This is a genomic window from Rhodococcus sp. NPDC057014 (assembly GCF_042673295.1).
Classification (GTDB): domain Bacteria; phylum Actinomycetota; class Actinomycetes; order Mycobacteriales; family Mycobacteriaceae; genus Rhodococcus_F.
Genome location: NZ_JBHUSF010000015.1, coordinates 1 through 53,999 on the forward strand (window position 1 = coordinate 1; position 53,999 = coordinate 53,999).

The following is a 53,999-nucleotide window of genomic DNA, read 5'->3' on the forward strand; positions in this document are numbered from 1 at the left end:
GGTCGCTACCCGGCCGGCTCCGGCCGCCGGGGGAGGTCGCCTCCTCCGGTGGGGACGCGCAGGCGCCGACGGTCAACGCGGCGACCGCGGCGATCGCTGCGCGGGCGAGGGTGGTGTTCGGCATTCGGGCTCTCCATCTATCGAACGGGTATCGGAGTGGGTGACACGGCAGGTCGGAGTCGTCGCGATGCCGACCGGATGACGGCGGCGACGAAGAATTGGAGGACGGCGAGCCCGGCGATCGTCGCGCCCGCGGCGGTGTCGGCGTTCCACGACACGATCAGTCCGGTGAGCGTCGCGGACCAGCCGAGCAGCACGGCAATGGCCATCGTGGCGCCGATCGACCTGCCGAACAGCGCCGCGGTGGCCGACGGCGCGACGAGGAGTCCGAACACGAGCAGGGTGCCGACGATGCGGAACGACGCGACCACGGCGAGGACCACCAGCGCGAGCAGGGCGAGGTGCGCCCACCGCGGCCGCAGCCCGAGGGTGTGGGCCTTGCGTTCGTCGAAGACGAGGGCGACGAACGGGCGGTACGCGAGCACCGAGACGATCCCGGCGACCGCGGCCGCCGCGGCGAGCCAGATCAGGTCGCCGACTGTCGCGGACAGGACGTCACCGAAGAGGAAGGCGGTGAGATCGACCGCGAACGATCGTGCGCGCGAGACGATCACGACACCCAGTGCGAGCATGCCGACGAACAGCAGGCCGATCCCGGTGTCCTCGGACAGTCGCGAGTTCTTCGACACCCACGCGACGCCGAGGATCATGACGATCGCGCTGGCGGCCGCGCCGACGAGGAGATTGGCGCCCGCGAGATAGGCGACGGCCACGCCGGGCAGCATGCCGTGCGAGATGGCCTCGCTCATGAAGGCCATGCCCCGCAACACGACCCACGTGCCGACGAGTCCGCACAGGACGGACACCAGCATGCCCGCGAACAGGGCGCGCTGGACGAAGGACACCGTCAGGGGGTCGAGTAGCCATTCCACTCTGCTAATCTAACGATAATGATTGTCGTAAGCGAAATCGCGGTTCGATACGGATCGACCCCGGCGTTGAACGGTGTGAGTGTGTGCCTCACGCCGGGCACCGTCACGGCCGTGGTGGGGCACAACGGTTCGGGGAAGTCGACACTCCTGCAGTGCCTCGCCGGCATCGCGCGTGTCACGTCGGGGCGGATCGACGGCACGGACGGGCTGCGCACGGCGTATGTGCCGCAACGACATGCGGTGAGCGAACAGCTACCGCTGACCGTGCGTGAGGTGGTGGCCATGGGCGCCTGGCAACGGCGTGGAGTGTGGCGGCGGCTCACCCCCGGCGACCGCGACACCGTCGACGCGGCACTGTCCAGGCTGGGTCTCGCGGATCTCGGCGCGCGGCCGATCGGCGCGCTCTCGGGCGGGCAGCGTCAACGCGCCCTGCTCGCGCAGGCGCTCGTGCAACGCGGCGACCTGCTGCTCCTCGACGAGCCCACCACCGGACTCGACGCGCACGCCCGCGCGGTGATCGGCGATGTCGTCGGAGAAGAGGCCGCGCGGGGTGCGATCGTCGTCGTGGCCACACACGACTCCGGCGACGCGGAACGCGCCGATCAGGTGCTGACCCTGTCGGCGGGGATGCCGCTCACCCCACTTCGACGATGACGAGTTTGTTGCCGTCCGGATCGCGGAAGTAGAACATGGGCGGCACGTAGTCGCCCATCCGCAGAACCTCCGCATCCATGTCGACGCCGCCTGCCGACAGGGTGGCATGGTCGGCGTCGGCGTCCGAGGTGGTGAGCCGGATGCCCGTCTCGACGCCCACCGGGACACCGTCACGGGTCGGCACGAGCGCGATCGACGTCGCCGAACCCGGCGGCGCCACCTCCACCCAGCGCTGGCCGGGGCTGAACTCCGCATCCATGCGACGCTCGAAACCGAGTGTGCCCACATAGAATTCGAGTGACCGATCCTGATCGGTCACGGGAACCGCGACCGTGTGCACCCCGTTGATGTGGGTCTTGCCGTCTTCGGTCATGCCGTCCACCTCCCCGTCGGCAGGCGTCACGCCTGCTCGGCTGCCTTCTCGAGTTCGGCGACGTCGAGCTTGCGCATCTTCAGCATCGCCTGCATGGCACGCTGCGCCTTCGCGTCGTCGGGGTCGCGCATGAGTTCGTACAGCCGCTCCGGGACCACCTGCCAGGACACCCCGAAACGGTCCTTGACCCAACCGCATTGGCTTTCCTCGCCGCCGTCGGTGAAGGCGTCCCAGTACCGGTCCACTTCTTCCTGGTCGGCGCACAGGATCTCGAAGGAGATGGCCTCGTCGAACGTGAACTGCGGGCCTCCGTTGAGCGCGATGAACGGTTGTCCGTTGATCTCGAAGGACACGGTCAGCACCTGACCCTCCGGGCCGGGAGTGTTCGGGCCGTAGTGGGTGACCTCCGTGATCCGCGAGTTCGGAAACAGGGAGGTGTAGAACTTCGCGGCCTCTTCGCCTCGAGTGTCGAACCAGAGACAGGGGGTGATGGGTTTCATGGCGCGTTCCTCTCGCGGGTCCTCGTCGGTTCATCCTCGCCGATATAGACCGCGCCCGCGCCCGAAACTCATCGGACCGCCCTCAGGTGTTCAGCGCACCGTCCGGGTGGACGAGATGGCGATCGCTCCGAGCAGTCCGACCAGGGCGAAAGCGTAGAACCCCCACGGGACCGCGTAGCCGGCGCCGAGCAGGACGCCGCCGAGGATGGGGCCGCAGATCGCGCCGACCCGGCCGACACCCGCCGACCAGCCGAGAGCGGTCGCACGGATCTGCGGCGGGTGGTTGGCGCTCGTGAACGCGTAGACGAGAACCTGTGCGCTGAACACGAAGCAGCCCGCGAGGAACACCAGGGCGTAGATTCCGAACGACACCTTGACGCTGAGCAGGGCGAGGAACACGGCGGCGCCCGCGAACCAGATGACGGCCGCGGTGCGCGGGCCGATCTTGTTGGCGACGCCGCCCGCGATCAGCAGTCCGACCACCGCGCCGGCGTTGAGGATCAGCAGGAACGTCAGCGACGCGCCGAGGTTGTAGCCCGCCTCGCGCATGATCGTCGGCAGCCACGTGTTGAGGCCGTAGACGAGCAGCAGTCCCATGAACGAGGTGACCCAGATGGCGATGCTGTTGCGCAGGAACGGTCGGGAGAACAGGGCACGCACCGGGTTGGCCGCCGCCGCGACGGGAGCGTCGGCGACCGGGGCGGCCTCCAGTTCCAGGCCGTACTGCTTCGCGACGGCCTCCGCCTCGGCGCGCTTGCCGTGCGCCAGCAGGTACGACGGGGATTCGGGGAGGTAGCGCAGCATCAGCGGAATCAGGACCGCCGCGGGCAGGGCGCCGACGACGAACATCGAACGCCAGCCGAACGGTTCGATCAGCACGATCGCCAGCGCCGCGGTCGCGACGGCGCCGACGTGGTAACCGGTCATCAGTAGCGTCGAGGCGGAGCCGCCGCCCTGTTTCTTCGAGAACTCGTTGACGAGGGCGAGCGCGGTCGGCAGCGCGCCGCCGAGACCGACACCCGCGAGGAAGCGGAACAACCCGAACAGGAATGGGTTGGGCGCGACCGCGCAGAGAAGGGTGAGAACGGAGAACGCGGCCACCGCGTACAGGAGGGCCCGCCTGCGTCCGATGACGTCCGTGAGCGTGCCGATGACCAGCGCGCCGATGGTCATGCCGACCAGGCCGAACGTCGAGATGAACGTGATCGTTCCGGTGGTCAGATCCCAGTCCTCGTAGTCGAGGAGGGACGGGATGACGGCGCCGAGGACGACCAGGTCGAAGCCGTCGAGCAGCACGGCCACCCAGCAGAGGGGCGCGACCCAGAGGGCGGTGGAGGCGCGGGCGGCGCTTCGTTGGGAAGTGGTCATGATGTCCTCGACATTCGGTGATCTCCACAGGGTGTTCGCGATGCGAACCCTGGTTCTATAAGCGCACTCATTGTGTGGCGCGCCATAGTTGCCTGTCAAACATGGCCACTCCACAGGCGGGCGGTCCGCCGACCCTGGGCGTGCGCCCAACATCACCGCCGGTTGGTCAAGGCTTGGTAAACCCTGTGTGGATAATCGACCGGGTACCGAGTCGATGAGCCAGGACGGACTGTGAGAACCAACCACCAGGTGGCTACCAGCCGTCCGCGCGCCGCCGCGTCCCCGTCGACGGCCGGCGGCTACCGGTACGACCTCGACGGACTGCGCGGCATCGCGATCGCCCTGGTCGTCGTCTATCACGTGTGGTTCGGGCGGGTGTCCGGCGGCGTCGACATCTTCCTGGTGCTCTCCGGGTTCTTCTTCACCGGCATGCTCGTGCGCCGCGTGGATGCGAACTCCGGTCTGTCCATCGCCGCCGTCCTGCGGCGCACCGCCCGGCGACTGCTGCCCGCGCTGGTGGTGGTGGCGGCCGCGACGGCTGTCGTCACCGTCGTGCAGCGGCCATTCACGCAGTGGTCCGGGATCGCGGATCAACTCCTCGCGTCGCTGCTGTACGTGCAGAACTGGCAGCTGGCCCGGACCGCCTCCGACTACGCTGCCGCCGACGCGTCGGTCAGTCCGCTGCAGCACCTGTGGTCGATGTCCGTGCAGGGGCAGTTCTACGTGCTCGCGCTCGCCGTCGTCGCGGGGGTGGCCTGGACGTGCCGGCGCCGGACCGGTCTCGTGCGGCCCCTGCTCGGCGGCATCCTCGGTGCGGGGTTCCTGGTGTCGTTCGGCTACGCCGCGGCGCTGTCGCAGAACCGGCAGTCGTGGGCGTACTTCGACACGTTCGCGCGACTGTGGGAGTTGCTCGCGGGCGCACTGCTCGCGCTCGTCGTGCACCGGGTAGACCTGCCCCGCGGGTGGCGGGTGGCTCTCGCGATGTCGGGGTTCGCCGTCGTACTCGGGTGCGGATTCCTCGTCGACGGCGCCGCCCTGTTCCCCGGCCCGGCGGCCCTGATCCCGGTGGGCGCGGCGGTCGCGCTGATCCTCGCCGGAACCGGCCCGTCCGACCAACCGGGGGTCGTGAGGATGCTGGCGTCCCGGCCGTTCGTCGAACTCGGTGGCCTGGCCTATTCGCTGTACCTGTGGCACTGGCCGATCCTCATCTTCTACCTCACCTGGCGGGAGCGGCCCGCGGTCGGTGCGCTCGGCGGGCTCGCGGTGATCCTGGTGTCGCTGGTGCTGGCGTGGCTCACTCAGCGGCTGCTCGAAGCGCGGTTCCAGGGCGGGGCCCGTCCGGGACGCGCGCTCACCGCGTTGGTCGCGCTGCTCGGCGTCGCCGTGGTCGGCTCGGCGTCCGGGTGGCACGCGTACCTCGTCCGCAATCCCGAGACGACCGCCCGGGTCGGCGAGCTGGACCCGTGGCTGTATCCCGGCGCGGCGTCGCTGACGGACGGTCTGTTCGCGCCGCGCGCCGACATGCGGCCCACCCTGCTCGAGGCGCCAGGTGACCTGCCGCAGCCGACCCTCGACGGCTGCATTTCCGATCTGAGCACCCGCGACGTCGTCACCTGCGTGTACGGCGACCCGTCCGCCGATCGGACGATCGCGGTGGTGGGTAGTTCCCACGCCGAACACTGGGTGCCCGCGCTCGACCGCATCGGGCAACAGCGCGGCGTCCGCGTCGAGACGTACCTGAAGATGGGGTGTCCGCTGACCGTCGCGGACGTCCCGTTGCTGGCCGGCGAGCCGTATCCCGACTGCGGCGACTGGTCCCGCGACGTCCTCGACCGGCTGCGTGATCACCGGCCGGACTGGGTGTTCTCGACGTCCTCGAGGCCCAACGACGAGGGGGCCGGCGACGTCACCCCCGACGACTACGTGGGGCTGTGGGAGCGGCTCGCCGATTTCGGGCTCCCGTTCCTGGGCATCCGCGACACCCCGTGGCTGCACCACGACGGTGTCCCGTATTCGGCGGTCGACTGCCTGGCCGACCGCGGCGACGCCGACAGTTGCGGACTGCCCCGCGACGACGTGCTGGCCCCGGACAATCCGACGGTCGAGGCGGCCCGCGACCTGCCGTCGGTGCATCCCCTCGACCTCACCGACGCCGTCTGTGACGTGGCGATCTGCCGCGTCGTGCAGGGAAACATCCTCGTCTACCACGATTCGCACCACCTGTCGGCGACGTACGTCCGGAGCCTCGCCCCCGAACTGGACCGGCAGGTCGGCATGGCCACCCGCTGGTGGTGACCGGGATACTGGCGGCATGTCCGAAGACGACCGCAGCATGCTGGGACGGGCCTTCCTGGTGCTGGGGTCGTTCACGTCGGAACGTCCGCGGCTGTCGCAGTCGGAGCTGAGCCGTCGCACCGGGCTGCCGCTGCCGACCGTGCACCGGCTGTGCCGTCAGCTCGTCGCGAACGGCGCGCTCGAACGCGTCGACGACGGGCACTACGAGATCGGGGTGCGGCTGTGGGAGCTGGGTGCGCTCGCACCCCGCGCCCACGGGCTGCGGCAGGTGGCGTTGCCGTATCTCGAGGACCTGTACGAGGCGACACGGGAGAACGTGCAACTCGTGGTCCGGGAGGATCTCGAGGCGCTGTACATCGAACGGCTATCGGCGCGCGGGGCCGTGACCGTCGTCGGCAGGGCGGGTGGCCGGCTGCCGCTGCACGCGTCGAGCGGCGGGCTCGTGCTGCTGGCGTTCGGCGGCAAAGCCCTGCTCGACGACGTCCTCGCGGCGGGCCTCGAGCGCTTCACCCCGTCGACAATCACCACCGAACATCGCCTGCGCAGCACCCTGGACGACATCCGCCGGACCGGGTGGGTCACGTGCCGCGAGCACCTCAACATCGGGACGCTGGCCGTGGCCGCGCCGGTGTCGCGGTCGACCGGTGAGGTGGTGGCCGCGGTGTCCGTCGTGGTTCCGGCGGAAAAGGATCCCGCACCCCTGATCCCGGCTGTGCGGGCGGCGGCGCGGGGCATTTCCCGTGGCGTCGCGTAGCTCGTCTTTCACTCAGTGAAAGTGGGGGTGTTGCGGGCCGCTTCCTCGAAGGACAGTGACTGGTGTCACGAACTACGCGAGGAGTCTGCTCATGAACACACAGGTCGGGATCGTCGGCGGGGGCCCCGCAGGACTGATGCTCTCCCATCTCCTGCACCTGAAGGGCATCGAATCCGTCGTGCTCGAAAGCCGCACCCGCGAGGAGGTGGAGGGCACCATCCGGGCCGGTGTGCTCGAGCAGAACACCGTCGACCTCATGGTCGACACCGGACTCGGCGACCGCGTCAAGCGTGAAGGGCTCACCCACCACGGCATCGAACTGCGCTTCGGTGGCCGCGGCCACCGCATCGACTTCGACGAACTGACGGGCGGCCGCGCCGTCACCGTCTACCCGCAGCACGAGGTTCTCAAAGACCTCATCGCCCGGCGTCTCGAAGACGACGGCGACATCCGCTTCGGCGTCTCCGACGTCCAGGTGCACGGCCACACCACCGACAACCCCAAGATCACGTACGTCGACGCCGACGGCAACGAGCAGACCCTGACGTGCGCACTCGTCGCCGGCTGCGACGGCTCGCGGACCACGACCCGCGGCCTCATCCCCGAAACCACCGTGCGCACCGACCACTTCCGGCAGTACCCGTTCGCCTGGTTCGGCATCCTCGCCGAAGCCCCGCCGTCGTCCGAGGAACTGATCTACGCCAACCACCCGCGCGGCTTCGCGCTCATCAGCACCCGCACCCCCGACGTCCAGCGGCACTACCTGCAGGTCGACCCCGACGACTCCGTCGACAACTGGTCCGACGACCGCATCTGGTCCGAACTGCACGCCCGCGTCGACGGCGAAGGCGCAGAGATCAAGGACGGCAAGATCTTCCAGAAGTCGATCCTCCAGTTCCGCAGCTTCGTGTGCGAACCCATGCAGCACGGCAACCTCTTCCTCGCCGGCGACGCCGCCCACACCGTGCCCCCCACCGGCGCGAAGGGCATGAACCTCGCCATCGCCGACGTCTACTTCCTGTCCGAGGCGATGTCCGAGTACTTCGCCACCCGCAGTCGCGCCGGGCTCGAGGGCTACACCGACAGCGTCCTCCCGCGCGTGTGGCGGACCCAGCACTTCTCCTGGTGGATGTCCTCCATGCTGCACCGCCTCCCCGACGACACCGGCTTCGGCCACAAGCGGCAGGTCGCCGAACTCGACATGGTCACCCGCTCCGTCGCCGGTCGCACCCTCATCGCGGAGAACTACGTCGGCACACCGTTGCGCTGACTTTGCGCTGCCGCACCCGTGAGTACTTGTTAACCGCCCGACGTTAACAAGTACTCACGGGTGGCGGAGCCGCAAGAAGGGGGCGAAGAGCCGGGCCGTGTTCGCCGATGCCGTCGCGGTGTCTTCCGGCGGGTTGGCGATGAAACTCAAGGCAAGCCGGACGATGGCGTGCGCGAGGATGTCCGCGTCTTCGGGGGAGGCGTTCACCCACGACCGCTGCAACGTCTCGGCGAGCCGCTCGGCCGCGGGCCGGATGATGATGTCGCTGTCCGTGGTGATCAGGCGCAGCAGATCCTCGGGTGCCTGCCCCTGGTGCAGCGACATCACCAGGGGATCGGCGCCGCTGAGTGCGAAGAACGTCGCATAGCCTTGCCGCAGAGCGGTTGTCACGTCGTCGGGGTTGTCGTACAACGCGGACTCGATGACGGTGACGAGGCTGTCGGTCAGCCGAAGGGCGTATCCCTCCGCCAGGCCGCGCCGCGAGCGGAACTCCTTGTAGATCGTCTGCCTGCTCATGCCGGCGGCGACGGCGACGTCGGTCATGGTGATCGTCGGCCACGGACGTTCGAGGAGCAGTTCCCGCAGCGCATCGAGGGTCGTCTCCCGCATCAGCGACGTCGCGGCGAGCCGGTACCGGCTCTGCCGCTCGGCGCGGTCGTGTGCGGACATGACGTCGATGCTAGCGGGCGGGCGTTACCAGGCCTTCCCGCTCGGCGGCGGGCACGTCCGCCAGAGCGACCGACTCGTCAGCCAACGCGACGCGGTCGACGGTGCCGCCCCGGGCGATCATCGTGCGCACGGTCCGGAGGTCTTTCGGACGGCCCACGGCGATGGCCCCGACCGGTATGTCCTGGCGCACCGCGACCGCCGTGAAATCGCGATCCGCGATCGAACCGCGGACCACGTAGTCGTCGTCGAACCGGGTTGCGCCGGCGAACTGCACGGTGTGGCCGTACTGCGTGGACCACCCCCACGGAACGTCCGTGAACGGTGTGGGTTTGCCGAGGATGGAGTGCGCGGCGGCAATCCCTTGTGCCTGAGCGCCGTTCCAATGTTCGGAGCGGTACCGCTCGTCGCCGCGCGCCCCGGGAACGTTGGCGGCGTCACCGGCGGCGAAGACGCCGGCGGCCGACGTCCGGAACAGCCCGTCGACGGTGATGCCGTTGTGGACCCGCAATCCCGCCGCGACGGCCAGCGACACCTCGGGGACGGTGCCGACCGACACGAGGACGGTCCCCGCACTCCAGGTGCGACCATCGGCCGCGGTGGCCACGGCGGATCCATCGTCGCCCACGTCCAGCGAGGCGAGCGTGACGTTCGTACAGATGTTCACGTCGTTCTCGGAGTGCAGGGCGGCGATCATCGTCGAGACGTCCGGCGGCACGATGCGACTGAGGAGCGACGGGTCCCGTTCGAGAACGGTGACGTCCGCGCCCAGCGACCGCGCCGTCGCAGCGACCTCACATCCGATGAGACCACCGCCGATCACGAGAAGGGAACCGGTGCGCCGAATCGACTCCCGAAGCGAATCCGCATCGGCCATCGACCGAAGGGTGAAGACGTCCGCGCCGGAGACGCCGTCGAGTCGGCGTGCCCTGCCACCCGTCGCGAGCAGCAGCGCGCTGAAGTGCAGTGTCTCGCCGGACGAGAGCGTCAGCACCTTCCGTCGTGCGTCGAGTTCGACTGCCGTTGCACCGGTGATCAGTTCGATGTCGTGTTCTGTCCAGAACGAATCGGGCTTCAGTGCCGTCTTCTCCGCCGCGGTGGCACCCGACAGCAGATCCTTCGACACCGTCGGGCGCCGATACGGGGGCGAGGGTTCGTCGCCGATCAGGACGACGCGCCCGCGGAAACCTTCCGAGCGGAGCGTCTGCGCGGCGCTCGCCCCGGCGACCCCGGACCCGACGATGACGACCGTCGACAATTCCGTGGAAGGACTCATGCCCGGCTGACCTCGACCATGTCGAAATCGGCCTTGGCGGCGCCGCAGTCGGGGCACGACCAGTCGTCGGGAATGTCGTCCCACCGGGTGCCCGGCTCGATGCCGTCCTCCGGCCAGCCCTCGGCCTCGTCGTACTCGAATCCGCATTGGGCGCAGCGGAAAAGCTTGAAATCGGTACTCATATCATACCACCTTCGTTTCGAAATCGATCTTCTCGCGGACCCCGCAGTCGGGGCAGCACCAGTCGTCGGGCACGTCGGCCCACGGGGTGCCGGCGGGGAAGCCTTCACGGGGTGCGCCGGACGCTTCGTCGTAGACGTAGTTGCAGACCGGGCACTGGTAGGCGGCCATCACCGAACTCCGCTGTCGTACTTGGCCAGAACCTTCTCGCGCTTGCCGGGTTGGATGTTCACGCGGGTGATGTCGCCGTCGTAGTGGTCGAGCACCCGGTGGTCCATCACCTTGCGCCACAGCGGCGGGAAGTACGCGAGCGTGATCATGCTGGCGTATCCGCTGGGCAGGTTGGGGGCGCCGTCCATGCTGCGCAGCGTCTGGTACCTCCGCGTCGGGTTCGCGTGGTGGTCGCTGTGTCGCTGCAGGTGGTACAGGAAGATGTTGGTCACGATGTGGTCGGAGTTCCAGCTGTGCGCGGGTGCGCAGCGCTCGTAGCGGCCGCTGGCCGTCTTCTGACGCATCAGGCCGTAGTGCTCGAGGTAGTTGACCGTTTCGAGGAGCGAGAAACCGTAGACGGCCTGGATGATCAGGAACGGGATGACGACCGGGCCGAATATCGCGATGAGCGCGCCGAACAGCACCACCGACATGAGCCACGCATTGAGAACGTCGTTGTGAATGCTCCACGTGCTCTTGCCGAGTCGGTGCATCCGGGTCTTCTCGAGCTCCCACGACGACTTCAGGCTTCCCCACACGCTGCGGGGCAGGAACGCCCAGAAGCTTTCTCCGAAGCGTGAACTCGCCGGGTCCTCGGGTGTCGCGACCCGGACATGGTGTCCGCGGTTGTGCTCGATGTAGAAGTGGCCGTAAAAGGTCTGCGCGAGAGTGATCTTGGCCAGCCAGCGTTCGAGGTCGGTCTTCTTGTGACCCATCTCGTGGGCGGTGTTGATGCCGATGCCGCCCATGACGGCGACGCTGAACGCGACACCGATCTTCGACCACAGCCCGAGGCCGCCATCGATGCCGAGCCAGGACAGGCTGTCCGCCGACCAGAGGTAGCACGCGAACACCAGGCTCGCCAGCTGGAACGGGATGAACACGTACGTGCAGTACCGGTAGTACCTGTCGTTCTCGAGCTGTTCCATCACTTCCTCGGGCGGGTTCTGGCCGTCGGGTCCGAAGAACCTGTCGAGCACCGGGAGCACGATGAACAGCAACAGCGCGCCGATCCACCACCACACCGGCGCAGCCGCCGACCATCCGAGTTGGGTGAAGGCCCACACCAGTCCCGCGGCGAGGAACAGCGCGGTCGGGGGGATCAACCCCATCAGCCACAGGTAGCGCTTGCGGTCTCGCCAAGCTTCCGGTGGTGCTTCCTCTGTCGTCCTGCCGATATCCGACGTCGTCACGGTCCGAACCTCCTCGTCCAGTAGCTGTCGCGGTATGAACCAGCTCACTCTCATTTGGACAGTACACGCACTTAGATCCAAGGTCTAGACAAAAATAGCTATTTGTAAATCCCGACATGGACAGCGCTCTAACACTGGGGTCACCCCTGTCGATAGACACTGCGACACCGCTTCACCGTGCGAAGGAGGCCCTCGATGTTCCGCGACCCCGGACTGCCCGACTGGCTCGAATTCGTTCTCGGCCTGCTCGGGTACCGCTGGTAGTCCTCTACTCCGGCGTGCGTGAGCGCGCCGCGAACGTCGCCGTCGACACGACGGCGAAGGCCAGCCCCCACCATTGGTGACCTGTGAATGCGACGAGCACGCCGGTCGCCGTGAACAGCACGGTCTGGGCGACCAGTCGCGCGGGGTTGGGTAGTCGTCGGGTCGATTTCGGGGCCATCGCGACGCCCCAGATCACGGCCGCTGCCACTGGGAGGAGCACCGCGAGTGCCACCTGCACGACCGTCGAGTTCGCGAGCGACCACCCCGCGACGGCGAGCAGGACCAGCATCGCGATCTCACAGGCGAACGCCACGACGTCGAGAGCGCCCACTCGTTGCGCGCCGGCTTCGCTCATCGATCCAGCTTAGATGCGTGCAGTGGAAGCGAGGCTGGTGCAGGCCGGGGCCCGTGAGTACTTGTTAACCACGGGCGGTTAACAAGTACTCACGGACGAAGCAAGGCGGCGACGCGGGAGAGCCGCGGCTCGTCGATCGAACCCTCCACGCAGCGTGCGAACAGCCACAGGCGGAGCCGATCGCAGTCGAGGTCGAGCAGGCCGGCCATCCGGTTCGAGAATCCGACGGGGTCGGCGACGAGGCGGTCGACATGGTCGAGCATGTGCTGCAGCACGTCGTACGTCGGATCCCCCACATACGGTTTGGGATCGATCATCAGCCACGGCTCACGCGCGGCGGACAGCACGTTGTCGGGGTGAAGGTCCGTGCACAGCAGCCGCGACTGCGTTGCCGTCCGCGGTAATTCGCGGAACAGGTCCATACCGGTTCGCGCGAGGCCCGGGTCCAGGCGCGGTGCGCGAGCGAGTTTCTCCTCGAACTCGTCGGCCCACACGTCGCACATGCCGGCAAGCGGGCGGAACGGGTTGTCGGCGGCTGGTTCGATCCACAGCCCGCGCAGCAACCCGGCAATCACGACGTCCTGTTCCTCGGGCGGCCGGACGTCGGACAGCGGGGTGCCCGGTTCGCAGGATTCGAGGAGCAGCGCCGTGGTGTGGTCGAGCACGCGGTGGTCGAGCAGTCGGACGGCGCCGCAACCGTTCCACGCCGCGAGTCCGTCCGCCTCGTGCAGCGCCTCGTCGTGTCGCCAGCCGATCTTCAGCACCACGCGTTCGCTGGCGGTGGTGTGTGCCGGCGCCGTCCAGGACGTCACGCCGCCGGGTTGGACCGGGCGACCGACGTCCAGTGACCACGCTCGACTCACCGTTTCGACGACGGCAGGGAGGTCGGCCAGCCACGTTCGGCGCGGCGCGTCGGGGGCGTCGAACTCGGCCATCTCTCGCACGAGATTCGTCGGCAGTTCCAGATCCGGCACACCCGCATTGTGCCTCGCGCACTGTTCTGCAATCGCGCACCAGCGCAAACTAGAACCTGTTACATTCGCGGGAGGGGTGCTGCTTCTGGAACGAGGAGAGAGCCATGAGCTACCGCGTCGTCGAATGGTCCACCGGTACGGTCGGGCGTCACGCCATCGCAGGCATCGACGCCCGCGACGACCTCGAACTGGTCGGCGTGTGGGTGTCCGACCCGCAGAAGGTCGGGAAGGACGCCGGCGAACTGGCGGGGCTCGGCCGGGACCTCGGGGTGACGGCGACCGACGACAGGGCTGCGCTTCTCGCGTTGAAGCCGGATTGCATCGTGCACACCGCGATGACGGACGACCGCATCTTCGACGCCATCGAGGACCTGATCTCCTTCCTCGAGGCGGGCATCAACGTCGTGTCTTCGGGTCCGGTTCTGTTGCAGTACCCGATCGGGGTGGTCCCGGACGAACTCGTCGACCGCATCCGCAGTGCCGGCGAGCGGGGAGGTGCGAGTCTCCACGTGAACGGCATCGACCCCGGGTTCGCGAACGACGTTCTCCCGCTGGCCATGACGAGCCTGTCGCAGCGGATCGACGAGGTGCGATGCTCCGAAATCGCCGACTACTCCACCTACTACCAGCCGGTGGTGATGAGCGAGATCTTCGGCTTCGGCAAACCCGTCGAGGAGACGCCGATGCTGTTCCATCCGGGCGTGCTGTCGCTGGCATGGGGGAGCGTCGTCCGCCAGATCGCCGCCGGACTGGACCTCACCCTCGACGAACCACTGGTCGAGAAGTTCGAACGGATCCCCGCCGAGGACGACCTGGACATCCTGTCGTGCCACATCGCGAAGGGGACAGTGGCGGCGGTGCGGTTCGAAGTCGTCGGCACCGTCGACGGAGTGCCGCGTGTTGTCCTCGAGCACGTCACCCGCACCCACCCCGACCAGCAACCGGACTGGCCGAAACCCACCCGCGGCGACGGGTGCTACCGCATCGACATCACGGGCGAACCGATGATGACCGTCGAATTCAACCACCACGGCGAGCACGGCGACCACAACGTGTCGGGGATGATCGTCACCGCGATGCGCCTGGTGAATTCGGTGCACGCGGTGGTCGAGGCGAAGCCGGGGCTGGTGACCGTGCTCGACCTGCCACTCGTCACCGGTCGCGGGTTGTGTGCTCCGCACCCGTGAGTACTTGTTAACCGCCCGACGTTAACAAGTACTCACAGGCCGAAGGCACGCAGTGCATCTCGGAGACCGTCCGGGCGCTCCGCGAGGGGGACGGGTTCGACGAGCGCGAACGCGCAGCCCACGTTGCGGGCGGCGCCGTCGGCTTCCTCGCTGTCGCCGATCATCAAGGTGCGTCCGGGCTCGGAACCGAGTGCGGCGAGGGCGTGCTCGAAGATCTTCGGGTTCGGTTTGATCGCCCCCACCTCGAACGACAGCACGAACGCGTCGACGAGATGCTCGACTCCCAGGTCCGCGAACGCGGGCCGGATGTCGAACGCGATGTTGCTCAGCACCGCGACCTTCACTCCGCGGTCTTTCAGTGACGCAAGCACTTCCGCGGCGTCGGGATACGGGCTCCAGCAGCCCGGGTCGATCAGCCGCTCGTACAGCCCGACCGCCTGGTCCTCGTGCGCGACCCCCGACTTGCGGAGCACGTCGAGGTACGCCTGCCGGTGGAACCGTGGGTCGAGGTCGCGGTTGGTCCATGCGTGGTGTTCGGCGGCGTCCATCTCGACGGTCTGACCGACCGGCGCGGTCATGCGCCGCATCAATTCGGCCTGCTGGTGGAGGTCGAACGGTTCACCCTCGTGGTCGGTGAGGTCGGCCATCCAGCTGTCGTCCTCCTCCAGCCGGAACAGGGTGCCGGAGAAGTCGAAGATCACTGCGTCGAGTTCGGTGAGATCGGGAGCCACGTTGTCCAGGCTAACGCGCGTTGCGCGCGGTTTCAGGGTGAAGCCGGCGGGGTCAGCCGACGTCGAACTCACCCATCAGGGACCATTCGGTGCGTCGATCTAGTGGTCTGTCTGCGATTTGATCTTGTGGAGGGCGGTGCGGCCGCGTTGGACTTTGGCGATGATGTCTTCCGCGGTCGCTTTCCACACGAAGGGTTTGGGTTCCTCGTTCCAGTGTTGTGCCCACGTGGTGATTGCGTCGGCAAGGTCGGTGACGCTGGTGAAGACGCCGCGGCGCAGCCGCTTGTCGGTCAGTTCCTTGAACCACCGTTCGATCAGGTTCAGCCAGGAACTCGACGTCGGGGTGTAGTGCAGGTGCCACCGGCGACGGTTCTTATGCGCCAACCACGCTTTGATATCCGGGGTCGAGTGCGCGGACAGATTGTCGAGCACGACGTGAACGTCGAGCGAGCGCGGGACGCTGGCGTCGATCTGCTTGAAGAACCGCAGCACGTCCGCACCGGCGTGGCCCTTGCGCAGGTCCGTGAGGACCTCCCCGGTGCCGACGTTCATCGCCGCAAACAGATCTATGGTGCCGTTGCGCTTGTAGTCGTGCGTCATCGTCCCGGCGCGTCCCGGCTTCATGGGCAGCGACGGCTGGGTGCGGTCCAACGCCTGGCACTGGGTCTTCTCGTCGAACGAGAACACCACCGCCCGCGCGGGCGGGTTCAGGTACAGCCCAACGACATCGACGAGTTTCTCCTCGAACCGTGGATCGTTGCTGACCTTGAACGTCGCGACCCGCCAGGGCTTGAGGTTGTGGTCCGCCCAGATCTTGGCGACGGAGTCCTTTCCGATCCCGACGCGGGCGGCCATCGTCCGGGTGCTCCAGTGTGTCGAGCCATCCGCCGGACGCTCCTGATGCGTCAACCGCAGCACCTCCTCGACCGTTCCCGCCGGCAAACTCGGTTTGCGGCCTCGCCCCTTCGCGACCGTCCCGACCCCGGAAGTGCCCTCTTCTGCGAAGCGAGAGCGCCAGCGCCGCACCGCTTCCGGTGTCACCTGGCAACGCCGGGCTATCTCGGCAGTGGCGACCCCGTCACCCGCCCACAGCAAGGCCCGCGCCTGGATCACCTTCCGGTGCGGCAGTGTCGTCGAGGCCGCCATCCGCCTCAACTCCGCCCGCTGTTCGTCACTGACACACAACGCCGCTGCAACCATGCATCGACTATACAAATCGCTCGACTAATTCGCAGACGGACCACTAGTAGGATAGCCGGAACGCGAGGTCGTGTTGCCCCAACGCAACTGAGCTCCTCGCGTGGGGCTTTCGAACTGCGCTGTGACTGCGCCGTACTTCGAGTGCGTCGAGCGCAGCGAAGGTACTCATCATCGACGTGACGTCCGGGTGGAGTTCCGCACGATGAGGCGTCCGTGGAGTTTCCCCGGCGGCACGGAGCGGTCGAGGTTGTCGAGGCGGTTGACCAGCTGTGTGACGGCAACGCGGGCAAGGAGTTCGGGCTGCAGGTCCACCGAGGTGATGGGGGGCGTCGCGGATCGGGTGTGCTCCGAGTCGGAGCCACCGACGATCTGGACGTCGCCGGGAACGTCGAGCCCGCGGTCCCGGACACGCGCGAGCACTCCGGCCGCGTGTCTGCCGGTGAGGCAGTACACCGCGTCGGGCGGGTCGTCGCGGTCGAACAGTTCGTCGGCGGCGTCGCGGCCGCCCGACTCCCCGGTGGTCTCGGGCCGGTGGGCGACCAGCGGGTCCTGATCGCGCGCCTCCGCCCAGGCGCGGTAGGCGGCCTCGGCGCCGAGGTTCCACGAGTTGGGGTCGGTCCCGGCAACGAGGGCCACTCGCGTGGCCCCCGCGTCGGCGAGGTGCCGCAGCACCAGGTCGGTCATGAATTCGGTGTCGGTGTCGATCCAGTTCTCGTATTCGGCCCGCGCCGGATCCTTGCCGACGGACAGGAACGGCACGCCTTCCCCGAGGAGCATCTCGATGAGGGGATCGTCGGTGACGGGTTCGGTGATCAGGAACCCGTCGCAGGCGAGGGCGGCGGCCGGTGACTCTTCGCGCGTCGGGTCCGACACCAGCATGAGCCCGTATCCGAAGTCCATCGCGGCCAGCGCCGCCGAACCCGCGAACCGCAGGAAGTAGTCGACGCCCTCGGGGAGCGAAGAATCCAGCGTCTCGAGGGGCCGGAGCACTAGGGCGAGGATGCCGAGCCGGTTGCTGCGCAGCCCCCTCGCGACCACGTCCGGCCGGTAGCCCAGGGACTTCGCGGTCGCGCGGACCCGCTCCCGCGTCGCGGCGGCGACGACCCCTTTGCCGTTGAACGTGTGCGACACCGTGGTGGTCGACACCCCGGCATGCCGTGCCACGTCGGCGATGGTGGGCCGCGATCGCTTCTCCGTCACCGGATCAGGCTACCAACTGTCCGACCTGCACCAAATCGATTTGCAAATTGCTTTCTCACGCTCTTGTCCAAATCGATTTGGTTCCGTACGGTGACCCGGGTCACGCCAGATCGGCGATTGCGCCACCAGCCGCACATCCGTGCTCGTCTTCCCGGAGGACCCCATGGCATCGACTCGAGCAGACTCCCGCGCGGCGAAATCCGCCACGACGCCGCCGACCGACCGTGCCGGGCAGGTGGAGACGCACGGCATCGACTTCATCCCGGACAGCGAGCGGCACGGCCGCGCCCGCGACCTGTTCGCGGTGTGGGCGGCGCCCAACGTGAGCTACCTGGCCCTGGTCGTCGGCGGCGCACTGATCCTGATGGGCCTGTCGTTCTGGCAGGCGCTCGCGGTGATCATCGTCGGCAACCTGTTCTCGATCCTCACCGGGATCGTCGCCGCCAGCGGACCGGCGTCGGGCACACCCAGCGAGGTGATCACCCGGGCGATCTTCGGCATCCGCGGCAACCGGGTGAACATCCTCGTCACCAGCTGGTTCATCAGCGTCTGCTACCTGGCGCTGAACTGGGCGGCCGCGTCGTACACGGCGTTCCGGCTCCTCGACGGTTCGGCATCGACGCGACCACCCCGGTGAAGGTCGTCGTCATCCTGGCGATCGCCGCAGCCACGCTGGCCATCGGTGTGTACGGGCACGCGACGATCGTGCGGCTCTACCAGCCGCTGGCCGTCGTGCTGATCCTGATCTTCGCGGTGATGGCCGGCTACGTCCTCGGCAATGCCGACTGGGGTTACCAGCCGGCGGAAGCGCTCCACGGGATCGGACTGTGGGCGACGGTGGCCGCGGGTGTGTCCATCGTGGCGTCGGCTCCGCTGTCCTACACCAACAGCGCGGACTTCGCCCGGTACCTGCCTGTGACCACGTCGCCGGCGTCGGTCGCCATGTGGACGGCGCTCGGCGCGTTCGTCCCCAGCGTGTTGTTCACCGCGCTCGGCGCACTCGCCGGCACCGGGCTCGACATGGCCGACCCGCAGAGCGCGCTCGAGGCCGTCCTCCCGTCCTGGTTCACGCCGATCTTTCTACTCGCCGTCATCGTCGGCACCATCGCCAACAACGCGATGACCGCCTACAGTTCCGGGCTCGCGCTGCAATCGGTCGGCCTGCGCCTGCGGCGCTCGCGCAGCGTCCTCCTCGACGGCTCGATGGGCGTCGCCATGACGCTGTACGCCCTGCTCGTCTCCAACTTCCTCGACACCGTCAGCAACATGATGCAGCTCGTCGTGACCGTGATGGGTCCCGTGATGGCCGTCTACGCCGCCGACGTCCTGTGGCGCCGCAACCGCTACGACGGCCACGGGCTCGGCGACGAAACCAGTAGCAGCCCCTACTGGTACAACGGTGGAATCAACTGGGCGGGAACGGTCGCCGTCTTCACCGGCATCGCCGCGGCCGCGCTGTGCGTCGCCGCCCCGGTCTACACCGGACCCATCGCGAACGCGGTCGGCGGCGTGGATCTGTCTCTGCCGGTCGGGTTGCTCGTGTCCGCGGCGCTGTATGTCGTGCTGATGCGCTCGTACCGACCCCGCCCGTGATCAATTGCTCCACAGCTTTATTCACACCATCTGGATAACTAGGACGAACATGACCGAATCCACCACTGCCCGCCCTCACGTCTGCGTCGACGACACCCGGCCGCGCGAACGCGGTTTCGCCCGCGGCACCCAGCTGCGCACCGACCTGCCCGCGTCCGTGGAACTGTATCTGCGCCTGTTCGATACGGTCGGCGTGAGCGAGAACCGCACCCGCGACAGCGCGCACCGTCTCGCGGATGTCCTGGGGGCGTGGGGCCCCCGGTACCTGGAGGAGATCGAGGGCATCGCTGCCGGCGCCGGGCTCTAACCCTGGCACGTGATGGCGCTGAACGGCCGCACGGAGATCCTGTCCCAGGCCGCCGCGGCCCGTCCCGGCGAGTGCTCCACCATCGCCTACGCACCCGCGGATCGCGCGTCGGCGCCGTTCGGGATCCAAACCTGGGACTGGCATCAGGAACTCGACCCGTACTGGCACACCCATCAGGTGCGCGGAACCCGCCACGCCTACGTCGGGCTGACCGAGCACGGAATCCTCGGCAAGATCGGGATGAACAGCGCGGGCCTCGGCGTGTTCTTCAACATCCTCGGCCACCGCGACGACGCACCGGCGGGGGTGCCCGTGCACATCCTGTCGGCGGCGGTCCTCGGTGAAGCCGGAACCGTCGGCGAGGCCCTCGAACTGCTGCGCTCGGCGCCGATCGCGACCTCGGGCGCATTGACGCTGATCGACCCCGATACCGTCGCGTGCGCCGAGGTCAGCCCCGTCGGCGTCGCGACCCTGCACCCGGCGGACGGATTCCTGACGCACACCAACCACTTCCTCGACCCGGCCAACGCCGCCCGCGAGAAGGCCGGCCTGTACGAGCCCGACTCCCAGGACCGCTACGGGCTGATCGCCTCCCGGCAGCAGCGGTACCCGGCGCCTGCCGTCGCCGATCACCTCGTCGAATACCTGTACTCCGATCCGGGGCAACCCCAGCTGTGCTGCGTCCCCGCCCCGGACGCGGTCTTCGGTCAGCGCTGGGCCACCCTGTCGACGGTTCTGCTCGAACCCGAGCACCGGCGTGCCCGCATCCTCGCCGGCACGCCGATCGACGCCCGCCGACGGTCGTGGACCACCCTCGACGCCACCGCCACCACGCCCGCGTTCGTCACCGGGTAGGTGAGTGACAAAGCGTGCTCCGGCACTCTTTGCCACTCACATGGGGTCAGGCAACCAGATTCGCCGAGGCCCAGTCCATGTGCGTCTGAATCGCCTTGGCCGCTTCGTCGGCGTCGCCGGTTTCGATGGCGTCGACGATCGCGCTGTGCCGGCCGACGTCCATGTTGCCGACGGCGCGGTCGAGGCCGGCGAACATGATCGACATCCGGATGGATCCCTCGAGGGAGATCCAGGAGTGCAGGAGTGTGTCGTTGCCGGTCAGCGAGCACATGGTGCGGTGGAAATTCAGGTCGGCCTCGATGCGGGCCTCGAGGACCGCGGTGTCCATGACGTCGAGGGCAGCGCGCAGTTCCGCGATGGCGGTGGTGCGGTCGGCCAGGCCGGCGAGTTCCCGGACCGCCAGTGCCTCGAGGGCGGCGCGGACGGCGAAAATGTCGCGGATCTCCTTGGAATCGAGGTGCCGCACGTACAGGCGACCGCGTGCCCCCGCGGAGATCAAGCCCTCTTGCTGGAGTTGCCGCATCGCCTCGCGGAGCGTGCCGCGGCTGATCTGCAGCATCTCGGACAGTTCCGTCTCCACGAGCGGGCTGCTCGGCGCCAGTTCCCCGCTGGTGATCGCGACCCGCAGGGCGGCGACGGCCTGCTGGCGGAGGCTGGTCTTCTCCAGTCCGAGCAGTGCGGCGGGTTGTCCGGCCATGGGTGCCTCCGTGGGGTCGGCGATCAACTGTCGACAGCGGTCTGTTGACAGCAACCTGTTGACAGCCATCGTACGGCCCTCGCCCCCGGACCCGCGGCGAGGGCCGTACGTGCAGGTCATGCCAGTTCGCTCAACACCTTGGCGACGATCCGGTCGGTGCTCAGGCCGTACCGATCGTGCAGGGTGGGCAGGGCGCCGGCGTCGAGGAACTCGTCCGGGAGGGCGATCGGCACGACACGTTTGCCGAGTCCGGCCGTGACGACGGCGGCCGCCACGGTTTCGAACAGGCCGCCGATCACGGTGTGATTCTCCAGCGTGACCACCAGGCGGTCGGTGTTCACCTCGGCGAGGACGGTCGCGGCGTCGAACGGTTTGATCGTCGGCGTGTGCACGACCGCGACGTCGACGTTGTGCCCGGCCAGCCGGTCGGCGGCCTGCAGGGCGCGCATCGTCATCAGCCCGCTGGTGACGAAGACGACGTCGTTGCCGCCGCGGAGTACCTTCGCCTTGCCCAGCTCGAACGTGTAGTCGTACTCGTCGAGCACGGTCGCGACCTTCCCCCGCAGCAACCGGAGGTACGTGGGACCGTCGGACGCGGCGAGTTGCGGGACGGCCTGTTCGATGTCGAGGGAGTCGCACGGGTCCACAATGGTGAGGTTGGGGATCCCGCGGAAGATCGCCATGTCCTCGGTGGCCTGGTGACTGGGCCCGTAGCCGGTGGTCAGGCCGGGAAGCCCGCCGATGATGTTGACGTTGAGGTTGGGTTCGGCGATGTCGAGGCACAGGAAGTCGTAGGCGCGGCGCGCGGCGAACACCGAGTACGTGGACGCGAACGGCACCAGCCCGGTCTCGGCCATCCCGGCGGCGGCCCCGAGCAGCAGTTGCTCGGCCATCCCCATCTGGAAGAACCGGTCGGGGAACTCCTGCGCGAAGATGTGCATGTCCGTGTACTTCGCGAGATCCGCGGACAGGCCGACGATCTTGTCGTTCTCTCGGGCAGCCTTCACGAGGGCGTGCCCGAACGGCGCGGACGTCGTCTTCTGCCCCTCGTCGACGAACGAGGCGATCATGGCCGAGGTCTTGAGCTTCGGCATGCTGGCGGTGGTCATGTCAGGCGTCCTTGTTGTCGAAGCCGGCGGTGAGCTGGTCGCGGCAGATCTGCCACTCGTGTTCGTCGATGCGCATGAAATGCGCCTTCTCCCGGGTCTCGAGCAGGGGCACGCCCTTGCCGACGCGGGTGTCGCACAGAACGATCGACGGCTTGCCGTCGGATTCGACCGCGGCGTTGTCGAATGCGCGGACGAGGGCGGTGACGTCGTTGCCGTCGACGCGTTCGACGTGCCATCCGCAGGCCGCCCACTTGTCGTGCACGGGTTCGGTGCTCAGCACCGTCGAGGTGGCGCCGTCGGCCTGCAGCGCGTTGATGTCGACCATCGCGGTGAGATTGCCGAGCCGGTGGTGGTGCGCGCCCATCGCCGCCTCCCACGTCGAACCCTCGTCGAGTTCGCCGTCGGAAAGGAAGTTGAATACGCGGGCCGTCGAATTCTGGTGCCGCAGACCGAGGGCCATGCCGACCGCGATGGTCAGACCGTGCCCGAGGGAGCCGCCCGAGATCTCCATGCCGGGGGTGTACGTGGACATCGCCGACATCGGCAGCCGGGAGTCGTCGGAGCCGTACGTCCGCAGTTCGCTGCGGGGAATGATTCCGGCCTCGGCGAGTGCCGCGTAGAGGCCGATCGCGTAGTGGCCGGTGGAGAGCAGGAACCGGTCGCGGCCTTCCCATTCGGGATCGTCGGCGCGGTACCGCAGTCGGTCGGCATAGACGGTGGCGAAAATGTCGGCGGCCCCCAGCGCCTGCCCGACGTACCCCTGGCCCTGTTCCTCGCCCATGTCGATGACGTTGTGCCGCATGCGGTACGCGAACTGTTCGACGGTCGCGATGCGCGCCGCTTCACCGGTCGTGTCGGCGGCCGCGGTGGTGGCGGTTGTGATGGTCACAGGAGTTCCTTTTCCTTGCGGATCGTGTGCGTCGTGTCGGCGCTTTTGGAATCGGTGCGCGCCGCAGCCTCGGCGGCGAGGCGACGTTCGGTGGGTCCCCAGGTCTCGCGGGTGATCAACGCCGCCCACAGTCCGATCAGGGCGTACGTGATGAACAGCACCGCGGGTCCCCACCAGCCGAAGGAGACGAACAGCAGCGTGGTGACGAAGGGGGTGAAGCCGGAGACCATCGCCGAGATCTGGTAGGCGAGAGACGCTCCCGACGCTCGGCGCGAGGCGTCGAACAGTTCGGGGAACCACGCACCCTGCGCACCTGCGAGCGAGTTCTGGCAGACGGCGTAGGAGATCACGATGGTGGCGATGATCAGGATGAACAGGCCGGTGTTGACCAGAAGGAACATCGGGATGCCGAACAGTGCCGCGAACGCGCAGGACGCGATGTAGAGGGGGCGTCGTCCGATGCGGTCGGTGAGCCGGGCCCAGGCGACGGTGGCGACGATGCCGATCGCGGACGCGATGCACAGGGCGACGAGGGTTTCGGACTTTCCCGCGAGGCCCTGGCTGTGCAGATAGGAGATCATGTACGTGATCGACACCGCGTAGCCCGCCGTCTCGGCTACGCGAAGACCGATGCCGCGCAGAATGTTCCGCCAGTCATGCTTGATGGATTCGAGCACCGGCGACTTGACGATGTCGCCCTCGTTCTTGACGTCCTCGAAGACCGGCGACTCGGGCACCTTCGACCGGATGATCAGCCCGACCATCACCAGGACGATGCTGGCGAGGAACGGCACCCGCCAGGCCCAGTCGCCGCCGAGGTGCACGCTGAACAGGAACACCAGGTTCGCCAGCAGCAGTCCGACGGGGAAGCCGGCCTGCACGATGCCGGTGAACTTGCCCTTCGACTTCCAGGGGGCGTGCTCGTAGCTCATCAGGATCGCGCCGCCCCACTCGGCGCCGAACGCGAGTCCCTGGATGATGCGGACGAGGACCAGCAGCACCGGCGCGATCAGTCCGACCTGCGAATAGGTGGGGAGCAGGCCGATCGCGAACGTCGCGAGACCCATCGCGATCAGGGACGCCACCAGCACCGGCTTGCGGCCCAGTTTGTCGCCGAGGTGCCCACCGAGCACGCCGCCGAGCGGGCGCGCCGCGAAGCCGACACCGAGTGTCGCGAACGCCGCGAGTGTTCCGGTGACCGGGTCGGCGCCGGGGAAGAAGGCGGTACCGAAGTACAGCGCGGCGGCGGTGCCGAATCCGATGAAGTCGTACGTCTCGATGACGGCGCCCACGGAGGAGCCGATCGCTACGCGCTTGGCGTCCTTCGTGCCATGGACAGGACCTCGCATCCTGAGTGTTTCGGTACTCATGGGGACTCCTCTTCGGGCTGCCGGTTTCTACGATTGCCGCCGATTTGTTGACTGTCAACAGTGCGGTGTTCACAGTGTGATCCGAGCCACGTCGATCTGTCAACCGTTATCCGACGACGGTTGACTGTTAACAGTTGATCGGCTTACTGTGGTGGCAGTCACCCACCGCGTCGTCGACCGGATTCCTGCACTCCGCCGCAGGCCGGGACCCGCGATTCCCGCTACACGAGGAGCGATCATGTCGTCCATCCAGCGCACCGCCGTCGTCACCGGCGCCACCTCCGAGCGCGGTATCGGTCTCGCCACCGCCCGCCGCTACGCCGAGGAGGGCTGGGCGATCGTCGTCCTCGACCTCGACGGCGAGAAGTCCGCGAAGGCCGCCGCCGAGATCGGGAACGAGTTCGGCGTCCCCGCGTTCGGTCACGACATCGACGTCGCCGACGAGCAGTCGGTCCAGCGGGCGCACGACGCCGTCGCCGCCGAGGTCGCCGGCGGAAACCTCCCCGCCGTGGGGGCGCTCGCGAACATCGCCGGTATCACGTCACCGGTGCCGTTCCTCGAGACCACGCTCGAACTGTGGAACAAGGTGATGGCGGTCAACGCCACCGGCACCTACCTGGTCACCCGCGCATTCCTGCCCGCGATGATCGACAACGGGTGGGGGCGGATCGTGAACATGTCGTCGGTCTCCGCCCAGCGCGGCGGCGGCGTCTTCGGGAAGGTGCCGTACTCGTCCGCGAAGGCCGCGGTCCTCGGTTTCACCAAGTCCCTCGCGCGGGAACTGGGCGACAGCGGAGTCACCGTCAACGCCGTCACCCCCGGTGCGGTCGACACCAGCATCCGGGTCGGCAGCACCGCCGAGCAGGAGGCCGCGCTCTGCCGCGACATTCCCCTCGGCCGGGTCGCGACCACCACCGAGGTGGCCGCGGTCATCACGTTCCTGTCCTCCCAGGACGCCGCGTACCTCACCGGCACCACCGTCGACATCAACGGCGGCAGCCACCTCCACTGACCTGAAGTTTTTTTCGAAGGTGTGTCGATCCATGCCACCCCCCGTTCGACCTGAGGATGAGAAGGTCCAAGAGGGCCCCGACATCCAAGGAGACGAACCATGAAGTACATGCTGATCATGCGCGCCACGGACGAGACCTTCGCGGCATTCCAGGACGCCGACTTCGGCGAGATCATGGACGCGATGGGCAAATTCAACGACGAGATGATCCGGGCGGGTGTGCTGCTCGCCGCCGAGGGCCTGGACCCCGACCCCGAATCGGGTGTCGTGGTCGACTACTCCTCCGAGACTCCGGTCGTGACCGACGGCCCCTACGGTGAGACGAAGGAGTTGTTCGGCGGCTTCTGGATGCTCAACGTGGCGTCGAAGGAGGAGGCCGTGGAGTGGGCGAAGCGTGCCCCGATGGCCGGTCCCGGTTCGAAGGCGGAGATCCGCCGGGTCACCACGATCGACGAGTTCCCGCAGGACAACGAGTGGATCCAGAAGGAGCGGGCGTGGCGCGCAGAGACCGGCCAGCTCTGAACGGGTCGGCGGGCGGCGGCCACACCGGGCGTGAGGCCGTCGCCGCCGTGTGGAGGATCGAGTCGGCGCGGATCGTCGGTGCGCTCGCCCGGTACACCGGCGATTTCGCGCTGGCCGAAGACCTCGGCCAGGAGGCACTGGCGGAGGCGCTCGTGAGCTGGCCACGCGACGGCATCCCGCACAACCCGGCGGGATGGTTGCTCACCGTCGGCCGCCGCCGCGCGATCGACGCGTTCCGGCGGCGCGCCGCCCTCGACGAGCGGTACGCCGTCCTCGCCCACGAACTGGGCGAGGGCGGCGCCGTCTCGGGTCCCACGCCCGCCGATCCGGCCCGCGGCACCGGCGACGTGCTGTGGGATCCGGACCAGATCGACGACGACATCCTGGCGTTGATGTTCATCTCCTGCCACCCCGTGTTGTCGCGGGAGGCGAGGGTGGCGCTCACGCTGCGGGTGGTCGGCGGTCTGACGAGCGACGAGATCGCGAAGGTGTTCCTCGTCCCGACCGCGACCGTGCAGGCCCGGATCACCCGGGCGAAGAAGACGCTCGGCGCGGCCCGGGTGCCGTTCGAGGTGCCGCCCGCCGGGGAGCGGGCCGAGCGGCTCGGCTCGGTGCTGAGCGTCATCTACCTGATCTTCACCGAAGGGTCGTCGGCCAGCTCCGGCGGCGACCTGATCCGCCTCGACCTCGCGAGCGAGGCGCAGCGCCTCGCCCGGGTGCTGACCCGGCTCGTACCCGACGAGCCCGAGGTCCACGGCCTGCTCGCGCTGCTCGAGCTGACCGCGGCGCGGTTCCCGGCCCGCACGGGGCCGGACGGTGAACCTGTGCTGCTCGAGCAGCAGGACCGCCGCCGCTGGGACCGTTCCGCGATCCGGCGGGGACGAGCCGCCCTCGCCCGCGCCGAACAGGTCGGCCGGGGCCTGGGCGCCTACGGCCTGCAGGCGGTGATCGCCGAATGCCATGCCGTCGCGCCGTCGGTCGATGCGACGAACTGGGAGCGGATCGTGCTCGTGTACGAGGCGCTCGGCCGGCTCGCGCCGTCACCGGTGGTCGACCTCAACCGGGCGGTGGCGGTGTCCATGGCCCAGGGACCGGCCGCGGCGCTGCCGATCGTCGACGAACTGGTGGCCGCGCAGGCACTGTCGAACTCGCACCTGCTGCCGAGCGTTCGCGGCGAACTGCTCACCCGCCTGGGACGCACCGGCGAGGCGCGGACCGAACTCGAACTCGCTGTGACGCTGTGCGGCAACGAGCGCGAGCGGACCGTGCTCGAACGGAAGCTATCCGACCTCGACGGGTGACGTGAGCGGGGCGTGCCGGTAGGCCGCCGTCTCGAAGTCCAGGTAGCCGCCGAACGAGACGGGGTCGGCGAACGGCAGGATCTGCGTCGCCCAGTACCCGGCGATTCCGGTGCGACGATCGATCCAGTAGTACGAGTTGGCGAGCCCCGCCCACCCGAGCGACCCCCGGGGACGGCCGGTGGGTGCGTCCTCCTCGTTCACCATGAACGTGTACGCCCACGACTTACGCTGTCCGGGAAAGAATTCGGCGTCGTTCGTGAGGGACGGAATCACGGCCGGCAGCATCCCGACCTCCTGACCCTCGAGACCGTTGCACACGGCCGCCTGCACGGTGTCGGCCCGCAGTACTCGCCCATCGGGCGCGTCGCCGTCGTTCAGCCACATCCGCAGGAACTTCAGATAGTCGCCGACCGTCGAGTACAGGCCGTGACCGCCCATGTGGATTTCCGGGTCCTGCGGGAGCACCAGATCCAGCGGGGTCAGCCGGCCGTCGTCCTCGCGCTGGTGGATCGTCGCGCGCCGCGCCGCCATCGACCCGGTCAGGGTGAACGACGTGTCGCGCATGCCGAGTGGCGCGAAGACCCGCTCGGCCATCACCTCACCGAGCCGCTTGCCGCGGATCGCCTCGACCACCTGACCGGCCCAGTCGATGTTCGTCCCGTACTGCCACTTGGTGCCCGGATCGAACAGCAACGGCGTCTTCAGCGACGCCCTGCTCGCCGTGATCACGCTGGGCTGATCGTGTTCCACACCCAGCCGGTGGTAGGTCGCGTCGAAGAAGTCGTATCCGAACCCGGCGGTGTGCAGCAGCAACATCCGGGTGGTGATGTCGCGTTTCGGGGCCCGCAGCACCGGGTCGCCGTGGTCGTCGAATCCCTCGATGACCTGGATGTCGCCGAGTTCGGGAACGTATTCGCGGGCGGGCGCGTCGAGGTCGAGCAGACCTTCCTCGGCGCACTGCAGCACGGTGGTCCCGGTGATCGCCTTGGTGGTGGAGAAGATCGCGAAGACGGTGTCGGTGGTCATCGGTTCGCCGTCGGCGACGGATCGCACGCCGGCCGCACCCTCGAACACCGTCCGGTCGCGGTCGGTCACCATCGCCACCACTCCGGGTACCCGCGGCGCATCGTCCGCGGTGACGTCGTCGAGAACCTTGCCGAGCGCGGCATCGAGATCGGACATCCCACTCTCCTGTCGTGTCTGTGGTCACTGGCGGAACGTGACGCTACGAGCGGCGGGAGGGTGGGGACGTCTCTGTTCGGCAGGGCACGTCTCGGTTCGGCACTATCCGGTGGTCCGTGTCACAGTCGCGGCGCGACCGGCACACGGAAAGGCCCCCGGCTGCCGTACGCACACCGGGGGCCGACGCCGTGGTCAGGATCCGACGTAGGCGGCGAGGTGCTCGCCGGTGAGGGTGGAGCGGGCGGCCACCAGATCGTCCGGCCTGCCCTCGAAGACGATCCGGCCGCCGTCGTGGCCGGCGCCCGGGCCGAGGTCGATGATCCAGTCGGCGTGCGCCATGACCGCCTGGTGGTGCTCGATGACGATGACCGACTTGCCGGAGTCGACGAGCCGGTCGAGCAGCCCGAGCAGCTGTTCGACGTCGGCGAGGTGGAGGCCGGTGGTCGGCTCGTCGAGGACGTAGATCTCGCCCTTGTCGGCCATGGCGGTGGCCAGCTTGAGCCGCTGCCGTTCGCCGCCGGACAGCGTGGTGAGCGGCTGCCCGAGGCTGAGGTAGCCGAGTCCGACGTCGGCGAGCCGCTGCAGAATCTTGTGCGCCGCCGGGATCCGTGCCTCGCCGGCGCCGAAGAACTCCTCGGCCTCGGCCACCGGCATCGCGAGCACTTCGGCGATGTTCCGGCCGCCGAGCGTGAACTCCAGCACCTCCGCCTGGAACCGTTTACCCTCGCATTCCTCGCAGGGGGATTCGACGGTGGCCATCACGCCGAGGTCGGTGTAGATGACGCCGGCGCCGTTGCAGGTGGGGCAGGCGCCCTCGGAGTTGGAGCTGAAGAGCGCCGGCTTCACACCGTTGGCCTTCGCGAATGCCTTGCGGATCGGTTCGAGCAGTCCGGTGTAGGTGGCGGGGTTGCTGCGCCGGGAACCCTTGATGGCGCCCTGGTCGATCGACACCACGCCGTCCCGGTCGGACACCGAACCGTGGATCAGCGAACTCTTGCCCGATCCCGCCACCCCGGTCACGACCACCAGCATGCCGAGCGGGATGTCGACGTCGACGCCGCACAGGTTGTGGGTGTCTGCGCCGCGCACCTCCAGCGCCCCCGACGATTCGCGGACGGACGACTTCAGCGTGGCGCGGTCGTCCAGGTGCCGTCCGGTGAGCGTGTCACTGGCCCGCAGGCCCTCGACGGTGCCCTCGAACACCACCTCGCCGCCTTCGGTGCCTGCGCGCGGGCCGAGGTCGACGACGTGGTCGGCGATCGCGATCGCCTCCGGCTTGTGCTCCACGACGAGCACCGTGTTGCCCTTGTCGCGCAGTTGCAGCAGCAGGCCGTTCATCCGCTGGATGTCGTGCGGGTGCAGGCCGATGGTCGGCTCGTCGAAGACGTACGTGACGTCGGTGAGCGAAGAGCCGAGGTGCCGGATCATCTTCGTGCGCTGCGCCTCTCCACCGGACAGGGTGCCGGACGGCCGGTCGAGCGAGAGGTAGCCCAGTCCGATTTCCGTGAACGAGTCGAGGAGGTGCTGCAGCCCGGTGAGCAGGGGCGCCACCGACGGTTCCTTCAGGCTCCGTACCCAGTCGGCGAGGTCGCTGATCTGCATCGAGCAGACGTCGGCGATGTTCTTCCCGTTGATCTTCGACGATCGGGCGCCCTCGCTGAGGCGGGTGCCGTCGCAGTCGGGGCAGGTGGCGAACGTGATCGCCCGCTCCACGAATGCGCGGATGTGCGGCTGCATCGCGTCGACGTCCTTGGCCAGGAACGACTTCTGGATCTTCGGGATCAGGCCCTCGAACGTGATGTTGACGCCCTCGACCTTGATCTTGGTCGGCTCCTTGTACAGCAGGTCCTGCAGCTGCTTCTTGGTGAACTTCGCTATCGGCTTGTCCGGGTCGAAGAAGCCGCAGCCGCGGTAGATGCGGCCGTACCAGCCCTCCATGCTGTAGCCGGGAATCGTCAGCGCGCCCTCGTTCAGCGACTTGCTGTCGTCGTACAGCGCAGTCAGGTCGAAATCGGTGACCGATCCCCGGCCCTCACACCGCGGACACATGCCGCCGGTGATGCTGAAACTGCGCCGCTCCTTCGTCTGCTGGCCCCCGCGCTCGATGGTGACCGCGCCCGCGCCGGAGATTGACGCGACGTTGAAGGAGAACGCTTGAGGCGAACCGATGTGCGGCTTCCCGAGGCGGCTGAACAGGATCCGGAGCATCGCGTTGGCGTCGGTGGCGGTGCCGACGGTCGAGCGGGGATTCGAGCCCATCCGCTCCTGGTCGACGATGATCGCCGTCGTCAGCCCGTCGAGCACGTCGACGTCGGGTCGCGCCAGCGTCGGCATGAACCCCTGCACGAACGCGCTGTACGTTTCGTTGATCATCCGCTGCGACTCGGCGGCGATCGTGGCGAACACCAGCGAACTCTTGCCCGAGCCGGACACCCCGGTGAACACCGTCAGCCGGCGCTTCGGCAACTCGACGCTGATGTCCTTGAGGTTGTTCTCGCGCGCACCGTGCACGCGGATCAGGTCGTGACTGTCGGCAAGATGCAGCTCGGGCGATTCCGACCTGTCCCCTCGCTTGGCTCGCCCCGACTCCGCCTTCGTGGCCATGCTCATCGTGTCTCCATCTGTTCGGGCGGAGCCGCGTTCACGGTCTCCGTCGGGTCGACTTGCTCGAACTCAGCGCAGCTCTTGGATGCGGACCATGTTGCCCGCGGGGTCGCGGAACGCGCAGTCGCGGACCCCGTACGGCTGGTCGGTCGGTTCCTGCACCACTTCGACGTCGCCGGCCTGCAGCTTCTCGAAGGTGCTGTCGAGGTCCTTGGTCGCCAGATTGATGGCGGCGTAGGTGCCCTTCGCCATCATCTCGACGATGGTCCGGCGCTCCTCGTCGGTGACCCCGGGGTCGGCGGCGGGCGGGTGCAGGACGATGGACGTGCCGGGCTGGCCGACGGGGCCGACGGTGATCCACCGCAGTCCGTTGTATCCGACGTCGTTGCGGACCTCGAATCCGAGGATGTCGCGATAGAAGCCCAGCGCGGCGTCCGGATCGTCCTGCGGGAGATAGGTCTGGTGAATGGTGATGTCCATGACCATCACGATAAGTGCGGCTCGGCGACCGGCGCTTCTCTATTCCTGATCGGTCTGGTGACCTGTTTCGCGACGCACGACGGTATCCCCGCCGTCGCCTGCTCCGCGTCGCGTTTGTAGGTGCTGGGCGGCACGCCGACCAACTCGGTGAAGCGCGTGCTGAACGTGCCCAGCGACGCGCAGCCGACCGCGAAACAGACCTCGGTGACGCTGAGGTCGCCGCGACGCAGCAGCGCCATCGCACGCTCGATGCGCCGCGTCATCAGGTACGAGTACGGCGACTCTCCGTAGGCGAGCCGGAACTGGCGGCTGAGGTGCCCGGACGAGATGTTCACGCCGCGGGCGAGCGCGTCCACGTCCAGCGGTTGTGCGTACTCCCGGTCGATCCGGTCGCGGACGCGGCGCAGGCGCGCGAGGTCGCGCAGGTAGTGCGCCGGGGCAGGGCTGCTGGACACCTACGAAATCGTGCCACGTCGAGCGACGGTTGCCTACCCTCGCGGGTCCACTCGGCAGTGGTCGACGAGCGAGACGTGTTCGTGCGCCGCCGGGAGCCGGTCCCGCTCGGCGCCGCCGACGTGACGGGCCTCCGTCGAACCGAGTTCCTCCCAGTAGCTTTCCGAACGCGCCTGCGGCGTTCGCCGAACGTTCATGCGCCGCCCTTTCGGGATTGCCGGGTCGGGTGGTGTGTGGGACCCGGGCCGCGGCGACCGTTGCCGATCGCCGCGGACCGCCACCACCCCTCCGAATCGAGTCTTCCCCGCACCGTGCGGTCAAGACAGGGCCGTTCGGCCCTACCCACCACACGATCGGGGCGGACCGATCGACCGCTGTGGCCGAGGTCAGTAAGGTGGTATGTCATCCGGCCGTCTCACGCGGCCACGCTTCCGGAGCACCTCGATCACCGAGGAGGAGCGGATGACGGAGATCGACACCTCGTACGAGCAGCGACTCGTCGATTCGTTGCGGGCACGGGACGAGTCCGCATTCGCCGAACTGGTCGACCGGCACACGCCGATGATGCTGCGGGTGGCCCGGGGTTATGTGGCCAGCGCCGAGGTCGCCGAGGACGTCGTCCAGGAAACCTGGATCGCCGTGCTGCAGGGCATCGACCGATTCGAGGGTCGCTCGACGCTCCGAACCTGGCTGTTCCGGATCCTCGTCAACATCGCGAAGAAGCGGGGTGTCCGGGACCGGCACGATTCCGACGCCGAACTGGCCGCGTTCACGGGCAGCCCCACCGTGGACCCGGGCCGGTTCCTGCCGAGGACGGCACCGGAGGATCCACACCACTGGGCGACGCCGCCGACCAGCTGGCCGGAGTCCCCCGAGGGTTCGGTCCTCGGCGCGGAGGTCCTCGACGTCGCGAGCCGCGAACTCGAACACCTCCCCGAGCGTCAGCGCATCGTGGTCGTCCTGCGCGACGTCCTCGGTTACGACGCCGCGGAAGTGTCCGCGATGCTGTCGATCACCGCGGCGAATCAGCGGGTGCTGCTGCACCGAGGTCGCGCACACGTGCGTCAGGCCCTCGAGGACTATCTCGGAACGGGAGCGTGAGCCATGGACTGCCAGGACCTCGTCGAATTGGTCACCGCATACCTCGAGGACGACATGGATCCCGAGGCCCGGGCCCGATTCGAGACCCATCTCGGCGAGTGCTCGGGTTGCGCCACTTATCTGGAGCAGATCGAGCAGACGGTGCACACCCTCGGCACGCTGCCCCCGGAGGAGCTCGATCCGGCGCTACGCGACCGTCTGCTCGACGCGTTCCGGGAGTGGCGCTAGCTGCAGGAGAGTTCCCGCACAAAATAATGTCCGGCGGGGCGTAACGTTTCGCGCCTTCGCGGACACCGTTCGAGTAGCTGTGGACGCTGGGTTCGCGGCACTCGGACAGGAATTGAAGACCATGAACGCCACACATTCGCACCAGGACGCCCGACGCACCCACCGCGGCTCGCTGCGGAAGCGGATCGTCACCGTGGTGGTGGCCGCGGCTGCTCTCGGCGTCCTTCCCATCGGCGCAGCGGCTGCGGTTACCCCGGTCGCCGACCACACGGTCGTCGCAGTCGCCGCCCCCGACACCGGCCGCGACATCCCCGGCGGCAACGACGACCGCACCCGCGACCGTCAGCGTGAACAGCGGCAGGAGCGCAGGGCCGAGGACATGCCCGCGATCATCTGGACCATCCCGCTCACCTGACGCCGCTCAGCCGTTGCCGGACAACCATTTTCGCGGTGGGCGCCGGTTCGACGGCACCGCCACGGGTCGTCACCGATCGATCCGAGTGCCCGCCTCGGATCGATCAGGAATCGAGAAGCGCCGCTCACCGGACCGCAGTAGCGTTCTTGCCAGAACACGACGGCCGGACCGATGGGAGAGAGCACATGACGACGAACAGCCAAGCAGGCAAGCGCAAGCCGGGTACGCCGGGTGCGTTTTCGCGGTGGATGCAACGGAAGATGAATGCCCGCATGAACCGCAAGATCCGACGCGGCCACGGCCAGTTCATGGGCATGGACGTGCTGATCCTCAACACGGTGGGCCGCCGGAGCGGTCAACCGCGGCAGTCACCCCTGGCCTGGTTCCCGGACGGTGACGACGCCCGGCTGGTCGTCGCGTCGGGCGGGGGGAGCCAGAATCCCGACTGGCACGCCAACCTGATGGCGCACCCCGGCGAGGTGTCGATCGAACTGCCCGGCACCGACGCCACCCCCGTGGTCCCGCAGCAACTCGAGGGCGCCGACCGTGAGCAGGCCTGGCAGCGCATCGCCGCCGCCCAGCCCCGCATCGCGAAGTATCAGAGCAAATCCGACCGGCAGTACCCGGTCATCCGGCTCACCTCACGATGACGGCGGACTTTCACACCGATGTCGGTCTTTCCGTGCGGCCGGTTACGGCCCCGAACCCGCAGCGCGGACACGACGTTGGTGTCCAGGACGTACTTCACAACTCAGCAGTTCGGGCGGTCACACCGAGGCGTCCGGGCTCGAACTCGATGTCGGCACCCTCATCGGTGCTCAACAGGTCGACGAGAGTGACCGGCTACCGCTCGAGGGCCACGCCGAGGATCTCGAGTATCTCCGCCTCGACCGACCGGTGATGCTGCTCAGCGCGCGCCCGCAGCGCGGCTTTGGTTCCCGCGGGAAGGTTGCGGATCAGGATCTGTTCCACCGTGACCACCTCCGATATCACCCCAACGATATCGCCCCCGGCGCGCGAGGTGCGGTATCGAGATCGATCGGCAGCGCCGGATTCGGTGGGAGACGAACCTAGCGGGCGCCCAGCAGGGCACGTGCCCGCAGGATCGCCTGTTCGACGTTGTCGTCGAGATCTCCCGATGGGAGCGCACCGATTTCGCCGCGGAGCAGCTCGACGTCCTTGAGCAGCAGGTCGTATTGGACGTCGACGAGGTTGTCGCTCATCCAGCTCTGGCCGGTCGATACCCCGATCACCTCGAGGAGGCCCGCGGCTGGTGTGCCGAGATTCTCCGCGAGATCGAGCATCCGTGCGGTGGCGGCCAGGTTGTAGGTGGCCAGCGCATTGTTGAGGAGTTTCACCAGGGCCGGCTGACCGTAGGCCTCCATGCGGAACACGCGGCCGGAGATGTCGCCGAGCAGTCGGTCCTCGGCGGGTGTGGCGTCGGGTCCGGCGAGGAAGATGGTCATCGAGCCTCGGCGCGCACCCTGGGGGCCGCCCGACACGGGGGCTTCGAAGACGCGCCAGTCGTCCGGGGCCGAGGGCATGATCTTCCGGGCGTCTTCCGGCGCCAGCGTGGTGTGGACGAAGACGGTCAGCGGCCGTGTGGTGTGCTCCCTGAGCGCCGCGAAGACGGACGACACCTGGTCTGCCAGCCGCACGGCGACGTGAACGCTGTCCACGGACGGCCAGTCCAGAGCTGCCAGGTCGCTGCCGGCCGGTGACCGGTTCTGCTCCGACCACTCGCGGACGCGCGCCGCGTCGAAGTCGTAGCCGTACACCTCCCGCCCGAGTTGGGCGAGATGTGCTCCGATGTTTCCGCCGATGGGTCCGAGCCCAATTATCAAGTACATGAATGTTCCTCGAATGTGAGATGCGTGTGAGAAGTGCCGGGGCGGCAACCTCTCAGTCCTCGGTGAGGCCGCGCTCCGCCATGACCTGCTTGACGAGAGTGAGGCCGTTGAGCACGCGCGGGAACCCGACGTAGGGGATGCAGTGGATCAGGGCACCGACGATCTTCTCCTTGGTCAGGCCGACGTTGAAGCCGGTGTTGATGTGCAGCTTCAACTGGGGTTCGGTACCCAGGGCGACGAGCGTGGAGATGGTCACCATCGTCTGCTCCTGCTGGGTGAGGGCACTGCGGGAGTAGATGTCGCCGAAGGCGAAGGAGACGATGTAGTCGGACAGGTCTGCGTCCAGACTTTTGTAGGACTCCACGAGCTTGACGTGGTCGAACGTGTTGGCGTGGTCGGTGGAGACGAGCTCCATCATGCGGTCGAGGCCGCGCTGGTAGCGATCTGTAGCCATGAGTATTCCTCGTGAGCGAGTCTGAAGAAGTGAGTAATTTGCAAAACGATACGTCGCGTAGCGATAATAGCACCCGATGGTGGGCTACGGAAAGGCTGTCGACATGAAGGACTCGAGTGCGAGCGATCGCGGAACGCCCCGGACCGCGGGATCCGGTCACGAGAAGCGGCGCGCCCGGACGGAACGGCTGGTCCTCGACGCCACACGGGAGATACTGGCGGAGAACGGATTCGGAAGCCTGACCGTCGAGGGCGTCGCGGCACGGTCGGGGGTGGCGAAGACCACGATCTACCGCAGGCACCGGTCCAAGAACGATCTGGCCCTGGCCGTCCTGCTGGACATGGTCGACGAGGTGAGCGCGCAACCGTATCGGGCGGATACCGCCACCGAACTGACGGCGCTCGTCGACCGGACCGTCGAACTCATGTGCACCTCTCTGATGGGCCTTGTCATGAAGGGCCTGGTCTCGGAGGTCGCCGCGGACCCCGAGCTCGCACGTGTCTACCGGGAGCAGGTGGTGAGCCACCGATTGGCGGACGTGAGCGCGCTGGTGGAGCGCGGAATCTCCAGAGGAGAGTTGAGGGCTGACCTCGACCCTGAAATGGTCACGGATCTCGTGCTCGGCCCCATCTACTACCGGTTCTTCCTGAGCGGCTCGCCCATGGACGACGGATTCGGAAAGCGGCTCGTCGCCACTCTGCTCCCCTCGTTCGCAGCCACGGAGGGCAGCACCCCGGAATGATCGGAGCGCCTCCCATCCACGACTGAATTATTTCTGTCCCTGCGGGTTTCGCACGAGCTTCTTGTTGGCGAACTCGTTGAAACCGTATCGGGCCAGCTCGCGACCGACGCCGGACCCCTTGACGCCGCCGAACGGGAGGTCGGGCGAACTCTTGCTGGTGCTGTTGATCCACACCATGCCGGTCTCGAGTTCCGCGGCGACGCGGTCGGCCTGCTCCGGACTCGAGGTGAACACGCTCGACGAAAGCCCGAACGGGGAGTCGTTGGCCAGTTCGATCGCCTCCTCCAGGGAGCCGACACGGTGGACGACCGCCACCGGACCGAACAGTTCCTCGTCGAACGCGCGCATCTCGCGTGTGACGCCGGTCAGGACGGTGGGCGGGTAGTAGGCCCCCTCCGGCCGCCCACCGCCCAACAGCACTTCGGCTCCGTGTGAGATCGCTTCCTGGACAAGCTCGTCCAGCTCCTCGGCTCCCGAGTTCGACGCCATCGGTCCGAGCTTGGTCTCGGGGCTGGTCGGGTCGCCGGGCCGCCAGCCGGACATCCCGTCGACGAATTTCCTCACGAACTCGTCGTACACACGTTCCTCCACGAGGAACCGTTTCGACGCGGTGCAGGCCTGCCCGCCGTTGCCGAGACGGCCGACGACGGCGGCGGCCGCCGCGGCGTCGACATCGGCGTCGGCGAGCACGATGAACGGGTCCGATCCGCCGAGTTCCAGCACGCACTTCTTCATGTGCCTACCGGCGATCTCGCCGACGGCGGACCCGGCCTTCTCGGATCCGGTCAGCGACACGCCCTGGACGCGGGGATCCGCAACGGCGTCGGCAACCTGCGCCGAAGAGATGAAGGCGTTGAGGTAGACGCCCGCGGGCAGACCGGCCTCGGTCAGGACCCGTTCGATGGCGAGGGCGGACTGGGGGCAGTTCCGGGCGTGCTTGACGATGATCGTGTTGCCGAGAGCGATGTTCGGGGCAGCGAGACGTGCCACCTGGTAGTAGGGGTAGTTCCACGGCATGACCCCGACGAGCGGGCCGATCGGCTCGGTGCGGACGACGGCCGTGCCGGATCCCGTGATGTCGAGGGGCTCGTCCGCCATGAAGTCGTCCACATGGTCGGCGTAGTACTGGTAGATCGAGGCCACCAGCTCCACCTCGCCTCTGGCCTGCGCGATCGGCTTGCCCATTTCCAGGGTGAGGAGCTTGGCCAGCTCGTCGGCCTGTTCGCGGTGGATCTCGGCGGCCCGGGTGAGGGCGGCGCGGCGGCGCTCCAGCGGCGCGGTTCGCCAGGAGCGGTAGGCCGCGGTGCTCCGTCCGACGAGATCGTCCAACTCGGCGTCCGTGATCTCCGGGTACTGCGCGTTCCGGTCCCCGGTGACCGGGTCGGTGGTGGTGTACACACCCATGGGCTTCTCCTGTGTGGTGATGACGGGTGTCAGGCCGCGACCGTGTCGGCGGAGGTCAGTTCGAAGCCGCGGTAGTTGTCGGCAGTGACGTCGGCGAGGACGGCACGATAATTACCCAGACCACCCAGATAGAACAGAACACTGGGCTTCTTCCCCGGAATGTTCGCCCCGAAAATCCACGAATCGACCTTCGTGAACACCGTCATGGTCGCGATCTCGGTGCAGGTGTCGGTCCATTCCGCCTCCGCCTCCGGCGTCGGCTCGATCGCTCGCAACCCGTTGCGCTCGGCATACGCGATCGTGTCGCTGATCCACTCGACCTGCGTCTCGATGCTCGGCGGCAGATTCGTGAACGGGCCATTGGGACCGAGCACCATGAACCAGTTCGGGAAATTCGCCGTCGAAATACCCAGATAACTGGTCGGCTGCCCGTCCCAGTGGTCGTTGATGTTCACACCGTCCCGGCCGCGGATCTCCATGCGCCGGTAATTGCCGTCCACGGCGTCGAACCCGGTCGCGAAAACGAGCACGTCCAGCTCGTGCAGAACACCGTCCTCGGTCACCACACCGTTGGCGGTGACCTCCCGGATCGGGTTCTCCTTGATGCCGACGGCGTCGACGTTCGGCCGGTTGAACACCCGGTGATAGCCGTCGTCGCACAGCGGGCGCCGGGCGAACAGGCCGGTCGGAGTCAACGTCCGCGCCGTCTCCGGGTCCTCGATGACCTCGGCGATCTTGGCACGGATGAACGACGCCGCCGCCTCGTTGGCATCCTCGTCCGTGGCGATGTCACCGAAGGTGGCGAACATGAAACGGAAACCGCCACCATGCTGCCACGCCTCCTCGAAGACACGACGGCGTTCCTCCTCCGAAACACTCATCGCCGCCACCGTGGACTCCTCGAAACCGAACGCCACCGACGAACCCTTGACCTGCGACCAGATCCTGTCGTAATCGGCCTTGACCGCGTCGATCTGCTCGGCGGTCACGGGACGCTTACCGACCGGGACGGAGTACTGCGGGGTGCGGACGAACACGGTCAGGTGCTCGACCTCCGGCGCCAAAGCCGTGACCACCTGCTGGCCGGTGGAACCGGTCCCGATCACCCCGACCCGGCGGCCCGCCAGGTCCTTGCCCTCGGGCCAGGCGGCGGTGTGGATGGTCTCGCCCTCGAACGTGTCCAGGCCGGGCAGATCGGGAAAGTTGATGGCCGAAAGCAGCCCGACGGCATTGATCACATACGTGGCCCGGTACACCGCCCCGGTGTCGGTGGTGACCTCCCACAGTGCCTCGCCGTCGAGGTAGACGGCGGAGGTGACCTCGGTGCCGAACCGGAAATGGCGGCGCAGATCGAACCGGTCGACCACACCCTCGAGGTAGTCGAGGATCTCGGGCTGGGTGATGTACGTGTGTTCCCAGGTGCCGTCCTGCAGCAAATCCTCGTCGAAGGAGAAGCGGTAGACATGGCTTTCGGTGTCGGAGAGAGCACCCGGGTAACGGTTCCAGTACCAGGTCCCGCCCGGGCCGTCGGCCTTGTCGAAACCCACCGTGGTGAGCCCGAGCTCGTTGTGCAACTTGTGGACGGCGTAGATCCCGCCGAATCCGGCGCCGATGACGACGGCGTCGACGATCTGGGGTGTGGTCTGTGCAGGCATGACGAACTCCTGTGTCGTTCCGATACAAAAAGAGGAAGGGTGAAAGAATGTGGGGCGGAGCAGCATTGCACGATTGCCGGGTCAGACGATCGACTTCTCTTACGCGTTCTGCGCCCTACCCGCCGCGGTAGTCGTAATGTGATCGCCGCCACCGCGTTTGGATCAAGGATAAAAGCAAGGTCCAGCACAACTACGTTCCAATGTGAAACACCTTGTGGAAACCTGTGCGCGCGCTCGGGCGCGGGCGCGAGAGAATCGAGGGCGCGTTGTGAGAAGCATGCGGAACCAAGGCCCGTGCCGCGAATATCCTGGGCCGAATGAACAGACCCCCGGACAGTGGATCGTCGGGGGTCTGTTCATCGAGGTGTTCTCGGTGGGCTAGCTCATCGTTGCGTCTGCAGGGCGTGGTGCAGGAGTGGCAGGTTGGGGCGAGCTCAGTTGACCGATCAGCTCTTCGGCTCTCGGACCGCCGAGGAATTCTGCCGGGGTCTTCGACGTCTCACGCATTCCGATAACCGCGATCGCACCGATTCCGGTGGCAACCGCACCGAACATTGCGACCGGAAGCCAGCCCGCCGGGCCCGCGCCGAGGAGGACGGCGGCGATCAGTGGAGCGAATCCTGCAAGAAGGTTCCCGAGCTGGTTGCTGACAGCCATGCCGGTGAATCGCACGGGTGCGGGGAACTGCTCGGCGAAGAACGACGTCCACACGCCGTTGTAGCAGCTGAAGAACAGCGACATGTTGACGAACGCGAAGATCACGATCAACACGACATTCGCCGTCGAAATCGCCCACAGGTAGGGGAAGATGCTGAGCGCACCGCCGACAGCGCCGATCAGCATCGTTCGCTTCCGGCCGATGACGTCGGAGAGGTAGCCGGCTGCCGGGATGCCGATGATCGACAGGGCTATCGACCCGGAGATGATGGCGAGCATCGTGCCTCGATCCACCCCGACCGAGGTGGCATACGAGAGGCTGAACACGGCGAACAACGTTTGCATCGACGCCATCAATGATGCTCCGGCGACTCGGATCACGTCGCCCCAATGGTGCGTGAGCACGTCGTTCAGCGGTAGCTTCCGAACCTGATCCTCTTGTCGCGCTTCGGTGAAGGCCGGAGTTTCGTCGAGATGGCTTCGCACGTAGTAGGTGATAACGACGACTACCGCGCTGAGCCAGAAGGGAATTCGCCAGCCCCAGGTGTAGAGCGCGTCGTGGGGCAGCATCGCGATCGGGAGGAACACGACGGTGGCCAGGGAGCAGCCGACGGCGTAGCCGACCATGACGAAACTGGTGAAGAATCCTCGGCGTCCGACCGGGGAATGCTCGACGGTCAACGTCGACGCGCCTGCCGATTCGGCACCGGCGGAGAATCCTTGAACGACGCGGAGGACGACCAGCAGCACCGGGGCGACGAGGCCCAGCTGGTCATACGTCGGAAGGCACCCGATGGCAAAGGACGCGACGCCCATCATCACGACGGTGGCAAGCATGACGCGTTTGCGGCCGAGCCGATCGCCGAAGTGCCCCATCACCACGGCGCCGACCGGGCGGGCGACGTACCCCACGGCGAAGGTCGCGAACGATGCGATGAGCGCAACGGTGGGGTCGCCGGAGGGAAAGAACAACACGTTGAAGACCAGGGCGGCTGCGGCGCCGTACACGAAGAAGTCGTAGTACTCCAGTGCGCTGCCGAGGAGCGCGGCCGTCGCCGCGCGACGGGGGGTCATCGCGGGCGGCGACGAGGTCGTGCTTGTCATGTGCTTCTCCTGAAACGGACTCGGTGGGAGCAGGCAGGGTCCGAGGACGTAGTGATCCCCGGCAGCGGCGCGGCGTCTGTGTGATGGCCGACACGGTGCCTGGATCAAACGTAGAAGCACGTTCCGGCCCGCCCGTGTTCCAATGTGAAACACCCGTGCCGGGGAACGTTCCAGTGGGCGTTACCGGTCGGCCGGTGCCTCGGGGAGTGGGCAGCGGCCGGGATGCGACGTCCCGTGCCCCGTCCGGGGCGGCGACCAGTCCTGGGCGCGAGCGCGTTTCGACGTCGTCCTGGCGTCTGGTGTCCGATCCCGGATCAGCGGACCGCCTTGCCGAGGTCGACCGTGCTCACGTCGACCTCCAGCGGGATGATGTCGCTGCGCACCCACGTTTCGTAGACGTCGTATCGGAGACCTTCGGGCGTCCAGGACGTGGAGCGGATGCACAACATGGGTTCGTTCTCGTCGATCGCCAGTGCCTCGGCGATCTCCGGTGTCGGCCTGGTGGCGCGGATGATGCGGTTGGCACCGCCCAGGCTGAATCCCGCGTTCGTCAGCAGAGTCGTCAGCGACGCCTCGCCGGCGAGCACGTCGGTCGCGGAAGCCAGGACCGGAGTCAGGATCGGCGGGCTGTAATTGGTACTGAACAGCGCGGGCGTGCCGTCGAGGGACCGAACCCGCACCAACTCGAAACCCACTGTCTCGCTGGGCAGATTCAGCGCCTGACAGACGTGGTCGGGAAACGTGGCAGTTCCCGAGCGCAGCACCCGGGTGCTCACCGACCGGTTCTGGTGGCCCATCGCATTCTCGAGGAAGCCTTCCTTGCCCTGGATGACCCAGCCGGTGCCGTCCTTGGGGGCGCTGGCGAACACTCCCCGGTTCGGGATTCGCTGCGCAACTCCGCGAGATTCCAGGAACTGCAGGGCCTGACGGACGGTCGCCCGCGACAGTTCGAACTGGACGGAAAGCTCGTTCTCGCTGGGCAGCTTGGCTCCGCGGGCGATGACCCCCGACGAGATCCGACCCTCCAGCACGGACGCCAGCTGCTGGTAGTACGGCACAACCGACTGCCGATCGATCGAACCCTCGGTACTCGTAGTCACGGAGCGGCTCCCTTCGCTCTCTGATGTCTCGATCGTAGGTGTTGAACGGCCAGGCTTTGTCCACGACCGTGCCCCTTGTCCATTTACTACTCAACCCCTAGCAACCGAATTGTACGTACGATACGTACAATAATATTCGACAGGATCAGCGAAATGAGAGCCCGAAGATGAGCATGGAGTACCGGATGCGCCGCACACTGCCGGACCGAAAAATTCTTCGCCGCACACCCACACCTGAGCCGCGTACTCACCATCGACACCTACTACGACGTCACCACCCTCGACGGCGGCGGCCCCTGGCCGGCGACGTCGACGCCATCGGGCAGACCCTGCGCGCCGGCGCCCGCGGCATCATCGTCGGCCGCAACATCTGGCAACGCGAACGCAGCGAAGGCGAACGCGCGCTGAAGGAGATCGGCACCCTGACCCGGGGCGTCGGCTACACGTCCCGAGCGGGCAAACGGCAGCGGTGGATGCATCGGTGAGAATGCCCGACTCGCCGCCACCGCCGTGCATATGTCTTGACAAAGAGCGACACTAGAACGTACTAGTTGTGTACGACGTCTCCCGACAGGAAGTGCACAGCGATGAAAATCGGACTACTCACCGACTCGGTCAGCCATCTGCCCTTCGAAGCTGCACTGGACCTGGCGCGCACCCACGGACTGTCGTCCGTCGAGGTCGCCACGGGAAACTGGTCGGAGAGTCCGCACGCGGATCTGCCCGCCCTCGTGTCGTCCGACGGGGCGAGAGAGGAGTTCCTCGGCAAGATCACCTCGCGCGGGCTGACCCTCAGCGCTCTCACCGCCAACGGCAACCAACTCCACCCCGTCACCGGGGACCGGCAGGCAAAGGTCGTCCGCGACACCATCACGGCGGCCAGTGCACTCGGAGTCCCGACAGTCGTCCTCATGTCGGGATTGCCGGGCGCCGAAGGTGACTCGTCGCCCAATTGGATCACCACGTCCTGGCCGCCGGAGAACCTGGACATCCTCGCCTACCAGTGGCAGGAGGTGGCGATCCCCTACTGGAAGGAACTCGCCGCCTTCGCGCGCGACGCCAACGTGCGTCTTGCCGTCGAAGCCTGTGGCGCCCAACTCGTTCACAACGTGTCGACTCTGCACCGGCTGATCGACAGTGCCGGAGCGGACGTCGTCGGCGCCAATCTCGACCCCTCGCACCTCATGTGGATGGGCGCGGACATCCCCGCCGTCATCCGGTCCCTCGGCGAGTCCATCTTCCACGTCCACGCCAAGGACATCCGGATCAACCGGTGGAACGCCGAGAGCGACGGTCTGCTCGACACCGTTCCCATCACCACCCCGCACGACCGCGCATGGAACTACGTCACCCTCGGCCTGGGACATCCGGACGGGCAGCAGTTCTGGGCCGACTTCGTCTACAACCTCAGGTCCGTCGGCTACGACGGCACGCTCAACATCGAGCACGAGGACGCGCTCGTCAGTTCGATCGAGGGCGTCGGCCGGGCGGCCGCACTGCTGAACCAGGTGGTGCTCACCGAAACTCCCGACTGGACACCGGCCCGCGTGTAAGTGGACAACCGTATAGATGGACCAGCGTGTACGCCAGGTAACCCTTAATCTATGAGCGACAACGGCGCGGAAAGTGGACCCGAACAGGTTCGGGCGCCGTGGGAAACCGGGACACCTAGGAGCGCGACCATGCCGCTGGCACCGTTCGACCCCATCACCGCGATCTACACTCCGGCGCACGCCTGGATGTACGAGACCATCGTGGCGCCGGCCGTCTACCGCTCACGCCGCGTCATCGACGAGTACTTCCTGCCGCATCTCCCCCCGAACGCCCGCATTCTGGACGTCGGTTCGGGTGGGGCGCTGTTCACCAAGTACATCGCCGATCAGCGCCCCGACGTGCACATTCTGGGTCTCGATCTGTCGCAGGCGCAGATCAAGCGCGCCACCAAACGCATGCGCGGCTACGGCGACCGGGTGCGCTTCGACGTGGGCGACGCCACGAAGCTCGACTTCGCCGATCGGACGTTCGACGGCGTGATCAGCTATGGCTCCATCAAGCACTGGTCGTCGCGCGAGGCCGGGCTCGCCGAGTGCGTGCGCGTCCTGAAGCCGGGCGGACCGCTGCTGATCACGGATGCGGACCGCAGCACGAGGTTCGAGGACGCCGAGAAGTTCGTCGAGGACTACAAGGCGCCGCGCATTCTCGGTCCGGTCAACCTGGCGATTTTCCACACCTGGATCGCCGGGCGCTCGATCAGTCTCGACGAGGCGCGTGACCTCGCGGACCGGATCGAGCTCGACGACGCGACCGTAGCGCGCATCACCGACATGCCGCTCGTCATGATTTCCGGTCGCCGGCCTGCGTGAACGTCACGGTCGGTCGCCTGCCCGGGCCGGCAGTGACGCGATGCCGTTGACGAAAGCGGAGAGCAGCAGCTCCGGCTCGCCCACCGTGTGGAGTCCGGGGTGGGCGGTGAACAGTTCCTCGAGCATGACCCGCAACTCGAACTTCGCGAGGTTCACGCCCAGGCAGTGGTGGATGTCTTTCGCACCGAAACCGAGCTGCTTGCCCGCGTTCGGGCGGGTGATGTCGAACCGGTCCGGATCGTCGAAGACGCGCTCGTCGTGGTTCGCGGACAGGTACCACATGACGACCTTGTCCCCGGCTGCGATGTGGGCCCCGCCGATCTCGGTGTCGACGGTCGCAGTGCGCCGCATGTAGGGCACCGGGGACGCGAACCGGATCACCTCGTCGATCGTGTTGTCGATGCGGCCGGGGAAGTCGGCGAGCAGCAGTTCCTTCTGGCCGGGGTGCTCGCTGAGCAGGTGCAGCGCCCACGCCAGCGCTTGCCGGGTGGTCTCGTAACCCGCCGTGATCAGCAGGATGACGAACGACCCGAACTCCGTCGGCGTGAGGATCTCCCCGTCGACCGTCGTCGACACCAGGCGGGACGTCAGGTCGTCACCGGGGTCCGCCTTGCGTTTCTCGCCCAGTTCGAGGGCGTACCCGTAGATCTGACCGAGGCCCGCCGCACCGCCGGGGGCGGTGACGAACTCCTGATCCCCACCTCCGGAAATGACGTCGGCGGCCGCCGCCAGGATCATCGGCCGGTCGCTCTCGGGGATCCCGAGCAGCTCGCAGATCACCTGCACCGGCAGCCGGGTCGCGACCTCGGGGACGAAGTCGAACATCGTATCTCGGGGCAGGTCGGCGGCGATCTGCGCGGCGTGAGCGCGCACCCTGTCGGCGATGCCCCGCACCGACGCGGCGGTGAACGCCGACTGCACGATCCCCCGCAGATGCCGGTGCCGGGGGTCGTCCATCGCGATCATCGACATGGCGAACGCGAGGATCTCGACGGGGACGTCGTCGATGGTGAAGCCCTTCGCCGAGGAGAAGACCTCCGGGTTCCGGCTCACCGCCACCACGTCGTCGTAGCCGACGACCGACCAGAAGCCCGGACCGTCCGTTTCGGTGTGGAACTCGATCGGGGACCGCTGCCGAAGCCCCGCGAACAGGGCACGACGATCCGCGAAGCTGCGGTCCCAGAACACGCGTGCGGCGGGCGAGATGATTCCTTCGGACGCAGAACCCGTCACCGGTCCCCCTCGGTCGGTCGAACAGTCACTGCGACCCTACTGGGCGAGCAGCGGTTGCGCAGGTGAGGAATCACCGCAGGTCAACGGCTATGATCATAGAGTCGGCCCGCGGTGCGCCGGAGATGAACGGGGAGGACGACCTGTGACGTTGAGGGTTCGACTCGGCGACCTGCGAGAGATGCGCGATCATCCGTTGGGGACGACCGAAGCAGGGTTCCGGGCCGACTTGACCCAGCAGGAGGCCTTCACCAGAGGTCGGGGCCCCTTTCCCGGCGACGCCGAGGGCGTCTTCTCCGAACGTGAACTGTTCGTCACCGCGCCCGGCGACGAGGTGCTGGCGGTCGCGACGATCACCGGGATCCGCGAGTACGACGGCGAGTTCCTCGTCGACGGCGACCTGGTCGTCGACCACGAGCGGGTGGGGACGCGGTTGCTGATCCGGACCCCCGCCGAGAACGTGTTCTCTTGCGCCGACGAGGAATCGGCGTGGGCGGGCTCGGTCGAACGAGCACGGTGGATCTACGTGCGGGCGCTGGTCGAGGTCGCAACCGTCAAGACGGCCTCCTACGATCGTCGGCTCGCAGGCGCGGATCCTGCGGCCGACCCCGCAACGACCCTCGCCACCGCCGAGGAGACGATGCAGGTGGTGCCCCGGTACGTGATGATCCACCGCAGCGGGAAGCTACGACTCGGCGGCCCGTACGCCGACGTCGCGGACTGGGACGGGCACGTGGAACCCTGGTCCGACTACGGATACGTCGACTGCCTGCGCCTCGACGACGTCCTGGGCACCACTGGCGACCTCGACATCGACGCTCTTCGGCCACTCACCTCGCGGGCGGCCGCCGCGGAACTCCTCGAGTCGCTGGGATGGGACAAGGTCGTCCGCCGATTCGTCGAGGCCCGCTGACCGCCGGGCGCCCAGAATCCGGCGCAGACGGCTTGGTCTGTTCGGCCGCGATCCGGGTCTGATCGGTGGCATTGTAGGTGTGGGCTGTTATCTCATCGCATGATCCGTTACCACTCGACGGGAGTTCACGCATGGCCACGCACCTCCACCTCGGACACATCTTCCACATCGCAGGCGCGCCGAAAGTGACCGAAGCCGCGGCCGCCCTGGTTTCGATACCCGACGGCGCGCTGGTGCTGGACGACGATGGGCGAATCGTGTTCTGCGGTGACCGCGCCGAGCTCCCGTTCGAATACGAGTCCGGCACCGTGTACGACCACCGGCCCGGGTTTCTGCTGCCCGGGTTCGTCGACACCCACGTCCATTTCCCTCAGACGTACGCCGGCGACTCCTACGGCGGCGGGCAACTTCTGGAGTGGCTGACCCTGTGCATGTTCCCGTCGGAGGCGAAGTTCGCCGACCCGGAGTTCGCGCAGCAGGCGGCCGTCGAGTTCACCAACCGGCGCATCTCGGCGGGCACGACCGCCGCCATGGTGTTCGGTTCGGCGTTTCCGCACGCCCAGGACGCGTTGTTCACCGAGACGCAGAAGGCGGGCCTGCGCATCGTGAGTGGCCGCGGAATTCAAACCGTCGGTGACGAAACCGCCCAGCCGTTGATGACCTCCGAAGAGGACGCCATCCGGCTCACCCGCGAGGAGATCGACAAGTGGCACGGCGCCGACACCGGCGACGTCGACACCGCTCTGCTACATGTGGCGATCATCCCGCGGTTCTCGCTGTCGGTGACGACGGAGACCTTGAAGAATCTCGGGGAACTCTACGACGAGGTGCGCGACCGCGGGGTGTATGTGCACTCGCATCTCAACGAGAACAACCGTCCCGGCACCGGCGAGGTCGACTCGACCAAGGAGACGTACCAGGTGAACTCGTACCTGGACACCTACGACGGGAAATTCCTGCCCGGCTCGGCGGTCGGCGGAAAGAGCCTGCTGGGCAGGCGTACGATCCTCGCGCACTGCGTGCACTGCCAGGATGCCGAGCTCGAGCGGATGGCCGAGACCGGTACGTCGGTCTCGCACTGTCCGATCTCGCAGCTGTTCCTGGGATCCGGAACGATGCCGTGGAAGCGCACGGTCGCGTCGGGTGTCACCATCTCCGTGGGAAGCGATTTCGGCGGCGGCGACGAATGGCTGATTCCTCGGGTGCTCGGCGACGCGTTCAAGGTGCACATCACCGAGGCCGGCGACGACGGGGTGTCGATGCATCCCGCGGAGATGCTGTTCGTCGGCACCCTCGGCGGCGCCCGCGCCCTGGACATGGAGAACCGGTTCGGCAACTTCGACGTCGGGAAAGAAGCCGACTTCGTGGTCGTCGACCCGTCGGGCACCCCTGCACTCGACGGGTTGCTGCGCAACGCCTTTCGGTCCGCCGACGCCGAACTCGCCCGCGATCAGACCCTGTTCGCGCTGCTGATGGGGATCCGCGAGACGTCCATCACCGAGGTGTACGTCGCGGGTAAACGCGCCAAATCGTCCTGAACTACGGTGGTGGCCGGCCTCGCGGGTCGGCCACCACCGCGTGGCCTCAGCTGGGGTTCACCGACGAATGATGGTTGGCGATCAGCCACTTTCCGTCTTCGTACCGGTACACCCACGTGACCCTCGCTGCCACGTCCTGGCCGTTGGCGTTGATGACCCAGCGGCCCACGTTGTAGGCGAGGTTGCAGTCCGAATACTTGTAGCTTTCTTCCATCCGGGCCGTGGGATCGGCCTTGATCAGGTTGACGAAATACTCCGTTATCTCCTCCGGGGTGTCGGCGATGGGCACCGACAGGGTCGGCAGCAGTATCGCGTCCGGCCGGTACAGCGCGGCCACCCGGCTCGCGTCGCCGGAGACCAGTGCATCGTTCCAACTCGTGAAAAGCGAATCCAGCTCACTGTCACTCGCGCGGACGCAACTGTCCTCGCTGTCGGAGGAAGTATCCGACGAACACGAAGCCACCGAAATCGTCAACGCGAGAATCGCAATGCCTGTGCCGAACGGTTTGGCATTCATACCAACCTCCGCGGAGAAGGGCGCGTACGGGAACGACCCGCCAACCGATCAAGCGTAACCCCGCGACCGGGCGGTGCGGATCGGATCAGCGCACCCCGACCCACGCACCCGAAGCGACGGATGCCGTGATGGCATCGAGGGTTTCGGCCGCGGCGACGGCGTCGGCGATCGTTGCGCCCTGGGGCTTTCCGTCGACGATCGAGTTGATGAAGTTGTTTCCCTCGATGACCTTGAGGTCGTCGTAGCTCATCGAGGACGCGGAACCCGGCTGGAAGCGGGCGTATGCCCCGGCGTCGGGTCCCACCCAGACCGTCGTGACCGGCTGGTCCTGGTACCTGCTGCCGAGACTCGTGCCGAGTTCGTTCATCCGCCGGAAGTCCCAGTACACCGCACCTTTCGTGCCGTGGATTTCGAACCCGTAGTTGTTCTGCTCGCCGACGGCGACGCGGCTGGCGTCCAGGGTCACCCGCCCGCCCGATGCCAGACGGACCAGCGCGCTGACGAAGTCGTCGTTCTCCACCGGCCCCAGCTTGCCGCCGGTCGCGCGCGCATGCCCGCTGGTGGCCCCCGTCGGGACGGCGCGCTGCGGGATGAAGACGGCAGTGTCGGCCACCACGGCGTCGATGTCCCCGAGCAGGTACCGGACCAGGTCGACGCCGTGCGACGCGAGATCGCCCAGCACGCCCGACCCACCGCGCGCGTTCTCGTAACGCCAGCTCAGAGCGCCGTCCGGGTGTGCGGCGTAGTCGCTGAGGAAGCGAAACCGTGAATGCGTGATGGTGCCCAGTTCGCCCGAGGCGATGAGATCGTGTGCCATCGCGACGGCCGGTGCGTGCCGGTAGTTGAACCCGACGGTCGACTGGACGCCCGCCTTCTCGACGGCGGCGGCAACAGCCTTCGCGTCCTCGGACGACAGCCCCACCGGCTTCTCGATCCAGATGTGTTTGCCCGCCTGGGCCATCGCGACGCCGATCTCGCGGTGCAGGAAGTTGGGTGCGGTGATGCTGACCGCGTCGATGTTCTCGTCGGCGGCGATGTCGCGCCAATCCGTCAGCGCTGCGCCGAAACCGAACTGGGCGGCGGCTTCCTCTGCGCGGCCGGGTACCTCGTCGGCGACGGCGCCCAGCCGGATCGTCGGGGCTTCCGGGAAGTGGTGGCGCTGACGCAGATACGCGTTGGTGTGCACTCGGCCCATCCAGCCGAATCCGGTCACTGCAACTGCGATCTCGGTGGGGTGGGCGTTGGTCAAGGTCGACTCCGGAACTACTCGGCGCGGCGTGTGTCCCTACGACAGTGCTGTGCGCCGGCAGCGAAGTCAATCGTTTGTGCGGACAAAGTGGCTCTCGAGGGAAATTTGATGGGTTTCGGTCCTGCGGGACAGGGACCGCCGGCCTCCGGGCCAGCGGCCCCCTCGTCTCCCTCGACGGCTATGCGTCCGCGCGTCGCACCAACGTCGGGACGCCGGCGTCGACCCGGACCACGCACTGATCGAGCGACTCGAACATCTCGTCCCCGGACCCCCCGTAAACGGAGATATCATGCACCACTTGCCCTTCCGCGGCGAGAAGCGAGACCTGGGGCGCAACGTCCTCACCCGAGGCCGAGATCGAGTCCGTCCCCGCCGTGCGCATGACGGCGGCGAGAATGCTGCCGCTGGCGTCCGCCAGGACCTGCACGTGGGACACGTTCGGTGATTCCTGTGTCGTCATGCGAGTACGCCTCCTTCGAGGTGGAACCAGATGCCCGAAGTCGAGCTGTTGTGAATACCGAGCACGTACCACTGCTTGCTGGGGCCGCCGAAGACCGGTTGATTGGCGGTGCCCTGCCACTGAGTCACCAGGACCTTCGTGCCGCCACCGCCCTGGCTGGCATCGAGTTTCGCCGTCGCCAGCTGCGGCCCCTTCCAGACGTCCCCGAACGAGAAGGAGAATTGATTCGCCTGACCAGCGGCGAGAAAAAGCCCCTGCGGCGTTGTCGACCAAGCCATTTCGGTGTCCTTTCGTCGATTCGCGAATGCGATACAGACCGACCGTACGGCGACCTGCACCGGTGAACCCGAGTAGTCGACTACGCGGATCTCGCCCTCTCGTGGCACACCTTCGGGACGGGGGACGCTATCCGACGGCGCCTCCGGTGCGAAGCGCGGCAATCGCGGTGTCGGTGAGGCCGAGTTCGGTGAGCACGGCGTCGGTGTGCTCACCGAGGGCGGGGACCGGCCCCATGGGGAGTTCGACGTCGGTGAAGGTCATCGGCGGCAGTACGGCCCTGGCCTGGCCGGACTCGGTGTCGATCTGACGCCACCGGCCGCGCTCGGACAGTTGCGGGTGGTCGATGAGACCGCGCATGTCGTTCAGGCGGGCGGCGGGCACGCCCGCCGCGGCGAGTCGTTTGTCGAGTTCTTCGGTGTCGAACCGACGGGTGTGCTCGGCGACGACCTGGTCGGTTTCGGCGCGGTTCCGCACCCGCAGGATGTTGGTGGCGAACTTCGGATGCTCGGCCAGGTCGCGTCGGCCGAACACTTCGGTGACCAGGGCCCGCCAGCCGCGGTCGTTCTGCACCCCGATCAGGATCTGCCCGTCGACGGTCGGGTACGCGTCGTACGGTGCGATCGAGGCGTGACTCAGACCCATCCGCTCGACCTGAGTGTCCTGGTACATCTGCAGGTACATCGGATGCCCGAGCCATTCGACGGTCGCGTCGAACATAGACACGTCCACCGCCGCTCCCGCACCGGTGCGTTCGCGCCGGAACAGCGCCGCCTGCACAGCGGTCAGCGCGTACATGCCGGCGGCGATATCCGAGGCGGGGATGCCGGTCTTGGTGGCGGTCTCGGGGGTGCCGGTAATCGAGCACAGCCCGGTTTCGGCTTGGACGAGCATGTCGTACGCCTTACGTGCCTGCAGTGGACCGTCGGTGCCGTAGCCGGTCATGTTCACCACGATCAGCTCGGGACGGTCCGCGCGCAGCGCCTCGGCGCCGAGGCCGAGCCGGTCGATCGCGCCGGGTGCGAGATTCTGCACCACCACGTCGGCCCGGTCGACGAGTTTGCGGACGACCGCCACGCCGTCGGCCGTCTTCAGGTCGACACTCACCGACTCCTTGCCCCGGTTGAGCCACACGAAATGTGATGCGACACCGTGCACGGCACGGTCGTAGTTGCGGGCGAAATCCCCCTCGCCGATGCGTTCGACTTTGATGACACGGGCGCCCAGATCGGCCAGATGCCGGGTGGCGAGCGGGGCGGCCACCGCCTGCTCGAAGCTGACCACGGTGATCCCGTCGAGCGGAAGGCCTTGGCGCACCGTCGAATTCACAGTTGAGGTCACGTGAAATTCTCCTGATGATGAACCGCACGCCGCTGACGAGGCGCGCGATGCCGGATATCCGGCGTGGTGACTCCAGGATCGACCACCGCCCGACGACGCGGGTGTTCCAAAGCGGAACACCCCGAGGCTGGACCGGCGGGGCTGTGAGATTCCGCTGAACGAGATCGCGGATTCACGGCGTTGCTCTGCCCTCTACGGTCGCCGCATGATCAAAGCCATCGCACTGCTCGCCCGGAGGCCGGATCTCACCCGCATGTGCATCGTCGACATGCAAGAAAGCTGAGACCGACGCGATGGCCGGGCTCGCAAAGTAGCATTAGTGCTACCATTGGGTATGGAGAGTCTAGGGCTGAAAGAACTGCGCCAGCATGCCAGCGACTACGTCAAACGGGCCGAAGCCGGGGAGACGATGCTGATCACGGTCGCAGGCCGGCCGAGCGCGATCCTCGGCCCCGCCGGGCGGAAGACGTGGTGCGCCTTCGACGAGGTCGCCGACATCTTTCGGACGGATACCGATCCGACGTGGGAGGCCGACCGCGGCCTTATCGAAGACCCGATCGCGGACCCCTGGGCTTCGCGGTGAGGACTGTGCTCGACACGAGCATTCTGATCGCGAGCGATGTCCCACCCGTTGACGGGGAGGTCGCGATCAGTGCCGTGAGCCTGGCGGAACTGCACTTCGGGCTCCTGGTCGCGAACACCGCGGACCAGCGAGCGCAGCGGTTGCAGCGGCTGATCGCCGTGGAACGCAAGTTCGACCCCCTCCCGGTCGACGCGGGTGTCGCTCGGAGCTACGGGCAGCTGGCCGCTGCCGTGCGAGCATATGGCCGCAAACCTCAGCCCCGCGCCCTTGATCTGATGATCGCCGCCACCGCGCACGCGAACAACGCCCGCCTCCTCACCCGCAACGCGGGTGATCTCCGTGGAATCGAACACCTGCTCGAGGTCGACACCATCTGACGATCCGCTGCGGCCGATGGAGTTGCCGTCACCGCGACTCGCGACGGCATCTCCTCCGAACGGGCCTTCGGCATCCTCACCTGGCGCTCACAGGAGACGAATACCAAGCTCCGCACCCTCGCCGAACGCTTCGTCGACGCCCTCGCCGCGGAGGCGACCCTCCCCGTCTCGTTCCGCGCCCGATTCGATCACCTGCTCCTGACCGCGCACGAACGCACCGACGCGGAGGCGAGGACGCCGGACTGACCGCGCCCGCTATGCGGTGGTCACGTCGGGCGGGTCGGGAAGGTCGACGTCGAGGACGAAGTCGAGCCAGATCAGTGCATCGGCGAGGGTCTCCGCCCGCATGGTCACGTCGAATTGCTCGGCAGCGGTCAGCGACCGCTGCGCTTCGGCGAGATCCTCGGCGAGGAACGCCGACACCGT

The 53,999-nt window shown here is 67.4% G+C and carries 60 protein-coding genes and 2 pseudogenes (1 of these 62 running past the window's edge); 25 read left to right on the forward strand and 37 right to left on the reverse strand.

The genetic code is table 11. The features are described from left to right. Nucleotides 1-137: 137 nt before the first annotated feature. Nucleotides 138-992 (reverse strand): zinc ABC transporter permease AztB, encoded by an 855-nt coding sequence (gene aztB, locus ACFTZB_RS05155; RefSeq protein ID WP_378430413.1) that lies wholly within the window; start codon nt 990-992, stop codon nt 138-140. An 18-nt stretch (nt 993-1,010) separates the two neighbouring features. Here aztB and aztA point away from each other — a divergent pair, with 18 nt between their 5' ends. Continuing rightward, nucleotides 1,011-1,646: a zinc ABC transporter ATP-binding protein AztA gene (gene aztA, locus ACFTZB_RS05160; RefSeq protein ID WP_378430414.1), complete on the forward strand. Its 636-nt coding sequence runs from the start codon at nt 1,011-1,013 to the stop codon at nt 1,644-1,646. On the opposite strand, the gene ACFTZB_RS05165 is transcribed toward aztA, so the two are convergent. From ACFTZB_RS05165 to ACFTZB_RS05175, 3 genes are all read right to left on the reverse strand, one after another. After that, nucleotides 1,627-2,019, reverse strand: a complete 393-nt coding sequence (locus tag ACFTZB_RS05165) for a VOC family protein (RefSeq protein ID WP_378430415.1) — start codon at nt 2,017-2,019, stop codon at nt 1,627-1,629. The genes aztA and ACFTZB_RS05165 overlap by 20 nt on opposite strands. Before the next feature lie 26 nt (nt 2,020-2,045). Further along, on the reverse strand, nt 2,046-2,519 hold the full coding sequence (locus ACFTZB_RS05170) for a VOC family protein (protein WP_124393880.1): 474 nt from the start codon (nt 2,517-2,519) through the stop codon (nt 2,046-2,048). 90 nt (nt 2,520-2,609) lie between these two features. Continuing rightward, entirely contained in the window at nt 2,610-3,887 is a 1,278-nt protein-coding gene (locus ACFTZB_RS05175; protein WP_378430416.1) for an MFS transporter, read from the reverse strand. A gap of 231 nt (nt 3,888-4,118) precedes the next feature. Between ACFTZB_RS05175 and ACFTZB_RS05180 the strand changes: the two genes are divergently transcribed. The 3 genes from ACFTZB_RS05180 to ACFTZB_RS05190 all read left to right on the forward strand — a co-directional run bounded on the left by ACFTZB_RS05180 (nt 4,119) and on the right by ACFTZB_RS05190 (nt 8,206). After that, nucleotides 4,119-6,182, forward strand: a complete 2,064-nt coding sequence (locus ACFTZB_RS05180) for an acyltransferase family protein (protein ID WP_378430417.1) — start codon at nt 4,119-4,121, stop codon at nt 6,180-6,182. 16 nt (nt 6,183-6,198) lie between these two features. Further along, nucleotides 6,199-6,936, forward strand: coding sequence for an IclR family transcriptional regulator (locus ACFTZB_RS05185; RefSeq protein WP_378430418.1), 738 nt, complete (start codon nt 6,199-6,201; stop codon nt 6,934-6,936). Between the two features lie 91 nt (nt 6,937-7,027). Continuing rightward, on the forward strand, nt 7,028-8,206 hold the full coding sequence (locus ACFTZB_RS05190) for a 4-hydroxybenzoate 3-monooxygenase (protein ID WP_378430419.1): 1,179 nt from the start codon (nt 7,028-7,030) through the stop codon (nt 8,204-8,206). A gap of 54 nt (nt 8,207-8,260) precedes the next feature. Here the strand turns inward: ACFTZB_RS05190 and ACFTZB_RS05195 are convergent, their stop codons facing one another. The 7 genes from ACFTZB_RS05195 to ACFTZB_RS05225 all read right to left on the reverse strand — a co-directional run bounded on the left by ACFTZB_RS05195 (nt 8,261) and on the right by ACFTZB_RS05225 (nt 13,324). Then, complete coding sequence (locus ACFTZB_RS05195; protein WP_276143117.1) at nt 8,261-8,875, reverse strand: TetR family transcriptional regulator; 615 nt, start codon at nt 8,873-8,875, stop codon at nt 8,261-8,263. Between the two features lie 10 nt (nt 8,876-8,885). After that, nucleotides 8,886-10,148, reverse strand: coding sequence for an NAD(P)/FAD-dependent oxidoreductase (locus tag ACFTZB_RS05200; protein WP_378430420.1), 1,263 nt, complete (start codon nt 10,146-10,148; stop codon nt 8,886-8,888). Beyond that, complete coding sequence (locus tag ACFTZB_RS05205; RefSeq protein WP_012689462.1) at nt 10,145-10,330, reverse strand: rubredoxin; 186 nt, start codon at nt 10,328-10,330, stop codon at nt 10,145-10,147. The genes ACFTZB_RS05200 and ACFTZB_RS05205 overlap by 4 nt, the downstream gene beginning before the upstream one ends. 1 nt (nt 10,331) lies before the next feature. After that, nucleotides 10,332-10,499 carry a rubredoxin gene (locus tag ACFTZB_RS05210; protein ID WP_378430421.1) on the reverse strand — a complete coding sequence of 56 codons (168 nt, stop codon included), beginning with the start codon at nt 10,497-10,499 and terminating at the stop codon, nt 10,332-10,334. Further along, the gene (locus tag ACFTZB_RS05215) at nt 10,499-11,731 is read right to left on the reverse strand and encodes a fatty acid desaturase (RefSeq protein ID WP_378430422.1); all 1,233 of its coding nucleotides are present in this window, start codon (nt 11,729-11,731) and stop codon (nt 10,499-10,501) included. Before ACFTZB_RS05215 ends, ACFTZB_RS05210 begins: the two co-directional genes overlap by 1 nt. Before the next feature lie 268 nt (nt 11,732-11,999). Then, the gene (locus ACFTZB_RS05220; RefSeq protein ID WP_378430423.1) at nt 12,000-12,350 is read right to left on the reverse strand and encodes a YrdB family protein; all 351 of its coding nucleotides are present in this window, start codon (nt 12,348-12,350) and stop codon (nt 12,000-12,002) included. A gap of 89 nt (nt 12,351-12,439) precedes the next feature. Continuing rightward, nucleotides 12,440-13,324, reverse strand: coding sequence for an aminoglycoside phosphotransferase family protein (locus tag ACFTZB_RS05225; protein WP_378430424.1), 885 nt, complete (start codon nt 13,322-13,324; stop codon nt 12,440-12,442). A 104-nt stretch (nt 13,325-13,428) separates the two neighbouring features. On the opposite strand from ACFTZB_RS05225, the gene ACFTZB_RS05230 reads away from it, so the two are divergent. Then, nucleotides 13,429-14,511: a diacylglycerol kinase gene (locus tag ACFTZB_RS05230; protein ID WP_378430425.1), complete on the forward strand. Its 1,083-nt coding sequence runs from the start codon at nt 13,429-13,431 to the stop codon at nt 14,509-14,511. A gap of 32 nt (nt 14,512-14,543) precedes the next feature. Here ACFTZB_RS05230 and ACFTZB_RS05235 read toward each other — a convergent pair whose 3' ends face one another. From ACFTZB_RS05235 to ACFTZB_RS05245, 3 genes are all read right to left on the reverse strand, one after another. Then, nucleotides 14,544-15,242, reverse strand: a complete 699-nt coding sequence (locus tag ACFTZB_RS05235; protein WP_378430426.1) for an HAD family hydrolase — start codon at nt 15,240-15,242, stop codon at nt 14,544-14,546. Nucleotides 15,243-15,341: 99 nt separating this feature from the next. After that, complete coding sequence (locus ACFTZB_RS05240; protein WP_378430427.1) at nt 15,342-16,442, reverse strand: IS630 family transposase; 1,101 nt, start codon at nt 16,440-16,442, stop codon at nt 15,342-15,344. Between the two features lie 168 nt (nt 16,443-16,610). Next, the gene (locus ACFTZB_RS05245; RefSeq protein ID WP_378430428.1) at nt 16,611-17,642 is read right to left on the reverse strand and encodes a LacI family DNA-binding transcriptional regulator; all 1,032 of its coding nucleotides are present in this window, start codon (nt 17,640-17,642) and stop codon (nt 16,611-16,613) included. Nucleotides 17,643-17,805: 163 nt separating this feature from the next. On the opposite strand from ACFTZB_RS05245, the gene ACFTZB_RS05250 reads away from it, so the two are divergent. The 4 genes from ACFTZB_RS05250 to ACFTZB_RS05265 are packed head-to-tail and all read left to right on the forward strand — an operon-like array spanning nt 17,806 to nt 20,397. Then, nucleotides 17,806-18,279, forward strand: a complete 474-nt coding sequence (locus tag ACFTZB_RS05250; protein WP_378430429.1) for a cytosine permease — start codon at nt 17,806-17,808, stop codon at nt 18,277-18,279. Further along, nucleotides 18,276-19,235, forward strand: a complete 960-nt coding sequence (locus tag ACFTZB_RS05255; protein WP_378430430.1) for a purine-cytosine permease family protein — start codon at nt 18,276-18,278, stop codon at nt 19,233-19,235. Before ACFTZB_RS05250 ends, ACFTZB_RS05255 begins: the two co-directional genes overlap by 4 nt. 49 nt (nt 19,236-19,284) lie before the next feature. After that, nucleotides 19,285-19,542, forward strand: a complete 258-nt coding sequence (locus ACFTZB_RS05260; protein WP_378430431.1) for a hypothetical protein — start codon at nt 19,285-19,287, stop codon at nt 19,540-19,542. A 12-nt stretch (nt 19,543-19,554) separates the two neighbouring features. Continuing rightward, nucleotides 19,555-20,397: a C45 family autoproteolytic acyltransferase/hydolase gene (locus ACFTZB_RS05265; protein ID WP_378430432.1), complete on the forward strand. Its 843-nt coding sequence runs from the start codon at nt 19,555-19,557 to the stop codon at nt 20,395-20,397. A gap of 46 nt (nt 20,398-20,443) precedes the next feature. Here the strand turns inward: ACFTZB_RS05265 and ACFTZB_RS05270 are convergent, their stop codons facing one another. From ACFTZB_RS05270 to ACFTZB_RS05285, 4 genes are all read right to left on the reverse strand, one after another. After that, on the reverse strand, nt 20,444-21,094 hold the full coding sequence (locus ACFTZB_RS05270) for a GntR family transcriptional regulator (protein ID WP_072943589.1): 651 nt from the start codon (nt 21,092-21,094) through the stop codon (nt 20,444-20,446). A gap of 116 nt (nt 21,095-21,210) precedes the next feature. Then, the gene (locus tag ACFTZB_RS05275) at nt 21,211-22,203 is read right to left on the reverse strand and encodes a transketolase family protein (protein ID WP_378430433.1); all 993 of its coding nucleotides are present in this window, start codon (nt 22,201-22,203) and stop codon (nt 21,211-21,213) included. 1 nt (nt 22,204) lies between these two features. After that, on the reverse strand, nt 22,205-23,092 hold the full coding sequence (locus ACFTZB_RS05280) for a transketolase (RefSeq protein ID WP_378430434.1): 888 nt from the start codon (nt 23,090-23,092) through the stop codon (nt 22,205-22,207). After that, a complete protein-coding gene (locus tag ACFTZB_RS05285; RefSeq protein ID WP_378430435.1) occupies nt 23,089-24,462 on the reverse strand; it encodes an MFS transporter in 1,374 nt (457 codons plus the stop codon). Before ACFTZB_RS05285 ends, ACFTZB_RS05280 begins: the two co-directional genes overlap by 4 nt. A gap of 238 nt (nt 24,463-24,700) precedes the next feature. Here ACFTZB_RS05285 and ACFTZB_RS05290 point away from each other — a divergent pair, with 238 nt between their 5' ends. The 3 genes from ACFTZB_RS05290 to ACFTZB_RS05300 all read left to right on the forward strand — a co-directional run bounded on the left by ACFTZB_RS05290 (nt 24,701) and on the right by ACFTZB_RS05300 (nt 27,297). Further along, a complete protein-coding gene (locus ACFTZB_RS05290; protein ID WP_378430436.1) occupies nt 24,701-25,474 on the forward strand; it encodes an SDR family NAD(P)-dependent oxidoreductase in 774 nt (257 codons plus the stop codon). 99 nt (nt 25,475-25,573) lie between these two features. Next, complete coding sequence (locus ACFTZB_RS05295; protein ID WP_378430437.1) at nt 25,574-25,996, forward strand: YciI family protein; 423 nt, start codon at nt 25,574-25,576, stop codon at nt 25,994-25,996. Continuing rightward, nucleotides 25,969-27,297: an RNA polymerase sigma factor gene (locus tag ACFTZB_RS05300; RefSeq protein ID WP_378430438.1), complete on the forward strand. Its 1,329-nt coding sequence runs from the start codon at nt 25,969-25,971 to the stop codon at nt 27,295-27,297. Before ACFTZB_RS05295 ends, ACFTZB_RS05300 begins: the two co-directional genes overlap by 28 nt. On the opposite strand, the gene ACFTZB_RS05305 is transcribed toward ACFTZB_RS05300, so the two are convergent. From ACFTZB_RS05305 to ACFTZB_RS05325, 5 genes are all read right to left on the reverse strand, one after another. Further along, nucleotides 27,277-28,479, reverse strand: coding sequence for a serine hydrolase domain-containing protein (locus ACFTZB_RS05305; RefSeq protein WP_378430439.1), 1,203 nt, complete (start codon nt 28,477-28,479; stop codon nt 27,277-27,279). The genes ACFTZB_RS05300 and ACFTZB_RS05305 overlap by 21 nt on opposite strands. Before the next feature lie 192 nt (nt 28,480-28,671). Next, on the reverse strand, nt 28,672-31,089 hold the full coding sequence (locus ACFTZB_RS05310) for an ATP-binding cassette domain-containing protein (protein ID WP_378430440.1): 2,418 nt from the start codon (nt 31,087-31,089) through the stop codon (nt 28,672-28,674). Between the two features lie 63 nt (nt 31,090-31,152). Then, on the reverse strand, nt 31,153-31,563 hold the full coding sequence (locus ACFTZB_RS05315; protein WP_087562220.1) for a VOC family protein: 411 nt from the start codon (nt 31,561-31,563) through the stop codon (nt 31,153-31,155). A gap of 5 nt (nt 31,564-31,568) precedes the next feature. Then, on the reverse strand, nt 31,569-32,018 hold the full coding sequence (locus tag ACFTZB_RS05320) for a helix-turn-helix transcriptional regulator (protein ID WP_378430441.1): 450 nt from the start codon (nt 32,016-32,018) through the stop codon (nt 31,569-31,571). A 33-nt stretch (nt 32,019-32,051) separates the two neighbouring features. Beyond that, the gene (locus ACFTZB_RS05325) at nt 32,052-32,213 is read right to left on the reverse strand and encodes a hypothetical protein (RefSeq protein ID WP_192581847.1); all 162 of its coding nucleotides are present in this window, start codon (nt 32,211-32,213) and stop codon (nt 32,052-32,054) included. Nucleotides 32,214-32,415: 202 nt separating this feature from the next. Between ACFTZB_RS05325 and ACFTZB_RS05330 the strand changes: the two genes are divergently transcribed. The 4 genes from ACFTZB_RS05330 to ACFTZB_RS05345 all read left to right on the forward strand — a co-directional run bounded on the left by ACFTZB_RS05330 (nt 32,416) and on the right by ACFTZB_RS05345 (nt 34,410). After that, a complete protein-coding gene (locus ACFTZB_RS05330; protein WP_378430442.1) occupies nt 32,416-33,117 on the forward strand; it encodes an RNA polymerase sigma factor in 702 nt (233 codons plus the stop codon). 3 nt (nt 33,118-33,120) lie between these two features. Then, on the forward strand, nt 33,121-33,345 hold the full coding sequence (locus ACFTZB_RS05335; protein WP_378430443.1) for an anti-sigma factor family protein: 225 nt from the start codon (nt 33,121-33,123) through the stop codon (nt 33,343-33,345). Nucleotides 33,346-33,466: 121 nt separating this feature from the next. Next, the gene (locus tag ACFTZB_RS05340; RefSeq protein ID WP_072943611.1) at nt 33,467-33,760 is read left to right on the forward strand and encodes a hypothetical protein; all 294 of its coding nucleotides are present in this window, start codon (nt 33,467-33,469) and stop codon (nt 33,758-33,760) included. Nucleotides 33,761-33,945: 185 nt separating this feature from the next. Then, on the forward strand, nt 33,946-34,410 hold the full coding sequence (locus ACFTZB_RS05345) for a nitroreductase family deazaflavin-dependent oxidoreductase (RefSeq protein WP_378430444.1): 465 nt from the start codon (nt 33,946-33,948) through the stop codon (nt 34,408-34,410). A gap of 94 nt (nt 34,411-34,504) precedes the next feature. Here the strand turns inward: ACFTZB_RS05345 and ACFTZB_RS05350 are convergent. The 3 genes and pseudogenes from ACFTZB_RS05350 to ACFTZB_RS05360 form a co-directional block, all read right to left on the reverse strand. Next, nucleotides 34,505-34,732 (reverse strand): annotated as a pseudogene (locus ACFTZB_RS05350) (Arc family DNA-binding protein). Nucleotides 34,733-34,830: 98 nt separating this feature from the next. Next, complete coding sequence (locus ACFTZB_RS05355; RefSeq protein WP_378430445.1) at nt 34,831-35,610, reverse strand: NAD(P)-binding domain-containing protein; 780 nt, start codon at nt 35,608-35,610, stop codon at nt 34,831-34,833. A 52-nt stretch (nt 35,611-35,662) separates the two neighbouring features. Further along, nucleotides 35,663-36,064, reverse strand: coding sequence for a carboxymuconolactone decarboxylase family protein (locus tag ACFTZB_RS05360; protein ID WP_378430446.1), 402 nt, complete (start codon nt 36,062-36,064; stop codon nt 35,663-35,665). Nucleotides 36,065-36,140: 76 nt separating this feature from the next. Between ACFTZB_RS05360 and ACFTZB_RS05365 the strand changes: the two genes are divergently transcribed. After that, entirely contained in the window at nt 36,141-36,806 is a 666-nt protein-coding gene (locus tag ACFTZB_RS05365; protein WP_378430447.1) for a TetR/AcrR family transcriptional regulator, read from the forward strand. A gap of 27 nt (nt 36,807-36,833) precedes the next feature. Here the strand turns inward: ACFTZB_RS05365 and ACFTZB_RS05370 are convergent, their stop codons facing one another. The 4 genes from ACFTZB_RS05370 to ACFTZB_RS05385 form a co-directional block, all read right to left on the reverse strand. Beyond that, on the reverse strand, nt 36,834-38,210 hold the full coding sequence (locus ACFTZB_RS05370; RefSeq protein ID WP_378430448.1) for an NAD-dependent succinate-semialdehyde dehydrogenase: 1,377 nt from the start codon (nt 38,208-38,210) through the stop codon (nt 36,834-36,836). Nucleotides 38,211-38,239: 29 nt separating this feature from the next. Then, the gene (locus ACFTZB_RS05375; RefSeq protein WP_378430449.1) at nt 38,240-39,865 is read right to left on the reverse strand and encodes a flavin-containing monooxygenase; all 1,626 of its coding nucleotides are present in this window, start codon (nt 39,863-39,865) and stop codon (nt 38,240-38,242) included. Between the two features lie 378 nt (nt 39,866-40,243). Continuing rightward, nucleotides 40,244-41,626: an MFS transporter gene (locus ACFTZB_RS05380; RefSeq protein ID WP_378430450.1), complete on the reverse strand. Its 1,383-nt coding sequence runs from the start codon at nt 41,624-41,626 to the stop codon at nt 40,244-40,246. A gap of 314 nt (nt 41,627-41,940) precedes the next feature. Continuing rightward, nucleotides 41,941-42,726: a GntR family transcriptional regulator gene (locus ACFTZB_RS05385; protein ID WP_378430451.1), complete on the reverse strand. Its 786-nt coding sequence runs from the start codon at nt 42,724-42,726 to the stop codon at nt 41,941-41,943. A 167-nt stretch (nt 42,727-42,893) separates the two neighbouring features. Between ACFTZB_RS05385 and ACFTZB_RS05390 the strand changes: the two genes are divergently transcribed. From ACFTZB_RS05390 to ACFTZB_RS05400, 3 genes are all read left to right on the forward strand, one after another. Next, nucleotides 42,894-43,211, forward strand: coding sequence for a hypothetical protein (locus tag ACFTZB_RS05390; RefSeq protein WP_378430452.1), 318 nt, complete (start codon nt 42,894-42,896; stop codon nt 43,209-43,211). Nucleotides 43,212-43,313: 102 nt separating this feature from the next. Continuing rightward, nucleotides 43,314-44,279 (forward strand): sugar phosphate isomerase/epimerase family protein, encoded by a 966-nt coding sequence (locus tag ACFTZB_RS05395; RefSeq protein WP_378430453.1) that lies wholly within the window; start codon nt 43,314-43,316, stop codon nt 44,277-44,279. Nucleotides 44,280-44,408: 129 nt separating this feature from the next. Further along, a complete protein-coding gene (locus tag ACFTZB_RS05400; protein WP_378430454.1) occupies nt 44,409-45,089 on the forward strand; it encodes a class I SAM-dependent methyltransferase in 681 nt (226 codons plus the stop codon). 3 nt (nt 45,090-45,092) lie between these two features. Here ACFTZB_RS05400 and ACFTZB_RS05405 read toward each other — a convergent pair whose 3' ends face one another. Further along, complete coding sequence (locus tag ACFTZB_RS05405; protein WP_378430455.1) at nt 45,093-46,322, reverse strand: cytochrome P450; 1,230 nt, start codon at nt 46,320-46,322, stop codon at nt 45,093-45,095. 142 nt (nt 46,323-46,464) lie between these two features. Here ACFTZB_RS05405 and ACFTZB_RS05410 point away from each other — a divergent pair, with 142 nt between their 5' ends. Next, on the forward strand, nt 46,465-47,232 hold the full coding sequence (locus ACFTZB_RS05410; protein WP_378430456.1) for a hypothetical protein: 768 nt from the start codon (nt 46,465-46,467) through the stop codon (nt 47,230-47,232). A 131-nt stretch (nt 47,233-47,363) separates the two neighbouring features. Then, entirely contained in the window at nt 47,364-48,770 is a 1,407-nt protein-coding gene (locus ACFTZB_RS05415; protein WP_378430457.1) for a guanine deaminase, read from the forward strand. 46 nt (nt 48,771-48,816) lie between these two features. Here the strand turns inward: ACFTZB_RS05415 and ACFTZB_RS05420 are convergent, their stop codons facing one another. The 5 genes from ACFTZB_RS05420 to ACFTZB_RS05440 form a co-directional block, all read right to left on the reverse strand. Beyond that, nucleotides 48,817-49,287, reverse strand: coding sequence for a DUF4440 domain-containing protein (locus ACFTZB_RS05420; protein WP_378430458.1), 471 nt, complete (start codon nt 49,285-49,287; stop codon nt 48,817-48,819). 85 nt (nt 49,288-49,372) lie between these two features. Beyond that, nucleotides 49,373-50,536, reverse strand: coding sequence for a Gfo/Idh/MocA family protein (locus ACFTZB_RS05425; protein WP_378430459.1), 1,164 nt, complete (start codon nt 50,534-50,536; stop codon nt 49,373-49,375). A gap of 178 nt (nt 50,537-50,714) precedes the next feature. Then, nucleotides 50,715-50,996, reverse strand: coding sequence for a hypothetical protein (locus tag ACFTZB_RS05430; protein WP_378430460.1), 282 nt, complete (start codon nt 50,994-50,996; stop codon nt 50,715-50,717). Beyond that, entirely contained in the window at nt 50,993-51,274 is a 282-nt protein-coding gene (locus tag ACFTZB_RS05435) for a hypothetical protein (RefSeq protein ID WP_378430461.1), read from the reverse strand. Before ACFTZB_RS05435 ends, ACFTZB_RS05430 begins: the two co-directional genes overlap by 4 nt. Before the next feature lie 127 nt (nt 51,275-51,401). Further along, nucleotides 51,402-52,613 (reverse strand): CaiB/BaiF CoA transferase family protein, encoded by a 1,212-nt coding sequence (locus tag ACFTZB_RS05440; protein ID WP_378430462.1) that lies wholly within the window; start codon nt 52,611-52,613, stop codon nt 51,402-51,404. A gap of 334 nt (nt 52,614-52,947) precedes the next feature. Here ACFTZB_RS05440 and ACFTZB_RS05445 point away from each other — a divergent pair, with 334 nt between their 5' ends. The 3 genes and pseudogenes from ACFTZB_RS05445 to ACFTZB_RS05455 all read left to right on the forward strand — a co-directional run. Continuing rightward, the gene (locus ACFTZB_RS05445) at nt 52,948-53,196 is read left to right on the forward strand and encodes a type II toxin-antitoxin system Phd/YefM family antitoxin (RefSeq protein ID WP_378430463.1); all 249 of its coding nucleotides are present in this window, start codon (nt 52,948-52,950) and stop codon (nt 53,194-53,196) included. Nucleotides 53,197-53,201: 5 nt separating this feature from the next. Beyond that, nucleotides 53,202-53,573, forward strand: coding sequence for a type II toxin-antitoxin system VapC family toxin (locus tag ACFTZB_RS05450; RefSeq protein ID WP_378430464.1), 372 nt, complete (start codon nt 53,202-53,204; stop codon nt 53,571-53,573). A 45-nt stretch (nt 53,574-53,618) separates the two neighbouring features. Next, nucleotides 53,619-53,819: pseudogene (locus ACFTZB_RS05455) on the forward strand (ANTAR domain-containing protein); the annotation flags it as partial. 9 nt (nt 53,820-53,828) lie between these two features. Here the strand turns inward: ACFTZB_RS05455 and ACFTZB_RS05460 are convergent. Then, nucleotides 53,829-53,999: the 3' end of a hypothetical protein gene (locus ACFTZB_RS05460; RefSeq protein WP_378430465.1), read on the reverse strand. It continues 318 nt past the right edge of the window; 171 of the gene's 489 nt are visible here — the last part of the coding sequence; the start codon falls outside the window, past its right edge; the stop codon is at nt 53,829-53,831.

Coding starts and splice junctions, on each gene's coding strand:
- ACFTZB_RS05340 (WP_072943611.1), top strand. CDS start 33,467: ATGAACGCCACACATTCGCACCAGGACGCCCGACGCACCCACCGCGGC.
- ACFTZB_RS05205 (WP_012689462.1), bottom strand. CDS start 10,330: ATGAGTACCGATTTCAAGCTTTTCCGCTGCGCCCAATGCGGATTCGAG.
- ACFTZB_RS05175 (WP_378430416.1), bottom strand. CDS start 3,887: ATGACCACTTCCCAACGAAGCGCCGCCCGCGCCTCCACCGCCCTCTGG.
- ACFTZB_RS05330 (WP_378430442.1), top strand. CDS start 32,416: ATGTCATCCGGCCGTCTCACGCGGCCACGCTTCCGGAGCACCTCGATC.
- ACFTZB_RS05445 (WP_378430463.1), top strand. CDS start 52,948: ATGGAGAGTCTAGGGCTGAAAGAACTGCGCCAGCATGCCAGCGACTAC.
- ACFTZB_RS05375 (WP_378430449.1), bottom strand. CDS start 39,865: ATGCCTGCACAGACCACACCCCAGATCGTCGACGCCGTCGTCATCGGC.
- ACFTZB_RS05360 (WP_378430446.1), bottom strand. CDS start 36,064: ATGGCTACAGATCGCTACCAGCGCGGCCTCGACCGCATGATGGAGCTC.
- ACFTZB_RS05195 (WP_276143117.1), bottom strand. CDS start 8,875: ATGTCCGCACACGACCGCGCCGAGCGGCAGAGCCGGTACCGGCTCGCC.
- ACFTZB_RS05395 (WP_378430453.1), top strand. CDS start 43,314: ATGAAAATCGGACTACTCACCGACTCGGTCAGCCATCTGCCCTTCGAA.
- ACFTZB_RS05230 (WP_378430425.1), top strand. CDS start 13,429: ATGAGCTACCGCGTCGTCGAATGGTCCACCGGTACGGTCGGGCGTCAC.
- ACFTZB_RS05200 (WP_378430420.1), bottom strand. CDS start 10,148: ATGAGTCCTTCCACGGAATTGTCGACGGTCGTCATCGTCGGGTCCGGG.
- ACFTZB_RS05420 (WP_378430458.1), bottom strand. CDS start 49,287: ATGAATGCCAAACCGTTCGGCACAGGCATTGCGATTCTCGCGTTGACG.
- ACFTZB_RS05165 (WP_378430415.1), bottom strand. CDS start 2,019: ATGACCGAAGACGGCAAGACCCACATCAACGGGGTGCACACGGTCGCG.
- ACFTZB_RS05430 (WP_378430460.1), bottom strand. CDS start 50,996: ATGACGACACAGGAATCACCGAACGTGTCCCACGTGCAGGTCCTGGCG.
- ACFTZB_RS05260 (WP_378430431.1), top strand. CDS start 19,285: ATGACCGAATCCACCACTGCCCGCCCTCACGTCTGCGTCGACGACACC.
- ACFTZB_RS05185 (WP_378430418.1), top strand. CDS start 6,199: ATGTCCGAAGACGACCGCAGCATGCTGGGACGGGCCTTCCTGGTGCTG.
- ACFTZB_RS05220 (WP_378430423.1), bottom strand. CDS start 12,350: ATGAGCGAAGCCGGCGCGCAACGAGTGGGCGCTCTCGACGTCGTGGCG.
- ACFTZB_RS05325 (WP_192581847.1), bottom strand. CDS start 32,213: ATGAACGTTCGGCGAACGCCGCAGGCGCGTTCGGAAAGCTACTGGGAG.
- ACFTZB_RS05345 (WP_378430444.1), top strand. CDS start 33,946: ATGACGACGAACAGCCAAGCAGGCAAGCGCAAGCCGGGTACGCCGGGT.
- ACFTZB_RS05365 (WP_378430447.1), top strand. CDS start 36,141: ATGGTGGGCTACGGAAAGGCTGTCGACATGAAGGACTCGAGTGCGAGC.
- ACFTZB_RS05170 (WP_124393880.1), bottom strand. CDS start 2,519: ATGAAACCCATCACCCCCTGTCTCTGGTTCGACACTCGAGGCGAAGAG.
- ACFTZB_RS05335 (WP_378430443.1), top strand. CDS start 33,121: ATGGACTGCCAGGACCTCGTCGAATTGGTCACCGCATACCTCGAGGAC.
- ACFTZB_RS05315 (WP_087562220.1), bottom strand. CDS start 31,563: ATGGACATCACCATTCACCAGACCTATCTCCCGCAGGACGATCCGGAC.
- ACFTZB_RS05250 (WP_378430429.1), top strand. CDS start 17,806: ATGGCATCGACTCGAGCAGACTCCCGCGCGGCGAAATCCGCCACGACG.
- ACFTZB_RS05370 (WP_378430448.1), bottom strand. CDS start 38,210: ATGGGTGTGTACACCACCACCGACCCGGTCACCGGGGACCGGAACGCG.
- ACFTZB_RS05210 (WP_378430421.1), bottom strand. CDS start 10,499: ATGGCCGCCTACCAGTGCCCGGTCTGCAACTACGTCTACGACGAAGCG.
- ACFTZB_RS05295 (WP_378430437.1), top strand. CDS start 25,574: ATGAAGTACATGCTGATCATGCGCGCCACGGACGAGACCTTCGCGGCA.
- ACFTZB_RS05240 (WP_378430427.1), bottom strand. CDS start 16,442: ATGGTTGCAGCGGCGTTGTGTGTCAGTGACGAACAGCGGGCGGAGTTG.
- ACFTZB_RS05415 (WP_378430457.1), top strand. CDS start 47,364: ATGGCCACGCACCTCCACCTCGGACACATCTTCCACATCGCAGGCGCG.
- ACFTZB_RS05190 (WP_378430419.1), top strand. CDS start 7,028: ATGAACACACAGGTCGGGATCGTCGGCGGGGGCCCCGCAGGACTGATG.
- ACFTZB_RS05390 (WP_378430452.1), top strand. CDS start 42,894: ATGAGCATGGAGTACCGGATGCGCCGCACACTGCCGGACCGAAAAATT.
- ACFTZB_RS05380 (WP_378430450.1), bottom strand. CDS start 41,626: ATGACAAGCACGACCTCGTCGCCGCCCGCGATGACCCCCCGTCGCGCG.
- ACFTZB_RS05435 (WP_378430461.1), bottom strand. CDS start 51,274: ATGGCTTGGTCGACAACGCCGCAGGGGCTTTTTCTCGCCGCTGGTCAG.
- ACFTZB_RS05305 (WP_378430439.1), bottom strand. CDS start 28,479: ATGTCCGATCTCGATGCCGCGCTCGGCAAGGTTCTCGACGACGTCACC.
- ACFTZB_RS05265 (WP_378430432.1), top strand. CDS start 19,555: ATGGCGCTGAACGGCCGCACGGAGATCCTGTCCCAGGCCGCCGCGGCC.
- ACFTZB_RS05270 (WP_072943589.1), bottom strand. CDS start 21,094: ATGGCCGGACAACCCGCCGCACTGCTCGGACTGGAGAAGACCAGCCTC.
- ACFTZB_RS05285 (WP_378430435.1), bottom strand. CDS start 24,462: ATGAGTACCGAAACACTCAGGATGCGAGGTCCTGTCCATGGCACGAAG.
- ACFTZB_RS05310 (WP_378430440.1), bottom strand. CDS start 31,089: ATGAGCATGGCCACGAAGGCGGAGTCGGGGCGAGCCAAGCGAGGGGAC.
- ACFTZB_RS05355 (WP_378430445.1), bottom strand. CDS start 35,610: ATGTACTTGATAATTGGGCTCGGACCCATCGGCGGAAACATCGGAGCA.
- ACFTZB_RS05400 (WP_378430454.1), top strand. CDS start 44,409: ATGCCGCTGGCACCGTTCGACCCCATCACCGCGATCTACACTCCGGCG.
- aztA (WP_378430414.1), top strand. CDS start 1,011: ATGATTGTCGTAAGCGAAATCGCGGTTCGATACGGATCGACCCCGGCG.
- ACFTZB_RS05290 (WP_378430436.1), top strand. CDS start 24,701: ATGTCGTCCATCCAGCGCACCGCCGTCGTCACCGGCGCCACCTCCGAG.
- ACFTZB_RS05275 (WP_378430433.1), bottom strand. CDS start 22,203: ATGACCACCGCCAGCATGCCGAAGCTCAAGACCTCGGCCATGATCGCC.